Below are 50,703 nucleotides of genomic sequence, written 5' to 3'. Positions count from 1 at the left end.
GGGTGGGAGGACTGCAGGGAATCCCCCCCCTGAGGGCCTGCTGTGTCTCGCTCAGCACGAACGTGCCCCAGACGTCCCATGACGGGAAGAGCCTGTCTATGAACTTGTAAGCCATGAACGTGGCGAAGCTCTCGTTGAGCCAGAGGTCGTTCCACCACTCCATGGTCACGAGGTTCCCGAACCACTGGTGCGCTATCTCGTGTGCTATGACCTCGGCCACCCTCCTCCTCATTGCAGTGCTTGTTGACTGGCCCACTAGTAGGGCAACCTCCCTGAACGTTATGGCACCCCAGTTCTCCATGGCCCCCCCTGCGGCGAACTCTGGCACTGCTATCAGGTGCATCTTCGGCAGCGGGTACTCGATCCCGAAGTACTCTTCATACTTCTCGAGCACCTTCTGCGCCACCTCAAGGGGGGGAAGTCCGTGGATAATAGGTGCCCCTTCGGAGCGGCGAGGATTATGTCCTTCCCCCTTCCACTTGACTGAACGTGAATCGAATTTGCCCACACCTATGTAGAGGAGGTAGGTGGACATCCTCGGCGTCTCATCGAACGTGACCTTCTTCTTGCCCTTCAGGTCCTGCACCGTTCTGACAGGCATGTTGGAGATGGCCTCCAGGTCGCTGTCTATGATCAGCGATAGCCTGAACTGCGCCTTGCAGGCTGGGTTGTCGACGCAGGGGGGGAAGAGGTGCCTGGCCCCGGTGGACTCGAACTGCGTTGTGAACATCTCCCCCCCGTAGGAAGTCCTCGAAACGTACATGCCTGTAGGCCGTTGGATATCCTGGACGTGAAGGACACAGTGAGCTCGAATGTATCCCTCGTGGGAGCATCTATGACGACCTGGTCTCCCTCCACCCTCCAGCCCGCGCTCTTGCCGTCAATGCTCACGCCCGTCACTTCTATGTCTACAGCGTCCAGCCTGACCTGGCTCTCTGCCTTCAGTACTATTATCGTCTCCGTTCCGCTTATCCTGTGCTCCTTCGAGTCGATATCGAGCGTGATGTCGTAGGAGTCCAGTGAAATGGGCATGCTGCTCCCATTTTCTCTTGTGATAATAACCTTTTGAAACCACAGAAGGCCGGGCAACCTTAATTCCGTCATTGCAATACAGCCCTGTAATGACTGTTGTAGTCCGTACAGACCAGTGGCACCCCCCCGATATGGAGGCGGTGAGGAAGGGGGGGGCATCCGTGATTAAGGCAGGCGGCACCGTGATATTCCCAACCGAGACCGTGTACGGGCTCGGTGCCAACGCGCTGTCAGCCGAGGCCTGCCTGAAGGTGTTCAGGGCAAAGAACAGGCCTGCAGATAACCCTCTCATCGTCCACGTGTGCGATATGGAGGGCTTCTTGAGGGTGGCAGAGAACCCGCCAGAAGGTCTGGTAAGCGCTCTGAAAGCACTCTGGCCCGGCCCGCTAACTGTCCTTGTCAGGAAAAGGGACGTGGTGCCCGATGTAACCACAGGGGGGGGTCGCCCTACGTGGCGGTGAGGATGCCTGATAACCCGCTGGCCCTGGCACTCATAAGGGAGAGCGGTGTGCCCATTGCTGCCCCCCAGCGCGAACCTTGCCACGAGGCCAAGCATAGTGGACTCCTCCCAGGCAATCCGAGAGATGTACGGAAGGGTCGACCTCATCTACGACTGTGGCCCGGTAAGGATAGGGGGGGTGGAATCGACGATACTCGACATGAGGGGGGGAGGGACACCGAGGCTCCTTAGGCCAGGTGGGTACCCGGTGGAGTTCCTCGAGCGCCACTTCGGGGGGGAGATAGAGGTTACGGATGAGGCCAGGGGGGGACTCAGGCTGAGCCCGGTTGCCCTCACCCCCCCGGGAATGAAGTACAGGCACTACTCTCCCTCTGTACAGATGTTCATGGCAGACGTGGATACCATAAGGGAGCTGTGCGCCACGGGTAGGAAGGACATAACTGTGATAGCAGAGCACTCCGTGTGCGGGGGGGTGTGCAGGGCGGACTGCATAGACCTCGGCCTGACCATGGAGGATGTTGCCAGGAACCTCTTCTCGGCCTTCCTCGCACTGGAGACCAGGGGGGGAGCAGGGCAGGTTTCATACAGAAGTTCGGTGAGGGCGGCCTTGGCCTCGCGATAATGAACAGGATCCGCAAGGCCTCTTCTGGCGAGGTCCACTCCCTTGGTGAGGCCCTCGCACTTGTTGGCGACGGCCCCCCCAGTGGTATCGGTGGCGGCGCGCTGAAGGGGGGGCATTGATAGCATGATGAGGATGCAATGTGCCCGGATTGCACCGGAACCCATGTCGTGTTGCATTGGGCTGTGGCCCATGATACGCCCGCAGGCATCCGCCCCCTCTGGGCACCTGATCTCGCAATGCCGGGTGGGGGGTGGTGGAGTGGATGTTTATAAGTGCTGCAGGGATTGGGAAGCATGCCTAAGGTTGCAGTCATAATGGGCAGTAAAAGTGACTATGAGCACCTGGTCGATGGCATAAAGCTGCTGAGGGACTTTGGCATCGAGACCACTGTCAGGGTCGTGTCCGCACACAGGACCCCCCTCCCTCATGTATGAGTTCGCACGGAGTGCGAGGGAAGAGGGATACGAGGTTATAATAGCAGCTGCGGGCGGCGCTGCCCACCTCCCGGGCATGACCGCGTCCATGACGACGCTCCCAGTCATAGGCGTGCCTGTTCCCAGCAGGCACCTCAAGGGCATAGACTCCCTGCTGTCCATAGTCCAGATGCCTTCAGGGGGGGTACCGGTAGCCACCGTTGCAATAGGGAACTCAGTCAACGCTGCACTCCTGGCACTCAGGATACTGTCCATCAGGTACAGGGAGGTGGAGGAGAAGCTGGCCCAGTACATGAAGGAACAGGAACAGAAGGTGCTTGCACAGAGGGTGGAGTGAGATGCCCGAGAAATTCGACCTCGGGATCCTGGGCTCTGGCCAGCTGGGCCTAATGATGCTGCTGGAAGGTACTCCCCTGGGCCTCAGGTTCTCCGTTTGTGACACCGCCCAAGGGCCCGCTGTAAGGTTCGCCCACGGCTATTTCAGGGCAGACGGTTACAGGGAATTCGTCGATTCTTCACAGTACGTGACCTACGAGTTCGAGCACGTTGACGGCAGGGCCCTGGAGTACGCGGAGGAGCAGAACAAGCTGAGGCCATCACTGCTCCCTGTGAAGCTGAAGAGGGACCGCTCGCTCGAGAAGGAGTTCTACGTCAGGCACGGCATACCCACCGCACGCTATGTGGTGGCGGACGGGAAAAACGAGATCATGAGGGCAGTGAAGGACATGGGTGACTGTGTGGTCAAGATGTGCGAGGGCGGCTACGATGGAAAGGGTCAGTACTACTTCTTTGACGGCCGGAGGGACGAGGTGCCGGAAGGGGGGGCCGGGAAGGCAATAGTGGAGGAGTTCGTGAGGTATGAAAACGAGGCGTCCATAATCTGCTACAGGACTCCCGACGGCAGGATGGGTGCATTTGAGCCCTCGTTCAACCTGAACAGGAACGGCATACTCGTCTACAACTACGGGCCTTACAGGGGGGGGAGCGAGATGAGGGACATAGCCTTCAGGCTCATGGCATCTCTCTCGTATGTTGGAGTTATGGGCATAGAGTTCTACAATGTGGGTGGCAGGTTCATAGTGAACGAGTTTGCCCCCAGGGTTCACAACACCGGCCACCACACGCTCTTCGGCTTCTCTGTATCGCAGTTCGAGCAGCACGTGCGTGCAGTGGCTGGGCTGCCCGTACATGAACCCATGCAGTTCGTCTTCGGGCATAGTCAACATACTTGGCCGCCCGCTGGACGCTGCTGCCAGGGAGAGGATACTCGCGCTTGGGGGGGGACACCCACCCTTCTGGTACGGGAAGGACGAGGTCAGGAGGAAGAGGAAGATGGGCCATGTCAACATAACTGGCAGCACAGTGGAAGAGGTGAAGGAAAAGATAGATAAGGTCATGGACATATTATATAATGGTCACCTGGACGACTACATCTGAGGGAGTGTCCGCAGTTGAACCTCATAGACCTTCACCAGGACCTGGCCTTCTCATCCCAGAGGCAGGATGTGATCCACGGGAGTGGGCAGAGCAGCGTTGACATGCTGTCCAGCCTTGGCAATGCCATGGTCTTCTCCGTGGTTTTCCCCCCACATCTATACCGAGAACGAGAGGGCAGAGGAGCTGAGCAGGAACTACGGCTTCCGCACCCAGTCATCTGCACCTCTTGTGCAGGTGGCGATGGAACAGTTCAAGTTCTACTACTACCTCGAGAGGACCGGGAGGGTCAGGATAGTGCGCAACGTTGAGGACACATCGTCCTGCGGCCTGCTCTTCCTCATCTCCATGGAGGGCACGGATGTCCTCACCGACCCCCCCTATGACCTCGACCTCTACTACAACCTTGGCCTCAGGAACCTTGGCATAACGTGGAACTATGACACCAAGTTCGGTTCGTCCTGCATGTCGAAGGTTGACTACGGCCTCACAGGCTACGGCACGGAGCTCGTGGAGAGGTGCAACTCGCTTGGCATAATAGTTGACCTTGCGCACGCATCGAAGAGGACCGTGCTGGACACCTGCTCTGTGACAGGCAGGCCAGTTATATGCTCGCATGCAAACGCTGCGTCGGTCCACAGGCACGTCAGGAACCTGGACGACGAGGAGATAGAGGCCATCGTGGACACAGGTGGCGTTATAGGTATCACAGCAATCACGTCCACACTCGGCCCCTCAGCCTCCATGGACGACATGGTGAAGCACGCTGAGTACATAGGGAACAACTTCGGCTGGGAGCACGTTGCCATAGGTTCAGACTTCCTGGGCATAGAGAAAACACCGTCAGGCTTCGAGGACGTCACGAAGTACGGGAAACTGAGGGAAAGGCTCGGGACGCATGCAGACCAGGTCATGTGGTCCAACGCACTCAGGGTCATAACTGAGAACCTAAGGTCATAGTATGGTCACAGCCTCCACGCCCTGGACTTTCCTGATCTTCGGTATAACCTCAGGCGGGACCGGCCCGTCGGTCACGATAAGGGCCGTCGGGTTCTCCACAAGCTCTGGGTCATCAACTATGACCTGCCTTATGGATATGCCGAAGTCCGCTATTACCCTTGAGACGCCGGCTATTATGCCCGGATGAGACGCAGACGTGGGTATTATCCTTATTACGCCCAGGCCAAGCTTCGAACTTGCCATGGAGAGGTTGGTGGTGGGCCTGAGGGCGCCGAAGAAGCTGCGCAGTTCAGGGTCCTCTATGATCCTCCTCAGGGCCTTGGCCACCACCCTCCTGTCAACTCCAAGCGCCTGCGCTATGGCAGCTGTCCTCACCTCTATGTTGTCGCACGTGACCCTTGGGGGATCCATCAGGGCCAGGGACCACGCTCAGGCCGAGGGAGATGATCTTCCTCACGACTGCCAGCTGTGAGGGGGGGTAATCCCGGAACCTCTCCCTTATGGTGTCCCAGAAATTCCGCATCAGACCCCCCCGTCGGTGATGCCGTCCTCTGTTACCTGTATCACCGTTTCGCCCTCGGGCAGGTGCGGGGAGTCTATGAGCCGCGCTATCCTCTTGCCACCCTTTGCCTTCCTCAGGTAGATCCTGAACGTGGCAGTGTGGCCCACTATGTTCCCACCTATGGGCGCCATGGGGTCTCCGAAGAACACGTCTGGCCTCGCGGATACCTGGTTCGTCACAGCGATCACGGCGTTGTTGATCGTACCGAACTTCAGGAGGTCGTGCATGTGCCTGTTCAGGAGCTGCTGTCTCTCTGCGAGGGAACCCCCCCTGCCCATGTATTCGGACCTGAAGTGGGAGGTTAATGAGTCGACTATGAGCAGCCTTATGGGGAACTCCTTGGCCATCTCCAGCGCCTTCTCCGCAAGGAGGATCTGGTGGTGGCTGTTGTAGGCCCTGGCGACGTGTATGCGCCTGAGGACGTTGTCTGAATCGAGGTCCTTGGCCCTGGCCATCTGCACGATCCTCTCAGGCCTGAAGGTGTTCTCCGTGTCTATTATGAGGACATCGGCATCAAAGCCACCCTTCTCCTTCGGCATGGTGGCGTTGACGGCAAGCTGGTGCATTATCTGCGTCTTCCCCCCCGATCCGAACTCCCCCCCGAAGAACTCCGTTATCGCCTGCGTCTCCAGGCCACCTCCGAGCAAGCCGTCAAGGTTCTTGCTCCCGGTGGTGAGCTTCTGTATCTCCCTCCTCCTCTCGAGGATCTGCTCCCCCCCGGTCTCGAAGTTGCCCACATCCGCATACTTCCTCGCTGCCGATATTATCTTGATGGCCGCGCCCTCACCTATCCCGCAGACCTCCGACAGGTCCTTGGGCGAGGCAACCGCCAGTGTCATGAGGTCGTCATAGCCGTTCTCCCTGAGCTTCTCCGCCGTGGCCTCACCAACACCCGGGAGGTCCTCTATCGTGTATTTCTTCTCTCCTTCCTTCTCACCCATAGATCTTCATACCCCCAATATTGAGCGAGCTGTCAGTTGCATCGATCGATGCGTCCCTCTCCATGCTCCCCCATCAGCCCTGATGGCGTCCACGTTCTCAGGGACGACATCGCTCTCCTGGTGAACAGCCTGGATGTAGCTCACCCTCCTACCGGATACCCTCACTGCGTCCCTCCATATAACCAATTCGTACATGTCAGAGCGGTCCCTGCCCAGTTCCCTGGCAAGGTCCATGACCTGTGCCGTGGAGGAGACCCCCCCGTCCTTGCCGTCCACCAGCATTATCCTCCTGCGCGAGCTGAAGGCCGATATCACGTCAGACTGCTGCACCTCTTTTTTGAGAGTGACGTTCAGGACGTGTATGTGCATCAGTGTTGTCGGTGCCTTGATCGCCACAGTGTCTATGTCCACTGGCAGCACCGTCCTGAGGTCAGGTGCGTGGTGCGACGGGATCTTCAGGCTCGGCTCCAGCGCGTTTATGGGCCCCCCCTTCTTGTGGTCGTTCGGGTCCGTTGCCCTCCTGATTATGGTGCCGTCCACGTGCTCCACACCGAACTCGGAGTGCAGTGCATGCAGTGACCTTGCAAGGCCTGTGGTGTTGCATGATACGACCCTGGCTGAGGACTTGCCAACTGCGGAATCAAAGCATGAGTAGGCGTTGAAGCTGACGTCTGCAACCCCCCCAGCCTCTTCCCCCCCACCCTGGAACACGGCCTTCACACCAGCAGTTCTGTACATGGGCGTGTTCTTCTTCCCCCCCTGGCCCTCAGGGGGTTGCATCCACAACCACATCGCTCATACGAATGAGGTCACTGAGCACGCCTTTCACCTTTATGCCAGCGTCATCGAACGCCTTCAGGTAGCTCTCGTCGGGGACGAATATGCTGAACCTTGAGGAGGCGACCCGGGCCACATAGTCTGGCCTTGTCTTCACTATGCCAACAACCTTCATGTCCCTCTGCAGCTGAACCGCATTTGCCACTCTCCTGCCTATCGTGCCGTAACCGTTTATGCCTACCCTGATCATCCACCACTACCATTTTTAATGCAGTTATAAACGTATCAGTCCCGGGAGATAATATATGTTTAGTGGAGATCACGGGAAATAGATGAGAAACATTAATAAGGTATTACTGTTATCATTAGTAATTATAATATTAATGGTGCAGGCGGGTGGCACTAACATTGTCAACACACAACGGCTTAACGCTGAACGGCCTCTATCAGCACAGGTTGGTGGCAGTATATCGTTCCAGGGCCTGGCCCATGGTGCTTTTCCGGCAAACCAAAGCTGGATAGCTTCTCTGAGGTCGGCTTCGAACCCTTCGACTTTGCCGGGGGCCTGCATACCACACTTGGGAACGCATTCGCTGTCATGACATATGGCTACGGAGGCGACAGGGCCGGCGTCCTGATTAAGACGGATGTACCCTCGATCAGGATCACAATGGCCTGGAACGACAGTGCAAGCTACTCAATGACCTCTGAGAACCTTTCAATATGGCTCTCAGGCAGGTATGCCGGGTCCCTGGTGTTCGGCGTCAGAAACGGGACGATGTGGTTCGTATCCCCCAGAGGTTCCTGGGAGGCCGTAGGCACGAGGCCACCGCAAGACTCGCTCTTCTCTTTCTCGCTTCTGCCATACGGCACAGAGGACTACCTCTCAGTGGGACCTCTCAACGCAACCGTTTCCGGTATATTCCTGGACACCGCCGGAAACGTGACGGTGGAGGTTGGAGGCCCCCTTCTCTTCAACCTCCATATACTCCATAACAGGTGGAAACCAGAACCTCAGCGCCGCAGAGGTCAATGGATACCTGTACAGCAAAGAGGAAAAGGTGAATGGCCCCGGCCTCCAGTTTGACCCCCCTATCTCTCCACCACAGTTAACATCACAGGCCCCCCCTCCGTGGCGTTCGTTAACCCGGCCACAGGTGCCGGGCAGGCCCTGTACGAGAGGGGTATGTCCATCGAGTCATACTACTTCGGCTCCAGGTACCTCTACCTGCTTTTCTCCAACGGTACAAGGGCGTCAGTAGTCACCGTGAACTTGTCCACCCTTGCAGTCACCTACCATAACCTCACGTTGCCCGGGAACACCACGCACGCGTACGTGGCAGGCGGTTACATAATAGGGACAGGGCCAGCAGGAGTAACGGTATCCGCATACTCGGGGGGGCCTCCAATGTCTTTCCACCTTAACAGCACCACCCTATTATCCTTCGGTGAGAGGAACGGCAACCTCAGTATCGCACTTGGCAGCGGGGGGGAGAGCATAGAATCCCTGGAAGTTCTGGGGGGGAAAACATCGATATACTGGACGAGGTTCGCCTGGGCTACACAGGCACTGGATTCAATGACTCGATCCTGTTTGACGGGTACCTCTACTCGGTTGTAAGGGTGTCTGAGAACGCCTACTTCGTTGCACTCCCAGGCGGCCTGCAGCTTGTAGCGCAGCCCGTGGCCAGTGAGGTGCTCTCGCAGGACATTGGTGCCTCATGGGACTCACTGTTTTCGCCTCCAGTGAAGGGCCGCTTCACCGTCGAGCCGGGTGCAGGTGTCCTGGCAGTATGGAACGGCAACAGCACAGAGTTCTTCAGCAAATATCCGCCCAGGGAAGTGCAGGCGTCTCTCGTGGCCCAGCCCCGGTACGTATCGAACTCAACGCTGGTGGTCAGGCCATCTGTAGTATGCCCTGTGCCCTACCACATGGTGCTCTCCGCCTTCGGCGAAAACTTCACACCTATAAACGGCACCTTCGAGGTCAGCACGTCCTCTGTACCGAGGGGGGGAGATACACCGCCACCATAACCCTGATCCCGGTGAGCGGAGAGAGGGTTGTGAGGCGGTTCAACGTCACGGTGGACCACTACAGCCCGGTGATATCGCCTGAGCCATCCAGTGGAAGCTACATACTCTCCGGCTCAAGGGTCACGGTGAGCGCACGTGACAGGAACGAGATCGTGTGGATGAGGGTTCAGGTACTGAACCGCTCGGTCTATGCATCCGGGAACAGCACTTCCTTTACAGTCCCCACTGTGGCTGGCACACTGCATGTAAACGTAACAGCCATGGACGCTTTAGGCGTGGAATTCAACTCCTCCATCCTCTACCATGTCCTTGTCCGTGGCGGAGGAGCAGGCACCATGGAACCCATCAACGGGAGCGTACTGAACACCTCGGCCGTAGAGCTATGGTGGCCTGCGGTAACTGGTGTCAGCATGTATATGCTGGCCCTTTCATCCGGCAACGTGTCCATAAGGGAGAGCCTCACATTCAACAGGACAGTTGAGCACTTGGGCAACGGAGAATGGAACGCCACGGTGTACGGTATGATCAACGGCACTGCAGTGGCCCTCTGGCACACCTCCTTCACTGTTATCACCTACGCGCCCTCCATCAGACTGGTGGTGGAAAGGCACGCTGTGTCGTTCAGCGGGAACGGAAGCGTGAAGGACGTTGAGGTCTTTGTGGCAACGAACACCACATCTGTTATTTCCCTATACATAAACGGGGGAACTGGTCGCTTCCGGCCAGGGCGAAGGCCTCACATTCAACGTCACACCCGAGTTCGCGCCAGGGGAGGAGGGGAACATATCGGTCATGGCCACCGCGACCGGGCCAAGCGGGGGTGGTGGCCGTTGCGCATTCTTACATATACTACAACAACAGCGGGCCTCCGGCCATTGTCAGCGGCACAGTATACACGTCTTCCCACACCATCCGTATAGGCACTGACGGCCTTGAGGTCACGGTTCTTCCTGAAGCTGGTCTCAGTGCGGCGCTGAACGGCAGCACCATGGATATATACCTGGAGACCGTCGGCACTTACAACATCACGCTGAACGTGACCACAAGGTGCGGCGTGTGGTCACTGGAGGGGGGGTTCACAGCAGTATACTCAGACCGGGCCCCCAGCAATTTCAGCCAGCGTGACCGTCCACGGCAACAGCATAAATGTGAACTACACCGTCACCTCCCAGGTACCGCTGCGTTACGTAAACATCACCGTTGGCAACAGGATCCTCCGTGCACGGGCCCCAAGCGGCAACCTGGAGTTTGAGGCACCCTCCAATGGGGGGGTTTACAGAGTCAGAATAGTGGCATTCGCGGACAACGGGCTCAACAGCAGCTACAATTCGAGCGTTACAGTCCTCTTCTACCCCCCCGAACTGGGCTCCATTTCCCTGTCCTCCACAGACACCTGGCTCGGCATATGGGTGCACATTGTGGGCCGGGGGAACCTGTCCCTCCTGAACATAACCTGGTTCGTTGGCGGCTCCAAGGCGGGGGATGGCACAGGCATTGTGGAAGGTCTTCTGCCTGGCTCTATACAGTCTCGGCCAGGGTTTCGTACAGGGGCAGGGCCGTGGAACTGAGCGGGACTTACTTTGACCCTGGATTCCTCCCCCCCTACGCTGCTCCCGTGGCCGCAGCCCTCTACCTGTCGCTTGCAACAGCCCTAAGGAAACCTCCGGACCGGGCCCTCGAAGAGGAGATAATTGCCATGCTGCCTGCATCGTACGCCTCCGTCAGGAGGAGGGCCAGGGAGCTCGGGTACAGGCCCGGTGCAGCCAGGAGGTGCGTTTCCTCGCTCCTGAGCGACCGTAAGATATCTCTCGGGAGGGACCCGGACGGCAGGGTTTTCCTCAGGCCACCTGGGTAAGTATATTAAGGGGGTTCTCGATCTGCTTCCACCCTATGAACAGGAAAGGGACTGTAAGGCTGGCCTCCCTGGCCGTCGTGGTTCTGCTCGCACTCATGCCCTTCATAAGCTCTGCATCGGCACCACCAATACCTGCACCGCCATCCACCCTGCCCACGATAACCTACCACGTGGTCGGCACAAATGAGAGCTACAACATAACAGATACCGACTGGACCACATTCTTCACCGACATCATAGACAACAGCACCTACGTCAAGTACAACTGGTCAGCCAATGCATCCCAGGACCTGATCATTTTCGACCTCTCCTACACGGGCCTCAACCCGTACGGTGCGGAGTTCGTGGAGGCACTTTCCCAGATTGGCTCTCCCACCATCAAGAACATGACGCTTGCCTTCGAGAGGATAGAAAACGACCCATCGCAGGTGAAGGGATACACGAACATCCAGGCCCTGAACGCAGGTGCCTACCCGGGCTTCTCTTGGTCAAAGCCCAAGGTGGCCGGGCCCGTGGCCACTTACAGGGACGTGGCAATAATAGTGGCGATCATCGCAGTGGTGTTCGTCCTGTACTTCGTGTTTAACAGGAAGAAGTAAATATCCAGGCAATACTACACATATATGCGGATAGTGGTGGGCGTAACCGGCGGCTCCGGTAGCGTGATAGCGCTCAGGTTCCTCCAGTCCCTGAAGGGGGGGCACGAGGTGCACCTGATCGTATCTGAACACGCCAGGCTGGTGGCTAGGGCCGAACTTGATCTCGATGCACGTGAATTTGAAAGGTATGCGGAATACGTGTATGATGACCGCGACGTTGCGGCAAGGGTGAGCTCCGGCAGCTTCATATTCGATGCCCTGGTCATAGTGCCATGCTCGATCTCAACGCTGTCCAAGATCGCTGCAGGCATCTCTGACACCCTCATAACCAGGGCAGCGGCGGTTGCACTTAAGGAGAGGAGGAAGCTGGTGCTTGTTCCCAGGGAGACACCGCTGAGCACACTGACGCTGAGGAACATGCTCTCGCTCTCCGAGATGGGCGCGGTGATACTGCCGGCCATGCCCGGCTACTACACCAGGCCAAAGAGCGTTGAGGACATGGTCGATTTTGTGGTGTCCAGGATACTGGACCAGATCGGGGGGGTGGTGAACAGCCTGATCCAGAGATGGGGTGGCTATGGCCCGGGGGGGCTTCATGGCTGACGGCATGCTCGGGAGGCTCTGCAGGTGGATGCGCCTCCTGGGCTATGACGTAACATACGCTGGCAGCGAGAAGGAGGACGCGGAGATACTGAGGGAGTGCGAGAGCCGTGGCCTCTTCCTGCTCACCAGGGACAGGGAGCTGAGCAGGAGGTACAGGGAATCCATGTACCTTGAGAGCGATGACTGGCGCAGGCAGCTGGCCCAGGTGATGGCAGCGTTCCCGCCGGAGAGGTCGGCCATGTTCACCAGGTGCCCCCTCTGCAACTCCTCCCTTGTGGCTGTGGGCAACGGCGAGGTCTCCTCACTGGTACCTGACGGTGTCCTGGAAAGGCACGACAGGTTCTACAGGTGCACGGGCTGCGGAAAGGTTTACTGGGAGGGCTCACATTTCAGGAACATAAAGGGCGAGATAGATAGGCTGCGTGGTACCGATGAAGATCATAGACAGTGACAGCTCAGGTGGCCTGATGCACATCCTGATCCAGGGCCAGGACGACCTCTGGTACATCAAGAACCTGGTGAAGCCGGGCGACCTGGTCCGGGCCACAACCCTGCGGAGGATGGAGAAGCAGGAAGATGCGGTGCGCTCAAAGGAGAGGTCAAGGGTGCCGGTGACAGTCACGATATCCGTTCAGGACGTCGGGTTCGTGGAGTTCACTGACAGGGTACGCATACTCGGTACGGTAACAGAGGGCCCAGAGGGTGTCACTGGAGAGCACCAGTCCCTGCAGCTGGGCCCAGGTGACGACTTCTACCTCATGAAGAGGTCAATCACTCCATCGGAGAGGAAGCTCCTCGAAGAGGCGCTCAACGGTACACACCAGGCCAGGCCATTTTCGTGGTAATGGACGACGAGGAAGCCACCATCTGCAGGCTGCGCTCCTATTCTGTGGAGGAGGTGGCGCGGATACCATCGCAGAGGGCGGGCAAGGACTATGAGCACCAGGAGAGGGACGGCGAGTTCTTCTCTCAGGTAAGGAACGCGCTCAGGCCCCTGGCCCAGCAGGCCACAGCAGTCATCGTCCTGGGGGGGCCCGGCTTCACTCCAGATGCCTTCGGAGAATACCTCAGGGCCGACCAGGGCTTCAGGGGCATCCCGGTCCGCGTTGTCCACTCCGACAGGAGGGACGCGGGTGCAGTCTACCGGTTCCTGGAGACGCCGGAATCGGAGGCCGTGATGAGGGAGAGCAGGGCAGCCGTGGAATCCAGGGTGATGGCGGAGTTCATGAGAAGGCTCTCAAGGAACGGTGCAGTGGCCTACGGCCTCGAAGAAGTGAAGAGGGCAATTGACATGGGGGGCTGTGGACACCCTGATGGTGCTGGAGAACAAGTTCAGGGAATCTGAAGAGGTCAGGGAACTGGCTGACAGGTGCGTGGAGAGAGGGAGCAGGATGATCATATTCAGCCGGTTCACGGAACCTGGAGCGCAGCTCGCGGGCTTCGGTGGAATCGCTGCCCTCCTGAGGTACAGCATCGCCTAGACGCCAGTCCTGACGTTCCTGTACATCAAGGTAGATGCGGTGAACAGCACAACAGTTATGGCTGCCAGGGCAGAGAGGTCTATGAGTGTGGAGAGGGAAGCAGCACCGAAGAGGGATGACCTGATCACGTCCACGACGTACGTCAGCGGGTTGCCCAGCGATAAGTACCTGATGACCACCTCGCTGTCTGGTGGTATCGGGTAGAAGGCAGAGCTCGCGAAGTCCAGGATGAAGAAGAGCGCTATCGTTATGGTGTTGTAGGCCTGCATCGTCTTGGCAACAGCCGATATTATGAGGAAGAGGGATGAGAAGAGTATCGTGCCCACGCTATGCCGACCACTGTCAGTGCGACGGTGTAGGCACTGAACAAGAAACCCCCGGAGACCACGACAGATATGCCGAGCATTATGAAGCTGCCGAGAACGGCGAACACGATCGCAACGAATATGATCCCCAGGAGGTAGTCAGTCCTCTTGAAGGGGGGGCCGACCATGAGCTGCTCGAACATGCCCCACCTCCTGTCACTCCACAGCATGCCACCGCCTATGTTTCCAGCGGTGAGCGTCTGCATCGCCACTATGCCGGGGGGGCCAAGGAAGTGGGTGTAGGAGACGTGCTGGGATGCAACTGCCACCCCAGGGACTATGTTCTGCAGCATCGTGCCCATGACAAGGAGGTAGAGGCAGGGAGGCCAAGCATGAAGATCATCGTGCCCATGTCCATGTTAACGATTATGTTCCTGTAGGTCAGCCTAAGGGAAGCCGGCACCCTCACGAGACACCCACCACCTGAATGAAGACATCGTCAAGGGTCGCCTCCCTCATCGTTATGTTCTCAGGATAGACCCCATTGGCCTTGAGCACCTTATGACCTCGTCAAGCTCTCTCGATATGTTCCTGCCGATGACCTTAACAACGCTGCCGTCGACGGAGACGTCTTGGGCGAGGCCCCTGGAGACGATTGCCTCCCTCAGAGCGGCAGGATCCCGTACAGCTCCCGGCGTCAACTTCCAGAGTCCTCAGGCCACTGTACCTCACCTTGAGCTCACTCGCCTTCCCCCCCTGCGCCACTATCTTTCCGCCGGCCATGATAGAGATCCTGTCGCAGAGGTAGTCTGCCTCGTCCAGGAAGTGCGTCGTGAAGACCACAGTGAGCCCCCCCTCACCTGCCCTCCTTTTGATGTAGTCCAGGACCTTCCTCCTCATTATAGGTCCATGCCCACGGTGGGCTCATCCAGGAAGAGGATATCCATGTCGTGCAGGAGTTCCCTGGCCACCTGGAGCCTCTTCTTCTGGCCTCCTGATAGCTCGAAGGCCCTGGACTTCCTCAGGGGGGTTCAGGTCGAAGAGTTCCATGAGTTCCTCCGTCCTGGCCTTCGCAACCTCCCTGGGCACCTCCCACAGGGTGGCATAGATCTTCATGCAGTTCTCAACCGTTGTGAAGTCTATCGATTCGGACTGCTGCACAACCCCCCCTATCCTCTTCCTCACCTCCAGGGGGCTCCCTCTGCGGGTCAAGGCCCAGCACCTCAATGGTCCCGCTGGTGGGCTTTATGAGCGTGGTGAGCATCCTGATTGTTGTGGTCTTCCCAGCTCCGTTTTTCCCCCCCAGCAGCCCGAATATTTCACCCCCCCTCTTCACATCGAAGGATATTCCGTCAACGGCGTACCTGATTCCATCGTAGGTCTTCCTGAGGGATCTCACCGAGATAGCTAGGTCGCTCATGATGTACCCGTACTATGCCTCCTCACTATTTAACGATCTGCCAGTTGGGCGAAGAGGGGGGGACTTATGTTCATGATTCACTGAAACTGAGCTCTATGCCCCTCCTCCTGAGGCACCGGCGACCTTCCCGAAGACCCCCCCGGCCTTCATGGCCAGCTCTTCAGGGCAGACCACGCCGTGGAGGTCTAGGTCTTCGCCGAGCAACAGCTCCGCCACGGCACATGCCGGTGCAGCCGTCGTAACAGACATGGAGGTGAGGCCATCATCCTTCCTGTGAACGTGGATCATCTCCATGCCCCCCCTATGCACCCTTCTTCCCCCCCCTGAGGTACCTGTGGCAGTGACCCTGAGTATTATCATGTCCCTGACACCTTGGCCCTCAGTTTGCTGTCGAATAGGGCCGCTGTGAGGTCCCTCGGCCTCACCCTGTATCCAGCGACATCCACAGCGTCGCTGCTGAAGAAGCCCAGGTCACGCAGGAGCATGACCTTGTCGGAGTGCCCCCCCATGTAGCGTATGGTCTTCTCGAACATCGTATTCTTGACCCTAACATTCCTCAGGAGCGTCCTGAGGCCGTCTGTGAGGAAGGCCTCGAGTGCGAAGGGAAAGCCGCTGAGATGGAACTCTTCTGTGCCGGAGAGGGCAGGGTCAACCCTGACCTGTCCACCGCTCACCCAGGTGACGCTGTTCACATACTCGTCTATGACACTCTGCGACGCGAAGGTTATCACGTAGTCCAGGGGGGGTGGCACAGGTCTCTCTGGTATGCCACCAACATATATCTTCAGGTCTTCGGTCTCATCCATTACAGAATGAAAGTACCCGGCCGCCATGTTGCTGAGCCCCCCCGGGGCCAGGCCGCAGTCCGGGATGTAGAGGGACTTCCTGTTCCCTGTGGCCTGTTGGCTGAAAGGGTCATCGTTGCCGAACGTTACGTCAACCACCCTGGCACCGTACCTGAGGGTTAAACCGATAAGGGCTGGCCTCTGCTCAGCAGGGAGCGCGGCCATCACCAGGTCGCTTTCAGCTATGTGCCTGAATGTATCTGGAGAGAGCGGGTCTACCCTTTTCACCCTCAGGTTCCCCCCTTCCCGGTTTCCTTGGCATAGGGATCGAACACTGCGATTTCCTCTGAGGGCATGCTATTCTCTAGGTCCTTCACTATGGCCCTGCCAATCTTCCCGTACCCGAGAACTGCGATGGCCATGACCGGTCATGGCCCTGTATGGACTTAACGCTTTCACTCCCATCCGGTGTTTCGAGTTAGTGCCCCGTAAGGTTACGATGAATGGGAGCGTTTGGCTACACCAGGCCTCCGCCAGCTCGGCCCTGCCATTGGCCAGACAAGTGGGAAGTGTCTACGCAAGACCTGAGTCGGTGGACCATGATCTATTTAAGACCCAATATTTCAGTGCGCATGTGAAATATATTGACTTATTAATGTATATTTTGTATCCTTCCGAGACCCCCACAGAAGTAGCCAGGTTTCCCAGAGAGAGGGACAGGTTTGTGTGGAAGGATCAGTACACGTACTACCTCCTTATACTCCCTGCAGTGGCTTATATAGTTATCCTTTCATTCTACGCGGCGGCCTGGCAGTCTACAAGAGTTTCTTCTCCCCCCCCACGGTGTCCTTGGCCTTTCCAATTACCAGAGTGTAGTTTCACAGGGACTGGGTACTTCCATAGTGGACACCGTAATAGTCAGCCTGGGCGCCCTTGCGATACAGTTCTTCCACGCACTTGGCATCGCCGTGGTACTGACAAAGAAATTCGCTGGAAAGGCTGCATTCTCAACCATAATGATACTCCCGTTCGGAGTCGCCACTGTCGTGTCTGCCTTCATATTTTCAACGATATTCAGTGCAGTCGGGGGGGTTTGCCAACTCATTCCTAAGGCTGCTGGGCCTTCATGCTGTAAACTGGTATTATTCCAGGTTTTCAGAGATGGGCGTAGTTATGTTCTCCGATTCATGGAAAAACACGCCGCTCGTTGCACTCATAATGCTCTCAGGCCTAAGCTCACTTTCACCAACCATACAGGAGGCAGCACTTATAGACGGGGGGGCTGGGCCTGCAAGGAGGTTCTGGCATGTAATTCTACCAAACGTAAAATCAACGCTTGCAATAGCAATGATGATAAGGGGGGGTCAGCGAGTTCAACATATTTGCTCTCCCACTTGTCCTCATAGGTTACCATCCAATTCTTCTGACGACTCTCGTGTACCAGAACTATAACCTATATTCTCCGACCATCTACTACGCCTACGCGGCTGCCGTCATACTCTTGATATTTATCCTGGCCTTCGCGTCAGTAATACTTGTTATGGGAGGTGTGAGGCAGTATGAAGCCCAGTGAGGTCGGCTTCATAGTTGCCATAATAATCTTGTCCATATTTTTCCTGTATCCATTCTACGTCCTGTTCCTGATAGCATTTGAACCCGTCAGGTACACCTTTGGCTCCCTCTATCCCAGCCAGATACCTCTCGGCTTTACACTCTCCAACGTAAGAAGCGCCCTCACATCACTCAGCCTGATCGGCCCCCTTGGAGAGGAGCTTCTATGTTGCAATGATCGTTGCAGTCCTGGCCCTGCTATTCGGCATATCTGCCGGCTATGGCCTGAGCAGGATCAGCCCCCCCAAGATTGCGAACACAATAGTCGTCCTCCTGTTCTTTTCCAACATGATGCCCGGGATTGTGGTAGCAATACCCATTGCTTCCGAGTTCCTGAAATTCGGGCTGTATGACAACTTCATGGGTATAGCGCTAGCACAGGAGCTGGTTGTCCTCCCACTCTCTGTATTCATAATGCTCGGCGCATTCAGGTCTGTACCGAGGGAGCTTTTCCTACAGGCAAGGGTGGACGGCGCAGGTATATTCGCTTCGCTCGCCAGGGTTATACTCCCCCCCTGGTAATACCTGGACTCATCGTGACGTTCCTCCTCTCCTGGATGACCTCCTGGGACGAGTTCACGTACGCAGTGATAATATCTCCGGGTGCTCCGACATACCCTGTTAAGCTCTACGATTATGTTTCTAGGGCACTGCCCTTCCAAGCCTCAGCCTTTGCCCTCATAGTAACCATCCCTGTACTGGTGATCGCAGCGTTCCTGCAGAGGTACCTTAAGGGCCAGTACCTTACAGGGGGGTTGGTAGGATGAGCACGAAACTCGAACTCAGGAATGTTACTCAGAGATACGGATCCAAGGTGGTTCTGAACAGGCTCAGTCTAGAGATTGAAGATGGGGAGTTCTTTGTCATACTTGGCCCCCCCTCTGGCACAGGCAAGTCAACACTGTTACGGACCATCGTGGGAATAGAGAGACCTGTAAGTGGTCACATAATACTGGATGGCAAGGACATAACACAGCTGCCACCAAACAAAAGGAACATTGCCATGGTCTTCCAGAACTATGCTCTCTATCCCAACATGACGGTGTACGAGAACATATCCTTTCCACTCCGCATGGCTCACATGAACAAGCAACAGATTAGGGAGAAGGTAACTTCAATTGCAAAGAAGCTCAATATCGAAGAGGTTTTGGATAGGAACGTGACTCAGCTCAGTGGCGGGCAGAAACAGAGAGTCGCCCTCTCAAGGGCCCTGGTGAGGAACCCAGCCATGTTTCTACTGGATGAGCCGCTGAGCAACCTGGACGCAAGGGTCAGGTTCACTGCTAGGGAGGAGCTGAAGAAGATCCAGAGGGACTTCAACCAGACATTTGTCTACGTTACACATGATCAGAGCGAGGCCCAGAACCTGGCCGACAGGGTGGCGGTGCTGAGGAACGGGAGGATAGAGCAAATAGGCAAGTACAATGAACTTTATGAGAACCCTAAGACAAAGTGGATAGGAGACTTCATAGGGGGGGACTACCCGATGAACTTCTTGGATGGCAGTGTCCTGGGCCTGGATGGGGGGGTAGAGATAGGTTTCCGGCCCTATTGGGTGGAGTGCGACTCAGGGGAAATAGAGGGCAGAGTAATTTCATTTGAGATAGTCCACGAGTCTTACTTTGTATACTGTGATGTCAAAGGGAAGACCGTAGTGGTGCGTTCTACGAGTCCCGTGGAGTCAGGAGATTACATAAGGTTCTCAATCAAAAAGTTCAGGAAGTACAGGGATGGCAACTTGGTCGAGGACGGGCTCTAGCAGAATAAAATATGTTGAAATAAAATCTTATAGAAAGTTCAAACCAGCAGCGGCTGGAACTCTCCCTTTTCATATTCCTGTGCGACTGTGGAGTTGTAGTTGCTCAGCAGGTACTCATACAGGCTGTGGTTCATACTGCTGAGTTCATTGTATATGTTCGTGTAGTTCGTTCCGTGACCGTCCTCAATGAGATAAGTCCATGCCTGGTCCATTAGGGTCTGCCACTCCGTTATCCAAGGAACCGGTGTCCTGAGGAACACTCCTTCGTTGATTGCCTGCTCTGATACCTGATCTACGTTGTCACTCTGGTTCACAAGCTTCATGCCCAGTGCGGTAAGGTTGACTGAACCAGGCCACTGGCAGTCCATTATTGTGTACTTGTTGCTGGCCAAACCCTTGTATGTGGCCCAGTAAGATGTCTTGTACTCGGGGGCTGAAGTACTTGCTCAGGTTTGCCAGGTACCATATTGCGTTGACATCCCCCCCGGTGTCGTTGAAGTTGAGCGGGTTACCTCCAAACTGCACCATCCACTGGTACAGCTCAGTGGCAGTGCTAGCACCACCGTGCCCCTGGAAGTTGACCATGCCGACACCGTACTTCTGGTAAAGGATCTTTGCGTCCGTCATCAGCTGTGTGAGATTGCTCGGTAGGCTATCTATGCCCGCGTTCTTGAGAGCAGTGTAGTTGACCCACACTAGAGGTATGTTGACCCTCTCTGTTATGAAGTATATGCCTCCAAACACTTTCTCCTCATACTGGGTCACCTCCTGGATGGACTTTATGATGTCGCTCGGAACGAGTTTTGGCTCTGCAGACGTTAGGTTGGCTAGGTAACCCCCCGTAGAAGAGGACACCCACATCCAGGTTGTCTATGCTCATAACAACTGGCTCGCTTATATTCCCGTTAGTGGCAGCGCTCTCCAGGGCCTCTATGCCGCTGACAATATCTGATGCCTGTTCATTGATGTAATGTACGTGTATGTTCGGGAACTCACTCTCGAATGTCGCTATTATGGTATTCTGCACAAAGCTGGCATCTGTCGGGGGGGTTATATCGTCGTAGTAGTATATTGTGACTGTGGCATTGCTGGGACTGTATATCGTCGGTACCACATTGTTCGAAGCGCTGGCCTGTCCGTACGCGTTGGTATCAACTGGTATGAAACCAGTGTAGTTGAGGTATAGCTGCTGCACATAAGGCGACATCATATAGGCTATGAACTGTTCTAGGGCTGACATGTCTGGGGGGGAACCCTTTGCTATGGCAAGGACATCACCTCCAACCAGGTGATCACTGTTCACAGGCCCTGCAGGGCCGGGGGGGTAGACAGCCAGATACTGCGCCTGCGCCTGAGCTGCCGGTCTGTGGGTTTCAACGTAAGCAACCACTGCAACGATCACTATCACGACTACGACCACAGCAATTATAGTGCCTAATCGCCGCTTCTTTGGTTCCTCTGGTATGGGCTCTTCCTTATTATGCTATATAAATCATTGTATTTATAAGTTAATTTATTTAGTCAATACAATAATAATATATGAATTTACTGTAAATTATGGTTAGCCTCCAGTAAAATTCTCCTTCTGTGTCGATTCTGGTCGCACCTGAACGTCTTTGGAATAGGGTACCTTTAACTATGCCTTGAACGACAAGCATCATACCAACTGCTATAGGACGAAGAAATTGCGGTTCACACACATCACGATTGAAGATGGGGGGTGAATAGCCAGAGATACCATACCGGCGGTAGGGTTTCAACTTCAAAACGCACCCACTCTGTAATAATCCTTTTCTGCACGGAGAATGCCGTCGCATAAGTGTTTCCCCGTGTTTCCGAGTACCTATGGCATTAATTGGCTGTCTTGCCAATCCATTGGAGCCCGCTTCTAATTTAAGGCTACCTGCGAGTGAGCGCCTACGGATCATATTTCTGAAATACACACTAATGGCACTGCTGGCCCATCCGCAACGTCAAGCGCACTGAGGGACCAGCTGGGATCGGAAACCCAGTCCGCTTTGTCTGATCAGGCCCCATATGTAAGTAAGGTTATATCTCTCCATTCCTGGGAATACAGTTATGTTCAGGACTATTGTTGATACTTTGGTGAATGCGCCGCTCTACAACTCCTCTGGTGTGGAACATGGCAGACAAGACTTCCTCCCTAAAGAGGTAATGAAAGACAAAAATGAATGGCACTCAAGGAATATGCCCTATGGCCCTAGTGTCACGATTCTTGTGTAAGCCTAGGGATACCCCATCTGGGAGATGCCCCCAACCGTATCCATGCATTTATAGAGTCCAACCAGCGAAATGAAATACCATCTCCATTAGAGTTCGGCTACCCTAGGTAGATGGCCTTCATGGCGCTCTCTTCGTATTGAGGTGTACCGATTGACCTGATCACCCCTGATCCCACTGTTCATCATCTCGGTCATATTCGCAAAATGTATCGATCTATTTCATGAACCTCCTGTGATCTCCTTACACGGATCCTGTGACACTATCACCACGGGGTTGTATGCAACTATCTCCAATACAATTGCGGAGTTACAATTTCGGTTCTCCTGACATACCAAACAATCTATGCTATAATCACGAACTGGCTCACAGACTTAGGCGTGTCTGGAGTGATGTTGGGGGGGTAGGACAGATTATCAAGGCATTTTATTCCAATTCTGAATTTCTGGGAGGATATGGCGATCGGTATATTCTTCACATACAGTCACAACTAAAGGCCAATGCAGGGTGCTTCTTTCCTTTACTTCTGATATGGAATCGGGCCCTAAGGTAGGTCTCGGTCTTTGACCTCTAACTCTTATACCCTTATAAAGATAGGTATGTTGTCATCAGACCAGTACCACCTTCTCCCTGCCATCTCTCTACCAGATGCATATTCCTTCCAGGTGCCATGGGGGGGCAGGTAAAAGTCACGCCCGGGTCGTCCATCCATCTGGCGAGCGACAACAACGTTGTGACCGGCCATATACTCATCATCTATGTAGAGTGCTTCCCTGTCCTCTGGAAAGTCGTAGAGAGGGGGGTCTGATTATTGGATGCCCTGATGTGTGAGCCTCGTTGGCCAGTTCTCTCAGGTATGGAAGAAATTGGTAACGCAGAGTTATCGCTCTGCGTATCATCTCTGTGTATATTGGTGGCATCCTAAAAGGCTCATTGTCCTTCCCGTTCTTGATCCTGTGGTTCCTATACAAGGGGAACAAAACTGCCATTTCGTAGTACCTGCAGACAAGGTCGTAGCTGGGATCTCCCCCCCAGAACCCTCCCAGGTCGCAGCCGCAGTAAGGCATACCGGAAAGGCTCAGGTTAAGCACCATTGAGAGTTGAAGCCGGAGATCCTCATACGAAGCCTTGTTATCTCCTGTCCATATGGCCGCATGTTTTTTGTATTCCTGGATATCCTGCCCTGGTCAGAATGAATGGCTTATCCATGACACCCTTAAGGGCTTCATAGGTAGTCATGGCCTCGTAGTAGGCGTAAAGGTTGTGCACCTGTGAGTTCCTAACCTTTATTCCGTTATCAAGCGTGTGGACTGCGGCTGGGTCTATGTTGTTGCCGAATCCACCCGCATCCCTTGTTCTGTGCATGGAAGGTTCGCTCATGTCCAGCCAAATGCCACCCATTCCTGGTCTGTAGAACGACTTTATGAGGTCTCCCCATATCTGCCTCGCAGAAGATCTCAGGAAATCAGGGAAAATGCAGGTACCCGGCCAGACCCTGTCAAAGTATAAGTTTCCCTCTGAGTCCTCTATCGCATTTCCAATGAATTTTTTGAAGACATCATACCCCTGATCCGCTCGTACACCTGGATCAATGATTGGTACTATGTAGATACCTCTCTTTGAACAGAAGTCGAGGAGAGCCTCTGGGTCCGGAAACTCTCCCGATCCCAGGTGAATATTCTATAGCCGTTCATGTAATCAATATCTAGGTAGAGAGCACTAACAGGGAACTCTTTCGTGTAATCCTCTATAATTTCAGTGACAGAACTTTGAGGAAAGTAGGTGAATCTTGAAACCTGGTGGCCCAGGGCCCAATCAGGGAGTTCAAAGGGCCTCCCCGTAATCTCCGTTAGCCTTTCACTTATCTCAGAGGGAGTTCCAGAAAAAAGGAAGAGTTCAAACGGGGGGGATTTAGCAAATGAAACAATAACCTTATCATATTCCTCCACACCCAGATCAAAATTCACCTTACCTGGCATGTTAAGGAGCAAACCATAACACCCAGATTCACCTATGCATAGGAGGAAAGGGAATGATGAGTATATACTCTGTCTAACGTCGTTATAGTCCCAGGATGACGAGTTGTACAGGGAAAAGCGCCCCCCCTGTTTCTTATCAAACCTGAGGGTTGCTCACCTAGCCCAAAGAAAATGTCACCATCCATAATATCTATCTTAATGAAGAACGAGTCCTCTCTCGTGAATATCTGTACCTTTCTTTCCAAGAATGATAACGGTTCGCTTGGATTGCTCAGGCCCATTTGCTGATCCAGTGGGCCGAACCTGAGAACCAATATCATTAGTGTCTAATGAAAGATAGAGAATCTTATCGTTCTGATAGACATTAAGCTGCACAACTATCGGATACACATCTTTTTTTAATAAGTTGTTTGGAGGGCAATTTAAGACGGTGACGTAAGCGTATTATAATTTAACAGATTTTAAACTCATCGTTTCGGTATACATCTGCATCAGGATGCCCAATGTTTAGCGCGCCATGATTTTTGAGACAAGGTAACGAATTCCGCGCAAGTGGAACATGGCGGGTTCGTGAAATGAAACCGCGATCAAAAGTGGGGGGGTGATATTTCTTCAACGGAATAGAAAAAGGCTACCTTGTGACTATGCCGTAAATGAGCAGCATTAGACCAACTGCCATGGGAATGAAGAAGTTGGGCCTCACACCCCTGATGAGAAAGAGAAGCGCGTCAACCAAAAGAAGCAAAGCACCGGCGGCCAGGAACCTTATCTTCAAACAGAAAGCCTCCTGAATGACCTCCATTCCGCAGGGTGCAACACGGCATAAATGTTCGCCTGTGCTACCATACTCCCATGGCAGTACGGTACTGCCCTGAATCTGGCGTGCGTGCAAGCGATCTCTTTAGTTGCACTCAGTCCTCGTGCTCCCTTTCACGAAGCTCGAAACGCACCTTCAATCTGGTCATAACGTTGTCAGGAGCCGAGGCGAGGCACACTCCTGCTCCATCGAGTCACCGGGCATGCCTTGACCGAGCCATCATCTTGGCAGTGACACCTCTTACCTCCTGTCAATACAATTATGCTCCGACCGGGATTTGAACCCGGGTCGTCGGCTCGAAAGGCCGATATGCTTGACCGGACTACACCATCGGAGCGAAACACTTCGTAAAAGTTACTTTTTATATTTAGTTTTGCCAGGTGTTTTCTGCAGTTGCAGTTGGCATCTGCCCAATCATGGTTATATCCACCTGCACCATGTCTGGTGGATTGAGGCTACCCAGGCTGAGGGTGAGGAACCTCCTGATTCTGGAAGGTGTCATATCGATTTCAGTGAGTTCTTACCTTGCGACCTCCACCTATGTATTTCACGCACACCTCCTGGGCCAGACCATCCCGGTCGCCCAGAGGAGCTTCTCGTTCGCTTCCCTCTTCGCAGGGCTCTTCATGGTGATTCTGGGGGACACTCTCCACGTCCAGGACCAGGGCTGTCTGGTACACATCATTCCTCCTCCTCTCGCTGGAGGTAGTGATATTCCTAATCAGCCTGGGCAGGAAGTCCCATGTCTCGTTACTTGGCATCATCCTGGCAGCCTTTACGATGTTCCTCCTGATCAGGAGGAGGAAGGACTACGTGGAGCCATCGCAGCTCCTCACCGACCCGAGGCTAGCCGTTTCCCTGATCATAGTGGCCTTCACGGCTGCTTACGGCGTAGGCGGCTCTCTGCTGCTGGGCCAAGACTTCAGGCCACCGATCACATCAATAGGCACAGCAATATACTACGCAGGCGAGACAGTGACCACGCTGGGCTTCGGTGACATACTGCCGGTGACACTTTCCGCCAGGCTATTCACCGTATCGCTCTCGGTGATGGGTGTTGCCGTCTTCTTCGGCGCACTCACCCTCCTGATCACTCCCGTAATAGAGAAGAGGATCGGTGGTGTTACCATGACGATGGAAAGGCTCGGAGTTCGCTCCCTCAGGGACTACACGCTCATATGCGGCTATTCACCACTCGTGCAGGCATTCATATCAGCGCAGAGGTCAAGGGGAAAGAACGTTGTTGTGATAGACGATGAGGTCGGTCAGGAGGCCCTGGCCTCCCTGGGCGTCCTGACGGTGAAGGGGGGAACCGGACGACGAAAAGGCCCTGTCCGTCTTCCAGCTCGGGAACTCAGAGTGCATTGTTGTCGGGACGTCAGACGACAGCAGGAACATGCTCATATGCGCTGCACTTTCACAGGTTGTGGACGGGGAGACGAGAAAGAAGGTTAGTGTCATAGTGAACTCCCCCCCGAGGAACAGGAACAAGTTCGCTCCGTTCGGTTTCCGCATCATCGACCTCTCGGAACTCGTCAGCCGGAGCCTGGGGGGGTGAGGATCACTCCCCGCATATCTGCCCGCCGTCCACCACAATCTCCGTTCCCGTTATGAAGGAGGCCTCGTCAGATGCCAGAAATAGGACAGCGTTGGCCACATCCTGCGGCTGGCCGTACCTGCCCAGGGGGGGATTTTCCTTATGTATTTCTCTATCTCTTCCTCAGGAGTCCCGGCCTCCCTCTGTATCTCTGTCATTATGAAGCCGGGGGGGCAGACGGAGTTCACCCTTATGCCGGACCCTGCAAGTTCAAGGGCCAGGGTCTTTGTCAGTGTAATGATGCCACCCTTCGCTGCGTTGTAGTGTGCCAGCCCCACCTCACCCCCCCTGAGGCCGTTCGTGGAGGATATGTTCACTATCGACCCCCCCCACCCCCCCTCATCATGGGCAGCAGGGCCTTCGTGACCAGGAAGGTCCCGCTCAGATCGGTCTCCAGGACCCTCCTCCAGCTCTCGTAGGTAATGTCCTCGAACCTCTCGTACCTGGAGATGCCGGCGTTGTTCACCAGTACGTGCAGGGTGCCACTGAAGTGTTCTTTCACTGCACGCGAGAAACTCTCCACGCTCCCAGGGTCTGACACGTCGCAGTGGAAGAACCTGCACCCGCCTCTGAGGGCCATCTCCACCTCTGAGCCCCCCCTCTCCCTGTTAATGTCGCAGAAGGCCACCTGTGCCCCCCCCTCTCTCAGGAAGGTCTCCACTATTGCCCTGCCTATTCCCCCCCTGGCCCCCCCACCGGTGACGACGCATTTCTTTCCCTCAAGCCTTAACCGCGGCCCGCTCACCTCTCGCCCCCCCCTCCCTGCCAGCCTCTGCCACCATGTAGCTGACAACGCTCTCTCCGAGCTCGCCCTTCCTGGCCTTGTAGAGCGTGTAGGCGATCACACCGACCACTATGAGCAGGGCCATGACAACGAACCCGAAGTACGGTTCCACCAGGTTCCCTATTATGCCCTCATAGAACGTGTAGACGAAGAGGGCTGTGCCGCCTATGGGCACCACGAGGCCTGAGAGCACCTTCCTCGCTGTGGAGAACTTTATCTCCCTGTGCCTGGAAAGGAAGGCATAGAGGCCGAACTCGGGCACGAAGTGGTGGAAGTACCACAGGATGGTCGATGTTGTCCCTGCAACGAAGAAGCCAAGGCTGACCGTGTCCGCGTTGTACCCGTATACCTTGACAAGGACTGCAGCCACAACGAGCACTGTGAAGAGGGCGAACGCGAAGTTCACCATGGCTGCCCTCCTCGGTACCTGCGTCTTCTCGTCAAGTTTCCTCAGCCACTGGCTCTTGATGAAGTTGTCCCTGGACATTGCCCAGAGCAGCCTCGCCTGGGAGCCGCCTCCAGCCCCCCGTAGGCTATCATCGATACCACAAGAATGAACATGTTCAGGCCCACCAGGACACCGGCAGGGATGTAGTGTATCCAGGTGACAAGCTGCGGTATGGAGGCCTGGCCCACGTTCGCCAGGTCGCTCTTGGGCACAGAGACCACCTCCGAATAAGCACTGAGTGCTATGACAACCGCGGAGATCGTGAGGCCAACGTAGACCGCCTTCCAGAGGGTGCGCCTCGCCTGGACACCCTCCTCACCGTAGAAGAGGGCTGCGCCATAGCCTGCGAAGAGGTAGAAGCCAAGCACCGCTGTGCAAGGGCTATGCCGGTGAAGCCGGATGGGCTGTTGGCAGGGTTTATGTAATATGCGGAGTTGTAGGGGGCTCCTGGCAATAACATATATGGTAAAGGCTGTGACCAGCACTGTGGTGGCCACCATAACGATTACGAGTATCCTGCTCAGCAGCCTTGCTGGCTGGATCGTCATGACCAGGGTGATGACAAGTGTGAGGACGCATATGAGCAGCCAGAACCATATGGGGAGCATGATGCCGTAGATTATGTAAACAGTGTCTATTGCAAGCCACCCTATGAAGAAGCGTTGGCCATCTGCCAGAAGTTGTAGAAGAAGTAGTTGGAGAGAGATGTGAACTTGCCAGCCTTCCTGCCGAAACCGAGCTCTGCCAGGCCGTAGTAACCGCCTGCGAACGGGGCGATCCTCGTGTACTCCAGTATGGGGAGGGAGACGAGGACGAAGAGCAGGTAGCCCAGGATCACGGGCCACATGGCGGCGGGCCCCCCCGCATCCCCAATGAACGATGCAATCTCTATTGGGCCGATTATGGCCAGCACACCTGCAAGGGTGAGCATGACCATGCCCGCGAAGCTCACGGAGTTCCTCCTCAGGCCTGTGGTGTTCGAAACGTTGTTCTGCACGGGACTCCGATACATATACTACATATTCAATACTTTCGTATAAAATAGTAAATTAGAGGTAAAACTTGAAACACTGACACTCTTTGTCACTGTAATAGTAAATCCAAGCCTTTCAAAAGTTATTACGGAGTGCGCCATGGAGTCTGGTATAAAAACATGGATTATTTTTATGGATATGTAAGGAAAGAATTTAGGCTCAGGACCACCTTATCTTAACCTTGATCTCACCCGGCGTCTTTGAGGTCAGGGCCTCCCTGACACTGTCCCTCTCTGTATGGTCCAGTACCCTTGTTATCAGGAGGGATGTGGCAACGGGGAACATGACCTTCCAGGCGGCGAGCCTGTTCATTGCACTCTGGAAGTGGGGCTTCTGGCCGTTGATCAGGCCGACCACGGCTATGGACCTGTACACGAGGTTCTGCAGGTCGGTGTGGGAGAAGGATGCGTACCCGGACCTGGGGGGGAAGCCGAAGAGGCCAAGCACGCCGTTGTTCTTTATGATCCCGAGGAGCTGCGGGAGCATCGATGCATCCGCGCCCGAGGCCTCGAAGACCAGGTCGAACTCCCCCCCGTGCTTATCCCTGAGGGCCGAGTAACCTGAACTGGAATTGTAATATGTTATGTCCGCATCGTCGAATATCTTTTGCTCCTCCCTGCTTGGCTCCCTGACGTTTGAGATGAAGACGCCGAGCCCGTAGGAGCGGAGAAGGAGCGATGTAAGTATGCCTATGGGGCCTGTGCCGACAACGAGGGCCTTCCTGCACCCAAGGCTGCCGTCCGGGCACTTCCAGGGCAGCCTGTTCTGCACCTGCATTACCTCCTCCATAGACTTCTCAAGGTCGGATAGTGGCTGGGCCATCACCGCTATGTCCTCTATCCCCCCCTCGGCACCCTCACAAGGTACCTCTCCTCGTCCCAGTATGTTTCCCTCATGAACCCGTGCATCCCTTTTATTCCGGCCTCCACGAAGCCGCCAGTCTCGCAGAAATCTGGCCTGCCGTTCAGGCATGCGAGGCAGTGCCCGCAGCCCCCCCTCCTGTTCACGGGCATCACAAGGTCTCCCTTCCTTATGCTCTCCCCCCCGTCCTCCTGGACAACCCCCCCTATGGCCTCGTGGCCAAGCACCATGAAACTGCTCCCCCCCTGGGCAGGCTCGCTGAAGCCATCTGCCCGTTGACGATCTCCCTGTCAGTGCCGCATATCCCTGTCTCCCTTATTCTGACAGGTATGCCTGTACCGTCCTCCTCCTGAAAGTCCACGTACTCGATGCCCTTCTTCGGCGGCGAAACAACTATGGCCTGCATGGCGTGGTATTGGTTATCACAGATTTATTCCTTTTCCGATCGTGTGGAATTGAACGGCAGACCCCCCTGCTGTGGCTATCCCGCTACTTCCCACATGGGTTTGGTCTCCTTACATTGTGTCCATCCATTGGGCAGGCACCGGGCACTGCAGGCCTTAAGCGGGTTTCAGGTGGTGGGGGGGAAACCGTGGCCTGGGGGGGAAACCGGACCCGGGGGGTAGAGCTGTCGATTCCAGCCTGTCCACGGGCGTTCAGGTCGGTGAGAGACGCTGCCAGGGCCTCTGGGCAACGCTCACGGCACTCCAGGGGGGGCCAGTGCCTATGGGAACATTTTTATGCACACCTATTATGTTATTCTATGCCAGTACGCTGCATTGCCACACACACTATCAGAGGGAGCAGCCACACAGGGAAGGGCAGGGAAGCGGAGGACCTCATGAAGGGCCATGCGCACCAATTAGTGCCTGCCTGGAAGGGGGGGCAACCAGGTGAGCAGTGAGTCCTCGCGCAACGGGGGGGGTTACCTGGCCTTGAAGATCAGCGCAGTCATACCCACGATCAACGAGGAGAAGACCATCGGTGATGTCATATCAGGCCTGCGGCGGTCTGGCGTTGAGGAGATAATAGTTGTGGATACGAACTCCACGGACAGGACAAGGGACATAGCCAGGTCGCTGGGAGCCAAGGTTATAGAGGAGCCCAGGAGGGGCTACGGGCGTGCGTACAAGACAGGCCTTATGCACGTAACCGGGGACATAGTGGTGTGCCTTGACGGGGGGACGGCACATACCCAGCGGATCTTGTTGGGCCACTCGTGCAGCTCCTCATAATCAACGGTGTGGACTTCATTTCATGCGACAGGATGACCCTCAGGACACCAAAGAACTACACAACGCTTCACTTTGTGGGGAACACCGTCCTGAACAAGACCATGTCGCTGCTCTTCAAGTGCTCTCTCAGGGACTCGCAGAGCGGCATGTGGGTCTTCAGGAGGGAGATATACATGAAGATGAAGCATTTGAGCGACGGGATGTCGTTCTCGCAGGACATAAAGATAGAGGCGATAAGGAACGGCACCCTCATAGAGGTGCCGATAAGGTACGGCGTGAGGGTCACCAAGCCAAAGCTGAAGACCTGGAGGGACGGATTCCATAACCTGATTCACCTATTCATAAAAAGGGTGAATAACTGAATCACTGGCTTATGGCCCTGTACATGACTGCGTATGCCGCCAACCCCCCCACCACGTTTATGGCGAGCAGCAGGAGCGCCAGGTACCTCCCGAAGGTCATGGAGAGGTGCACGTAGACCACTAGGGACACGATTGATTCGATCAGGAAGAGCGCTGAGAATAGAACCATGCCTAGCATGGCCCTGGCCTGCAGCCTGCTGTAAGACCTCGCAAGGCTGACCGTGATGATCAAGAGGAGCAGCAGCTCGACCGCAATTATCCCTATGTTTATACTCCAGATTATTCCCGTCTCTTCCCCCTCCTTATCATCTCCTCCAGCTCTCCGAAGCCCTTCTCCATCTGGCCGGAGAGGAAGTAAACCTTTCCGTAACCGTTGCCCTGGGTGACAACCAGGCGGTTTTCCTCAAGCACCTTCAGGTGGTGCTCCACTGTCCTGTAGTTAAGGTCAAGTGCCCTGCATATCCTGTTAATATTCGAAGGCTCCTCCTTATGAACCTGGCTATCCTCAGCCTTGTTTCACCTCCCCCCCTCGTGGCCACGAACAGCCACCAGAGAAGCCTCTTGAAGTCTGTATCGAAATGGTCATCACCGGGCAATTCTAAAATGCATATGGAAAAAATAATTTAAGGTTCGCAGTGACCTCAGACCTTGCTTAGGGGTCCCTTGCCAGTTATCTGGAAGGTCTCCATGTATATCATGAAGGGCATCTGGCCGCTGCTCTGCTGGAAACCAGTGTTCAGGTAGGTTATGCTGTACGAGACGTTTATGTAGTCAAACTGGCTTGTGTTCGTTGCGTTCTGCACCACGAACTGCACAGTTGCCTGCACGTGTGCCATGTCTCCGCTTACCTGCACAACTGGCGGCTGCTCCGTGTAGAACCAGACTGCGCTCCAGAGCGCGAAGAACTTGTTCCAGGTCTCATTTATGGCGGCATAGCCATGGTACACGCCGTTGAGCGGTCCTCCGACCCAGTTGAGAGTGGCGTTGCTGAGGTACTCCTGCATCACAGACGTGTTGTTTTCAATCGCAATGTTGTTCCAGTGCTCGAACGCCTCTGCTGTCACCTGGTTTACCAGTGAGGACTCCTCCTGGAGTGATATGTAGCCTGTGCCCACTATGTGCCACACCTCACCAGTTATGAGCCAGTTCTGCCCGGACTTTGTGTAGTTCAGCGTGTAGCTTATGTTCAGGTACTGCACCTGCTGTGGCTCTGAGAACGGTGTGAGAACGAACTGGTTCATGCTGAGCACCTGTGCCATGTTGCCCGAGACACTCACGCTCGGTGGCGTTATGGTGTAGAACCAGACCGCGCTCCAGATGGCGAAGAACTTGTCCCATGTGTTGGTGATGTTCTGCACCCCCCCTGTGTAGGTCCCGCTCAGTGGGCCACCGATCCAGTGCAGGGTAGCATTGCTTGCATACTGGGGGGCCAGAAGGGAAGCGTTCTCTATGGCTATGTAGTCCCAGTGTGCGTACGCGTCATCCAGCACCACCGATGCCTGCACGTTGCTGTAGCTGGTCTTCAGGTTGCTGTATGAGCTGGCTGTCTTCGAGTACTCCATGTAGGAGTAGCCGAAGAGCCCGGCCAGGGCAACTGCCACAACAGCCACCACGACCAGGGATACGAGTATCTTGTTCATACTCCAGCCAGCCCCTCCCATCGATATCTTCTTTTCTCAGATTCATATGCAAATCTCCCGCAGATATCCCCCCCTGAATCCCTCAGGGGGCGCTGGATCTCTGGCTGTACCCTTATCCGGACACACAAAAATATCCAATTTATTTCATGAAATTTTATATTATAGAAAGGCTACCATGTCTGGTCACGGTATGTCATGGAGGGTTCTTGTCTCGGATGAGGTCGATCAGGTACTCCTCTCAACCCTGGAGGACAGCGGAATGCATGTGGACTACAGGCCAGATATTGAAAGGCAGGACCTGGTATCGTCCGTCGGCGGCTACAACGTCCTAGTTGTCAGGAGCAGGACAAGGGTGGACAGGGAGGTCATAGACGCAGGGCGCGCGCTGAAGGTCATAGCCAGGGCAGGTATAGGCCTGGACACCATAGACACGGAATATGCCAGGTCAAAGGGCATCAAGGTCGTCTTTGCCCCAGGCTCATCCACAAGGTCGGTAACCGAGCTCACATTCGCAGCCTTCCTATCCATCTCCAGGTCATTCTGCACCCTCTCCACAATGGCGAGGGAGGGGGGGAAGTTCCTCAAGAAAACCGGCCGGGAGGTCTCGGGGGGGAAGACGCTAGGCATAATAGGCTTTGGCAGGATAGGCCAGGACATAGCGTCCGTGGCATCTGCCTTCGGCATGGAAGTCCTTGCATACGATGTTGTGAGGAACGAGGAGGCGGCGGAGAGGCTGGGTGTATCGCTGGTCGCACTGGAAGACCTCCTCAGGGGGGGATCGGACTACATATCGATCAACGTGACGGTGAGCCCTGGCCAGCCCCCCCTCATCGGGAAGAAGGAGTTCTCCGCCATGGGCAGGAGGCCGGTGATATCGAACACCAGCAGGGCCGCCGCCGTGGACGGAAATGCCCTACTGGAGGCACTGAAGAGTGGAGTGGTCAGTGTTTATTACACGGATGTGATGTGGAATGAGCCTCCAAGGGAAAAGTTCGAGATGGATCTCCTGAGGATGGAGAACTTCGTCGTCACGCCACACATAGGCGCCCAGACAGAGGAGGCCAAGAGGAGGGTCGCGATGGAGACTGCCAGCAACATAGTGAAGGCCTGGAGGGGGGGAGAGATATGATGCTCATACCCGGGCCCGTAGAGGTGCCAGCAAGCGTGCAGGCGAGGGCCACCATGGTGCTAAATCACAGGTCTGGGGAGTTCAGGGAAATAGTGCGCTCCATAGAGGAGAGGCTCAACAGGTTCACCGGGGGGGCAGAGAGGAGCGTCGTCACCACTGGCTCCGGCACACTCGCCGTCGAATCCATGGTCTTCTCGATACTCAGGAAGGGCGACAGGGTTGTGGCCGCCCAGAACGGCGAGTTCAGCAGGCGCCTAGTCCTCTCACTGAGGAGGAGGGGGGGCGTGGACCTGAAGGTCGTGGACTCCGGTGAGGCTGGGGGGGCAATCGGTGTGGAAAGCATCCTCGCGGCTGCAGAGGAGTGGGGGGGCGCCACTTACGTCGCCCTTGTGCACAATGAGACTGGAAATGGCACGGCCATCAGGGACATAAACTCCGTTGCATCCCACCTGAGTGCCAGGGGGGGATAAGGGTGCTTGTGGACTCCGTGTCAGGCTTCGGCGGTATGCCGGTATCGGTAGGGGGGGCAGGGATATACGCGATGGCAACCTGCAGCCAGAAGGGCATAGCCTCTGTTCCAGGCCTCGGAATAGTGTGCCTCTCCGGTGAGGCGGCCTCTGAGATAAGGGCAGCAGAGGACATCCCCGCGTACATGGACCTGAGCGAGAGTCTGAGGTTCCTTGAGAGGAACGAGACACCATTCACACCGGCCACAGGTGCATTTGCTGCGCTTGAGAGGGCACTGGAGCTCCTGGAGTACGAGGGCTTGGCAGGAGGATAGAGAGGCACCACGCATGCGCGGAGCTCCTCAGGTCCGGCATAAGGGATCTCGGCCTATCCCTCTACGGGAACGAGGAGAACTACTCCGATACTGTGGTGGCGATAAGGGACCCAGAGGCCTCAAAGTCAACGGCCCTGCTCGCCGCGAAGGGCATAACGGTCTCCAGGGGGGGATGGGGGGGCAGCTGTCTGAGAGCATGGTCAGGGTGGGCAACATGGGTATCGTTGACGGTCACAGGATACTCGCTTTCCTGAGGGCGTACGCGGAGGTGAAGGGCAGGCACCTGGACCTGGACGAGGAACAGTTACCGGACAGCTGCTTGCTTCCAGATGGCCTGGTCAGTGAGGCCGGACAGACGGGCTGATGCGGGTATGGAGGTAGGCAGGAGGGCGCTGCTGTTCACATCGCTTGCTCACTTCCTGAACGACGGCACCACACTCCTTTTCCCCCGTGCTCCTCACCTACTATGTTGAGATCCCGGGGGGGACGTCTGTAACAGTCCTGGGGGGGCTCATGGCGGTGATCTACAACGTCATATCTGGCCTGTTCAGCGCACCGGTTGGAGTGGTGGCTGACAGGATCGACCGTGACAATGTCCTGATCTCCACTGGACTGCTGCTCAATGCACTGGCCATATTCATATTCGCCCTCCCGTTCCTGTTCGAGAGGTTCGCCCTGTACCTGATAGTTGCAGGCGTCGCCTCGCTGGGCTTCGGGCAGTCATTCTACCACCCCCCCGTGGGCGCAAGCGTACTATCAGGCGTGTACAGGAAGGGTGGCGGCGCGCCAAGGGCCATGGGCATCAACGGTTCATTTGGCAGCCTGGGGGGGCGTGCCATAACGCCCCCCCTGCTCATAGTGTCCCTCATTGCCCTCCTGAGGCCCTCACACTCCCTCTTCATACTCGCAGGCTACACTGCGGTCGGAGGGGGGGTCGCTGTGCTCCTGGGCCTCAGGCGTGTGAGGAGGTCTGCTCCCTCGGCTAACAGGGGGGGGAGAGGAAGAGGGTGCCGCTGGGCAGGTACAGGTCATTTATCCTACTCCTCACCTCGCTGGTTTTCATTAGGTCCATGTTCCTCCTTGGATCAACAACGTTCGTGCAGACTACCTGGATCTTATCTACGGGAGCAAGGCCCTTATGGGGGGGGACCTCCTAACCACCTCAATGGTCATAGCGGTTATGGGCCAGCCGTTCTTTGGCCATGTGGTGACTAGGATAGGGGGGGCAAGGCCACTGTCATGATCACGTTCATCCTGTCAACACTGTTCTTCACCCTCTTCATGTACTATTCAAAGTCCGTCATCCTCGCCGGTGTGTTCTACTCGCTGTTCGCCTTCACAGCATACACCCAGTTCCCGGTGCTCCTCGGGTACGTGGGGGGGCGTGTGGTCCCCCAGGGAGGTCAACACCACCTCCAACTCAATGGTCTGGGGGGGCGTAGGGCAGACGGTTGGCGGCGCAGCTGGAATTGCCTTCATCTCCCTCATGGATAAGGTCATCCCCCCTCTGGACTGCCATCTGGTTCTCAATACTCTTCGCTGTAGTCACTTCATTCATTATGCCCCCTGCTGCCATCCGACAGGGGGGGGAGCCCGTGGCCGACGGCGGTGCCTTGAAGGCATGATGTGAAAAGATATTATTGGGCGTAAACATGAGAGAATGATAGGGGGATGCCACTGTTCAGGAGGAGGGGGGGCCAGGAAGAGAGTCAGAGGGAGCCAAGGAGGTTCATAGACCTCAACGACGTGAAGGTGGAGGACGAGGAGGAGAGGCCGGTCTCATACGTTAGGGTCGCGGAGGTCAGGAGGACGGACGACCTCGGGCGCGTAAGGGACCTCGTGCACAGTGGGAACATTGTGATAGTGGACTGTACCCTTGTCTCCTCCGACGAGGTGGTGCTGAAGAGGATAATGGACGAGATGAGGATAATAAGCAGGGACGCCAACGGGGACGTGGCGGGCCTGTCAAAGTCACTCTTCGTTCTGACCCCCCCGCGGGATAAAGATAGACAGGAACAAGATCAGGAGCCAGGTTTGACACCAGTCCCGCCTGGCTGCCCCCCCTTATGGCGGAGTCTATGTTCATCCTGAGTATCACTGCGGTGCCAACGACCACTATGGCCGCAGCAGCTATGAAGTCGTAGGAGTAACCGACGTACTGTGCCATGTATCCAGATATGAAGGAGCCCGCGATCTGGCCTATCCCCCCCAGGAAGGAGTTGTAGAGGCCCACTGCCCAGCCCCCCCTTGTCTCCTGGTCGGCCATCCTGGTTACCGCTGTCACCTGCCCCCCCATGCCTATGAAGCTCCAGAGGCCACCTATTATGCTGTAGAATGCGACCATCACGTACATCCAGAGGTGAGTGGGGGGGGCTGCAAGCATGGCGATCACGGAGCTTGCAGAGAATATTAGGATCCTACTCCCGAGGGCCAGGGAGAGTGCCCTGGATATGCCTGATTTCCTGACCATCCTCCCCCGCCGGAACGTATGTGAGTGCGGTCATGGCACTGTTTCCCATGTACATCAGGAATACGATCAGCTGTGATGCTCCGTACCTGTCCACAAGGTACACCGGGTAAGGCACAAGGAACACCTGGAAGCCCACCATCAGGAGGCAGGCGCACGCTATGGTGGCCCACAGTTTTCCGGGCAGGTGCCTTGCGTTGCCTTCCCTGTAGGCAATGAAGTGCACTATGTGGCTCGGTGAGAAACGGTTCCTCTCGAGCACGCGTATGGAGAAGATGGAGGAGAGCCTCCTCCTCTCGAGTTTCTTCTCCGACTCCCTGAGGAGGAGGGCTGCCGAAATGGCTGAGACCAGGTAAATGGCTGATGAGTACACGTAAACCATTGTGAGTGCTCCGGGACTGCTGTTGATGAACGTTAACATGGTGCCCAGGCCCAGGCCTATGACCGTGCCCACGGCAGAGAGCATGTTGAACATGGCCATGACGTTGGGCCACAGCCTCTCCTCAGTGTTCTCCGCTATCAGGACCGTGGCCACGGGCACACTGGCGTTCGCAAGCACCTGGTAGAGCACGAGCACACCTATGTAGTCGTACACGTTCCTGACGAGGAGTATCAGGATAAGTGAGAGGAACGATCCTGCGAAACCAACTATGATGAAGGGCTTCCTGGCCTTTGTCCTGTCGGATAGGTTTCCCCCACAGTATCAGGGAGGGGGGGACAGATGCAGCCGAAGAGAGGGCGCTTGCCAGGCCCACATAGAAGACCGTGGAATGCAACAGGAGGACCGTATAGAGCGGGACCAGGGGGGGCGATATTATGCCGGAGGCAACGTTGGAAAGGAGGTAGCTCGCAAACCACTTTCTCTCATAGGCGCCCCCCCTGCCGGCCTCAGTGTTCATCCATGGGTCTCTGCCCGTAACTTCAGCCTGTATAATTTTATTTCTACCCTGGGTGCGTCTCCGGGAGCAAAGCTATATTTACATGTTACAGATCAGGCTGGCGTGACACAGTCTATCAGTAACGATTCACTTCCCAGGGGAGTGATAGGCCAGTTCAGGCTGGTGTGGCAGGCCATGGGAGCCCTATCCATAGCTGCTGACGCTGCTTACCTCCTCACCGGGGGGGTGGCCCTGTTCGCCCTGGGTGCCACTCCCCTGTCCATACTCCTCGGTGTCATATTCTACCTCTTCATAATGAACACCGGCTACCAGTTCTCAAAGTTCGTATCTTCCGCAGGCTCCTATTACAAGTTCGCGGCTCTGTCCCTGGGCGGTACGGTTGGCACATTCCAGGCCTGGAACATGATATTCTACACAACCCTGGGCTACGGGTCCTTCGGATTCCTCGGCCTGGCATCGTTCATAACTCTCATAGACCCCCCCAAATACTCTCTTCCTGAGTTCTGGATACCGGTTGCTGTTGCTGCGGCGCTGGTATCGTTCCTTCTCACTTACTTCGGGATAAGGGCATCCACGGACTACCAGATACTGGGGGGGCCTGATAGAGGTGGGCGTCATAATAGCAGGCTCCATCGCTATAATAGTGTCAGCGGGCCACAGCAACACGCTTGAGGTCTTCACCACCTCACTCCTCCCCCCCGGCGGAGTGTCTCAGCTCTTCTACTCGATGATCTACTCCGTTGTCCTCTTTTTCGGAACCACGCTTTCAGTGACGTCCCTGGCAGAGGAAACAAGGGAACCGGAGAAGTCCGTGACCCGCGCACTGATAACCACAACGGTGATTGCAGGGTTCACTCTGGTCCTTGTCTCCTACGCTTTCACCGTTGGCTGGGGGCCACGCGATATGTCATCGTTTGCAACCTCTCCGGACCCTGGCCTCATCCTATTCAGGGAACACGGCGTGTTGCTCTACGCCCTCCTCATCGCAGTTACGGTGAACAGCTTCATGGGATACAACATAGCGGTGAGCAACTCCAACTCCAGGGTCTACTACACCTTCGCCAGGGACGGCATACTCTTCCTCCCCCCCAGGTCGCTGGCCAGGGTGCACAGCAGGTACGGCTCACCCCCCCATGTATCGGCCACGTTTGTCCTTGTCGCCTCCCTTGTGGTCGCACTGGCCTTCGGCCTCGCCTTCGGGCCGGCAGAGGGTGGCCTCCTCATGCTGTACGCGAACGGTTACTGTGCATACCTTGAGCACATTGTAGCTCCATCGGCCTCCCAGTCATGGCCAGGAAGCGCGGGCAGTTCCGTGTGGTGCAGCACCTATTGTTCCCGGCGGTAGCGGTTGGTGTCCTGGGAGCGGTCATATTCTTCTCATTCTACCCGTCACCTCCCGCTTATCCCTTTGACCTCGCTGCATACATAGGCGTTGCATGGATACCGTTCTCCGCCATCATGGCAACTGTGGAGTACAGGCTGCACCCAGAAAGGGTTCTGGCAGCCGGTAGGGCGCCATCAGAAGCAGGTGGGGGGAGTGATCGAAATAGTTTTATAGAAGTTTTTACTTATATATATCGGTGGTAACAATGCGCTGGGCCTTCGGGGATTCCGGGCATTGTACTGCTGGTGGTGGGTGTAGTACTCGCCATACTGGGTGGAGTCAGGGTCCTCCATCCGATGCTCTGGTACATGGTGCCCGGCATCGTCGTGGCAGTGGTCGGCGCTGCCCTGACGGCACTGGGCTGGATTGGCTGGGGGGGAAAGAAGTCTCAGAACGTTGCTGGCAACCAGAAGGCCGGCACAACATGAGCTCACTTCTTTCCCTGGCTCTCCTTTTTTGCCTGCAAGGGCTTCACGTCGAACTTCACCCCTATCCTCTTGTTTATCATGTCCAGGTTCTTGATGACCTGCAGGCTGAACCTTTCAAGTTCCTCCGTACTTATCCCTAGCGCGTATGTTTCATGGTGCGGGGGGGCGCTGGCCGTAGGGCCCTCATCACTCTCTCCCTTTCCAGTTCCTCCCGATACCTCGAATCCCGCATCCACAGCCCTGGGGGGGGTGTTATCGACCTCAACCTTCCTGCCCCTCATGGAGGCCAGGCTGTAAGCCCAAAGGCAAATTGAAACTACGGAGAGGGCAATGGCAACTATGCTGATGTACTCCATGAGCTGAAGATTCGGAGTGGATTAAAATTTATCACTCGTTGCCAACGGAGGCATACTTGAGCGATTCACCCACATCTTCCTTTATTATCTTGAGAGCTATGGTCGTGTCACTCCTCTCCACGCCCTCGGTCTTGCTGAGCTCGTTCACGATCTGTTCCAGCTCGCTCTTCGTCTTAGTCCTTATGAGCACAACGAAGTCATTTATGCCGAGGACGAAGTAGACCGCCCAGACACCCTTTATCTTCGATATCCTCTTGCCAACCTCCTCCGCGTACTCTGGCCCGTACTTGGCCTTTATCAGGGAAATCGCTGTTATCTGGTTATCCACATAGTCCTTGTTGATTATCGGGATTATGCCCTGGAGGAAGTTGGCATCGCGCATCTTCTTGAGCCTGTTGTGCACCGTTGACTTTGAGATGCCAACCCTGTCCGCCAGAGACTGCAGGTTGGTGTCCTTGATATCAAACATTGCCTCAAGGATCTTCTTATCGGTCTCGTCAATAATAGTGTTGTAGTCTGTCGCCTTTGTTTCCATTGCACCATGGTAATGCTTTATTTGGTATTAAATCCATCGTCTTATTAAGCAAGGTGTAAAATAACCCTAACCGGAAGCTATGATATTTATTTTTTTATCTGTGTTCTAATACCGATCCCGGGTCGGAAATCCAGGGTAAACATCCAGGCGAATGGAAATGCCAGAGGACTCAGGCCGGATATCCGATCTGCCCCCCCATCAGGCCCTGAAACGGTTTTCAGAGTTAATCACATGGTTTCCGTTGGTTCTCTGGAAAATTTCACCTACACTCAGCTGAAGGGAAAAAACATAATAGATATACTGTGAAAAGTTAAAATAGTTACAGAGAATAGCCTCAGTATGGGCGCCATACAGGGTAGCACATACGACCGGGAAAGGGTATCCAGGGTTACCAAAGAGCATACATACGGCACATGGAGGAAGCAGGGCCCATGGAATCCACTGGTTGTTGAGAGGGCGGAAGGCGTCTACTTCTACGATAAGGATGGAAAGGCTTACCTTGACTTCTCCTCGCAGCTCATGTGTTCCAACCTCGGCCACAGCAACAGTAACGTGATTGAGGCAATGCACCGGCAGGCCGAGAAACTGGCATACATACAGCCCTCATACACAATCGATGCCAGGGCGGAGCTGGCAGAGGAGCTTTCTTCAGTCCTGCCAGGGAACCTGGACAGGTTCTTTTTCGGCACGAGCGGGACCGAGGCAAACGAGGCGGCTGTCAAGATTATAAGGATGTACAACTCTTCCAGTGGAAAGGTGAAGATAATATCCATGTACAACTCTTACCACGGCTCCACCGCAGCCAGCATATCGCTGACAGGTGACTTCAGGCGCATACAGGCTGAACCGGACTTTGGAATAAACGGCGTTGTCCACGCACCGCCCCCCCTACTGTTACAGGTGCCCGTTCGGCCTGAAATACCCTGACTGCGGCCTGGCCTGTGCTGATTATATTGAGTACATGATAAAGAACGAGGGGGAACGTCGGGGGGGGCCTGATCATGGAACCCGTGACCGGGACCAACGGCGTGGTGATACCCCCCCCACCCGGTACATGGAGAGGGTGAGGGAGATAACCGAGGAGAACGATGTTATAATGGTAACGGACGAGGTCATGTCGGGGGGGTGGGGGGGCAGGACAGGGGAATGGTTTGCGGTGGACCACTGGAACATAAAGCCAGATATACTCACCACCGCAAAGGGCATAACATCGGCATACTTCCCGCTCTCCCTCACGGCCACTGACAGGAGGATATCGGAGTACTTTGAGGACCACTACTTCGCACACGGCCACACTTATGAGGCGCACCCGGTTGGGATGGCTGCTGCGACAGCTGCAATAAGGGAGTACAAGCGCCTCAACCTTATAGAGAGGGCCAGGGAAATGGGTAAGTACCTGTCAGGCAGGCTGGAAGAGCTCAGGGAGAGGCACCCATCGGTGGGCGATGTGAGGTCCATAGGGCTTTTCGCTGCGGTTGAGATAGTGAGGAACAGGGAGACCAGAGAACCGTTCAACACTTACAGGGACAAGGTGGAGGGAAGGCCACTGATGACAGACAGGATAGCGTCAGAAATGATGAAGAAGGGCGTCTATGTGAACACCTGGGTCAGCCACTTCGTCATCGCGCCGCCACTCATAATCACAAAGGAAGAGATAGATGCAGGTGTCTCTGCAATGGACGATGCCCTGAGGCTCGCCGACTCGGAGGTGAAATGAGCGCACAGGCCTCTCAACCTCCAGGTCCTGTTTTTAGATCATGGGGTTGAGGCAGGCCTTAACCTTCAGCCCTTGGCCTATAACTATTCACGATCTTCATGCCGTTGCCCGTGATTGCTCTTCTCCCACATCTTGTACGCTTGAACTCACACAGTGTTTCAGTACGTCTACCTCCGCCCTGGCAAAATCTAAATAGTGGAGAGAATAACCTCTCATCTTCATGGAAGTGACCTTATGTCCTGTTGGATGTAAATATTTTCAGCATTACAGGCCTATTTATGTAAAAAATCCTTGGAGGACTTTAGATATGAAAACATATAAATATTTGGATTGGAATATTCTGAAATATGAAGGTATCAACAATCGCGATCATAGTCGTTGTCGTAGTGATCGTGGCAGGGGGGGTGGCTGCTTTTGAGATCCACAGGCCCCACTCGCAGGTAACAACGCCATCGGTGATCGTTGAGGGCTCGGCAAAGGCACCGGGCCACCTTGACCCGGCCGTGACGTTCAGTACCGCTGGATGGGAGATAGCGAACCAGATATACCAGGGGCTTGTGGCCCCCCCAACGGCACCAGCGAGGACACTTACGTTGGTGTGCTTGCAGTGAACTGGAGTGTATCCCCCCCAATGGCATGCACTACACATTCTACCTCAGGCACAACGTGACATTCAGCAACGGATACCCGTACAATGCCTACGTGCAGTGGTACTCCATGTACAGGACGATAATAATGAACCAGGCACCATCCTTCATCCTGTCGCAGAACTTCAACTACTCTAACGGCGTTAATTTCACAGTCACGCCGCAGGAACTGAACACTTTCAACTTCACTGACCCCAATGCGAGTGAGCTGCAGGTGATGGAGTACCCGTACCAGTCCTTCCAGGTGATAAACAAGTATGAGATCAGGCTGAACCTCGGTTACGGTTACAACGGGGATGTGCCATTCAACTCTCTCCTCGCCACTCTGACAACTCCCATGGCCGCAGCTGTTGACCCTGCATATGTGGATGCGCACGGTGGCGTCCAGTACGGAACGATAAACTCATACATGACGACCCATGCGCTGGGGACAGGGCCATACGTGCTGGAAAAGTACGTCCCGGGACAGACAGCTGTCTTGGAGGCAAACCCGCACTACTGGGCATACAATATAAGCAGCAGCCAGTGGAACTACGCCATCCACCCGCCCTACGTGAAGGAGATCGTGATAGACTACCAGCCAGTGTCCACCTCAATATCTGCAGCCAAGGCGGGCCAGCTGCAGGTAATAGACGATCCCTCAACGCAGTATTACAGCACGCTCAAGTCACTCCCAGGCTTCAACGTCACTGTGCTGCCAGTGCAGTTCGGTAGCTCCGAGGGGGGGGCATACTGGGTCTACATGGACCGTACGGCTACAAGCCGTTCTACAACCTCGATGTCAGGGCAGCGGTCGTTTATGGAATAAACTACACAGGGATAATAAGCACGGTGTTCCACGGCCTGGCCACCCAGTGGATAGGCCCGATACCTGCCGGGTTCCCGTATTACAGCAACGTCACCTCAGGCCTGCAGAACTACACATACAACCCCCACACTGGCCGCAGAATACCTGGCGAAGGCAGGATACGAGGCCAAATTCCCCAACGGCACAGTGGTTAACAAAAACAACCCGCTGCCACCAGTCAACTTCACATTCAACTCGGGCTCAACATCGCAGTCAGAAGAGGCGCAGATAATAATATCTGACCTCAACGCAATTGGGTTTGACATAACATCTGACGGTGTCACGCACAGTGCCTGGGAGAGCATAATTTACTCCACGGACAACAGCACCAGCGGGTTGACATACCCGATGGGCATAGGCTACTACACTGAAGACTACACAGCCAGCTCTGACTACGCGACCGCCATAATGGACGAGAGCTATGTGGAGGCACCCTGGTTCAATGAGACCATGTTCAACCTTACGGTGAACGGCACCTCGACGTACAACACCCAGTACATAGTGCAGAACTACACGGAGCTCGTCCACGCAGTCTACCACCAGTACTGGTTTGCATGGCTCAACATACCCTACATGCTTGCAGTCCATGTGGACACGCTCACAGGCTTCATAGAGAACCCAGCCGGGTCAGCTGCAGGTTACTTCATGTTCTGGAGCGACGTGCACTACACCTCACAGACATCCTATCTCCCCCCTGACGTGCAGATGATGGCTGCTACCAGGGAGGGTGAGGGGGGGATCTGATCTCTAGGCGTGAGCTCGCAGTCTACATCTCAAAGAGGGTGGCCGAGGGCATACTCCTGCTCATCGGGACGATAATAATCGTATTCCTGATCTCACACCTACTGAGCCCGGATCCTGCCAGGCTCTGGGCTGGCCCTAAGGCCAGGGCCTCCACGGTGCAGTACGTGATACAGGAATACCACCTCAACGCCCCCCCGATCTATGTCCAGCTCGGAATCTTCCTTAAGTCTTACCTAACGGGCAACTTCGGCATCGACCCGGAGACGGGCAAGTCCGTCCTCTCCGAGATAGAGTTCTATTTTCCCAACACACTGGAGCTGGTCATAGCATCCTTCGTGATCCTTATCATCCTGGGCGTGGGCCTAGGATACATCTCTGCCATGAACTTCGGCAACAAGAAGGATTCTGCAATAAGGGTTTTCTACCTGGCCTCATGGGCCACACCAACGTTCCTTGGCGCTGCACTCGCAATAATGGTACTTTCATCCGACCTGGGCCTGTTCCCGATAAGTGCATGTACTCACCAACGCTGACCCCCCCTCCTCCGAGGATAACTGGCATATTCGTCCTGGACTCGCTTATAACCGGCCACTTCCAGGACTTTGTGAACGGGATGTACCACCTGATACTCCCGGCCCTCACCCTGGCGTTCCTGAACTTCGGCTGGTAACCAGGATCACGAGGTCGGGCATACTCAACGTGAAGTGGCTGCCATATGTCAAGACAGCGTACGCCAAGGGCATCGATGAGAAGCTCGTGCAGAGGAGGCACATCCTCAGGACCGGGTTGATAGAATCGAACACTGTCATAGCTGTGATGTTCGGGTGGCTCGTGTCCGGCACGGTTGTTGTCGAGGAGCTCTTTTCATGGCCAGGCATCGGCAGGTTCGCCTACAACGCAGTGGTTTCAGACGACTACCCTGCCCTGGTTGCGGTTGTTGTTGTGTTCACCGCTGTTGTTATCATAGTGAACCTCATAGCAGACATACTCTACGCCGTCCTAGACCCAAGGATAACGCTCTCGGGTGATGCCAGGTGAAGCAGGCAGGGCTAATTGGGGGTGCAAGGAAGGTCCTCGGGGACATCTACCAGAACAGGCTGTCCATGGCTGGGCTTGTCCTGTCAGCCTTTTTCGTATTGCTGGCAGTGCTTTACTCCATACTGGGCACCAGATGGTGCCCTACAACCCGTACCGCCTCGACCTTTCCGCTGCGAACCTCCCCCCCCGAGCATGCAACACATCTTCGGCACGGATGCCCTGGGCCGAGACATATTCTCGAGGATAATCGCGGCCATGCCCATAGACATGGCCATGCCGGCAGGTATAGTCCTCTTCTCCCTCCTCATCGGCATACTCCTGGGCAGCATCGCCGGCTACTTCAGGGGGGGCGCGGCGGAAGAGGTGATAATGAGGCTCACCGACCTGTTCCTCGCATTCCCCCCCAGCATAATCATGGCCCTTGCAATAGCCGCCACGCTCGGGCCGAGCATCCCGCACGCCATGCTTTCGGTCATGATAGTGTGGTGGCCGCCCTATGTGAGGCTGGCAAGGGGGAGTGTCCTGGAGGTCACAGCGCAGGACTTCGTGACAGCCTCGAAGGCCATGGACCTATCGTTCCCCTACATCCTGCGCCATGACATACTGCCGAACATACTGCCCACAATGATCGTGTATGCCACCATGGACTTCGGCACCGCGCTCCTCACGATCTCCACTCTGGGCTTCCTCGGCGTTGGCATACCGGTGGGCACTCCGGAACTGGGCCTCATGGCCTCGTCCCTGACAACAACTCTTTACACATACCCGTGGGAGGGCCTTATACCTGCAGCCTTCATATTCCTCATCGTGCTGGGCTTCGGCTTGCTCGGAGAGGGCCTCAGGGACGCCCTGGACGTGAACCTCAGGCCGCACATCATCAGGCGCGTGCCCAGGAAGGCCGACGAGGATAGGCCGCTGGTACTTATAAAGGACACCGGCCAGTCAAATTAAAAAAAATTTATTAGGTGAACATTACATATAGACATATTATAGGTAGATGACCATGACGGTGGAAAAATTTAGTGAGAACATGATGTACATAGGTGGCGAGTGGTCGCAGTCATCCGACGGGAGCACCTACAGCCTTGTGAATCCGGCTACAAGGGAGGATATCGGGAGGGTCCAGAGGGGGGGCACGGTGGAAGATGTCAGGAGGGCCATAGATGCGGCCAGGGACGCGTTCGACCACGGCCCATGGCCGAGGATGACGCCGGCCGAGAGGGCTGAGATCGTCTACAGGCTGGCTCAGATGATCGAGAGGGAGAAGCAGGAGTTCATGAGGCTGGAGGTGCTCAACACGGGAAAACCCGTGAAGCAGGCCGCAGACTACGATATCGGGGGGGCCACCATAGACAACATAAAGTTCTTCGCTGGCGCATCGAGGGTTGAGAACGGCATAGCGGCCCATGAATACCTGCAGGAGGGCACCAGCATCCTGAGGCGTGAGCCCGTGGGCGTGGTCGGTGTCATAGTCCCATGGAACTACCCGCTCATGATGGTGGCCTGGAGAGCAATACCACCACTCCTGATGGGCAACACCGTGGTGCTCAAGCCCGCATCAAACACGCCGCTCACTGCTATCAAGCTCGCATCCCTCATACATTCACTGGGCATACCCAAGGGGGGGCCTTCAACCTGGTCACGGGACCAGGGTCAGTGATCGGGGGGGAGGAGATCTCGAGGAACAGCAAGGTAGACATGATAGCATTCACAGGTTCCACGGAGGTGGGCTCCAGGATAGCATCCCTGGCCTCGTCCACGGTCAAGAAGCTGTCCCTGGAGCTGGGCGGCAAGGCACCTTTCATAGTGTTCGAGGACGCGGACATCGAGGCCGCAACCGAGGGTGCCGTTGTGGGCTCACTCATGAACACTGGCCAGGACTGCGGTGCGGCCACCAGGCTGTACGTGCACGAGAGTGTCTATGACAGGTTCCTTGCAAGGCTGCTGGAGAAGCTGAGGAAGGTCAGGGTCGGCGATCCAATGGACCCGAAGACGGACATGGGGGGGCCGGTGGTGTCGGAGGACCAGTTCAGGCGTGTGAACGGTTATATAGAGGTAGCGAGGAGGGAGGGCAACGTGGTGCTCGATGGCTCCGGCAATGGCGAGAGGGGGGGCTTCTTCCTGAGGCCCACAGTTGTGGAGGTGGATAACGATGGTGCACGCGTGGTGCAGGAGGAGATATTCGGGCCAGTCCTGTCGGTGCTCCGCTTCTCCACATACCAGGAGGCCATAGAGAGGGCCAACAACGTGGTGTACGGCCTGGCATCCTCCGTCTGGACAAGGGATGTGGCAAGGGCCATGAGGGCCTCCAGGGACCTGAGGTTCGGCACCGTCTGGGTCAATGACCACGCCCCGATACCGTCGGAGATGCCCTGGTCACCCCCCCTCAAGCGCTCGGGCTTCGGTGCCTCCACATCGATCTTCTCACTGGAGGAGTTCACGAACCCCCCCAAGCACGTCTACGTCGACATATCTGGAAAAATAAGGAAGTCCTGGTACTACCAGATATACGGGGGGAGCCATGAGGAGGTCACTCCTCCTTCTCCCTGTATTCCTTCAGGCTCTCCCTGAGTGCATGATGAAGGCATCTATGTCTTCTTCCGTGTGCTGCGTGGAAAGGGGTATCCTCTCGAACATGTCCGGGTGCAGGTATATGCCCCTCCTGAGCATGTAGCGCTGCAGCTTCTTGTACTTCTCCCAGTCGCTGTCAATGCTCTCCCTGTAGTTCCTGACACTCTTCCTCTTGGTGAATATGAAAGACAGGAGGCCTGTCTCCCATGTGACCAGTATGTCCTCGTCAAGCTCGTCCGCAACCTCCTCAATGCCCTTGGCCATCTTCCTTGTGATCCTCTTCAGGTACCTGTAGGGCTCGAAGTCGTTGTAGGCCAGCAGCCTCAGGTTCTCGAGTGCGCCCGCCAGTGCAATCGGAGACGCGAAGTAAGTGCCGCCGTACGCAACGCCGTTTCCTATCAGTTCCATGTACTCTTTCTTTCCGGATATTGCTGATATTGTGAGCCCGTTGCCCAAGGCCTTGGCCCATGTGGAGAGGTCTGGCTGAACCCCGTAGAGCTTCTGTGCACCACCCTCGCTCACCCTGAAGCCAGTTATGACCTCGTCCATTATCATGAGTATGTTGTACTCATCAGCGAGTTCCCGCACGGCCCTAAGGTAGTCGTCGTCCGGCAGTATCACGCTGGAGTTGGCCATTATGGGCTCCATTATTATGGCCGCTATCTCGTTGCCCCCCCTTATCTTCAGTATCCTCTCCAGGCTCTCCACGTCGTTCCAGTTCGCAACAACCACGGTGTCGAGGACCTCGCTCGGTATGCCAGCTGTGTATGCCAGTGGCCTCGGGAACCACCTCAGGCCGCTCACAACCGGAGGCGACTCCACGGAAATCGCCGCATAGTCGTGAAGGCCATGGTAGTGCCCCCCCTCGAACTTCAGTATAACGTCTTTGCCGGTTGCAGCCCTGGCGATCCTGATCGCATTGAACGTGGCGTCGGAACCGCTCAGTGCAAATATCACCCTGTCCTGGTTCGGCACAAACTTCATGAACATTCTTGCAAGCTTGTATTCCAGCTCGTTTGGCGCACCGAACAGGTACCCGTTCCTCATCTGTTTCTTCACTGCGTTGTTTATCTTGGGGGGGTGCGAGTGCCCGTTGATCAGCGGCCCGAAGGCCATGAGGAAGTCTATGTACTCGTTTCCGTCAACATCCCATATTCTGGACCCCTTGCCCCCCCTCTGTATGAACAGCGGGTACGGGTCCCACGAGGACGTCCTCATCAGGGAACTTGCCCCCCCGCTGGGTATAAGCTTCTTCTGCCTCTCAAAAAGCCTCTCAGACCTGGAGGAGTTCCACTCCCTCCGAGTGTGACTTTCCGATCGGTTCAGGTTTTCTGCCTCCATAAAATATCATCGATATGTGTATTGCCTTCTGGGTATATGTAGTTTTTTGATCCATCGGCATTTTGCTGTAATTTTTCTATATCACTGGGTCTGCTACTTTTTTATTTTTCCAGCAAACGAGTTTGCTGGATACAATTTTCAAAGGTCGATCGACAACTATTTATTTGTCAATACACTGTAAACAAGTATGAAGTTTGCCGTGGTGGGAGGCTCTGGGATCACTGGGAGCGCGGCCATAAGGGATCTCCTGGCCAGCAAGGATACAGAGCACATCCAGGTCATTGACCTCCAGGAGAAGAGGTTTGAGGACCCCCAGGGTATCATTCAGGCGGGTGGACATCAGGAACCACGAGGAGCTCTCCAGGACCCTGAAGGGCTCGGACGTGGTGATAAACGCGGCGCAGTATTACTTCAACCTGGACGTCATGAAGGCCTGCCTGCAGGCGAAGGTGCCATACATAGACTTCGGCGGCCTGTTCCACATGACAAGGAAACAGATGGAGCTCGACGACACCTTCGCCAGGGAGGGTGTGCTGGCCATAATAGGGATGGGGGGGCACAGCCGGGCATATCCTCCGTGGCGGCATCTTATGCGGTGAACAGGATGGATACCGCAGAGAGCGTGGTAATAAGGGACGGGTGGGCGGACAGGACGCCAAACGCCCCGTACTTGTTCACATGGTCACCGCTGACAATGATTGACGAGATGACCATGAACGCCGTCCACTTCGAGGACGGCAAGTTCGTGGAGAGCCCTCCCCCCCTCTCAAGGTCTGAGGTCTATGACTTCGGCCCTGAAATAGGGCAGTTTGCAGTTTACAGGACACTGCACTCTGAGATAGCGACCATGCCTGAGAGTTTCAGGCAGAAGGGCATAAGGTACGTGGAGTGGCTGGAGGGCAGCAGGGATATACTGCTCCTGAAGCAGGTTGTGGACATGGGCTTCGGCTCCACGGAGAAGGTCAAGGTCAATGGTGCCGAGATAGTGCCTAGGGAATTCTTCATAAACTTCCTGAGGCAGCAGGGCAAGCTCACGCCGCCAGAGGGCATCCAGGTCATGGACTATGAGAGGACTGTTGTGGAGGTAAGGGGGGGCAAGGAAGCTGGAAGGGAGAAGAGGGTCGTGATCACTGTTGACTTTAAGTAT

Annotated in this window: 52 protein-coding genes, 1 tRNA gene and 20 pseudogenes (1 of these 73 running past the window's edge); 41 read left to right on the top strand and 32 right to left on the bottom strand. The window is 55.6% G+C overall.

The annotated features are described in order from the left end of the window. A pseudogene (locus JCM13583_RS08280) lies at positions 1–763 on the bottom strand (peptidase); the annotation flags it as partial. A gap of 358 nt (positions 764–1,121) precedes the next feature. Between JCM13583_RS08280 and JCM13583_RS12820 the strand changes: the two are divergent. The 5 genes and pseudogenes from JCM13583_RS12820 to JCM13583_RS08260 all read left to right on the top strand — a co-directional run bounded on the left by JCM13583_RS12820 (position 1,122) and on the right by JCM13583_RS08260 (position 4,942). Beyond that, complete coding sequence (locus tag JCM13583_RS12820; RefSeq protein WP_162509639.1) at positions 1,122–1,493, top strand: Sua5/YciO/YrdC/YwlC family protein; 372 nt, start codon at positions 1,122–1,124, stop codon at positions 1,491–1,493. 54 nt (positions 1,494–1,547) lie between these two features. Next, complete coding sequence (locus JCM13583_RS12815) at positions 1,548–2,114, top strand: Sua5/YciO/YrdC/YwlC family protein (RefSeq protein WP_171823532.1); 567 nt, start codon at positions 1,548–1,550, stop codon at positions 2,112–2,114. 293 nt (positions 2,115–2,407) lie between these two features. Beyond that, positions 2,408–2,885 (top strand): annotated as a pseudogene (gene purE, locus JCM13583_RS08270) (5-(carboxyamino)imidazole ribonucleotide mutase). A 1-nt stretch (position 2,886) separates the two neighbouring features. After that, a pseudogene (locus tag JCM13583_RS08265) lies at positions 2,887–3,985 on the top strand (5-(carboxyamino)imidazole ribonucleotide synthase). Between the two features lie 14 nt (positions 3,986–3,999). Beyond that, positions 4,000–4,942, top strand: a pseudogene (locus tag JCM13583_RS08260) (dipeptidase). Here JCM13583_RS08260 and JCM13583_RS08255 read toward each other — a convergent pair. From JCM13583_RS08255 to JCM13583_RS08245, 3 genes and pseudogenes are all read right to left on the bottom strand, one after another. Beyond that, positions 4,937–5,465: pseudogene (locus JCM13583_RS08255) on the bottom strand (ACT domain-containing protein). The pseudogenes JCM13583_RS08260 and JCM13583_RS08255 sit on opposite strands and share 6 nt — an antisense overlap. Next, positions 5,465–6,445 carry a DNA repair and recombination protein RadA gene (radA, locus tag JCM13583_RS08250; protein ID WP_075057342.1) on the bottom strand — a complete coding sequence of 327 codons (981 nt, stop codon included), beginning with the start codon at positions 6,443–6,445 and terminating at the stop codon, positions 5,465–5,467. Before radA ends, JCM13583_RS08255 begins: the two are co-directional and overlap by 1 nt. 6 nt (positions 6,446–6,451) lie before the next feature. Continuing rightward, positions 6,452–7,472: pseudogene (locus JCM13583_RS08245) on the bottom strand (type II glyceraldehyde-3-phosphate dehydrogenase). A gap of 348 nt (positions 7,473–7,820) precedes the next feature. On the opposite strand from JCM13583_RS08245, the gene JCM13583_RS08240 reads away from it, so the two are divergent. From JCM13583_RS08240 to JCM13583_RS08185, 12 genes are all read left to right on the top strand, one after another. After that, a complete protein-coding gene (locus tag JCM13583_RS08240) occupies positions 7,821–8,309 on the top strand; it encodes a hypothetical protein (protein WP_075057341.1) in 489 nt (162 codons plus the stop codon). Positions 8,310–8,354: 45 nt separating this feature from the next. Continuing rightward, positions 8,355–8,843, top strand: coding sequence for a hypothetical protein (locus JCM13583_RS08235; protein WP_075057340.1), 489 nt, complete (start codon positions 8,355–8,357; stop codon positions 8,841–8,843). A 2-nt stretch (positions 8,844–8,845) separates the two neighbouring features. After that, the gene (locus JCM13583_RS08230; RefSeq protein ID WP_075057339.1) at positions 8,846–9,256 is read left to right on the top strand and encodes a hypothetical protein; all 411 of its coding nucleotides are present in this window, start codon (positions 8,846–8,848) and stop codon (positions 9,254–9,256) included. An 11-nt stretch (positions 9,257–9,267) separates the two neighbouring features. Beyond that, positions 9,268–10,176, top strand: a complete 909-nt coding sequence (locus JCM13583_RS08225) for a hypothetical protein (RefSeq protein WP_075057338.1) — start codon at positions 9,268–9,270, stop codon at positions 10,174–10,176. Between the two features lie 201 nt (positions 10,177–10,377). Continuing rightward, positions 10,378–10,824 (top strand): hypothetical protein, encoded by a 447-nt coding sequence (locus tag JCM13583_RS08220; RefSeq protein WP_075057337.1) that lies wholly within the window; start codon positions 10,378–10,380, stop codon positions 10,822–10,824. After that, positions 10,815–11,111, top strand: coding sequence for a hypothetical protein (locus JCM13583_RS08215; RefSeq protein ID WP_075057336.1), 297 nt, complete (start codon positions 10,815–10,817; stop codon positions 11,109–11,111). The genes JCM13583_RS08220 and JCM13583_RS08215 overlap by 10 nt, the downstream gene beginning before the upstream one ends. A gap of 35 nt (positions 11,112–11,146) precedes the next feature. After that, a complete protein-coding gene (locus tag JCM13583_RS08210) occupies positions 11,147–11,710 on the top strand; it encodes a hypothetical protein (protein WP_075057335.1) in 564 nt (187 codons plus the stop codon). Positions 11,711–11,734: 24 nt separating this feature from the next. After that, positions 11,735–12,313 carry a UbiX family flavin prenyltransferase gene (locus JCM13583_RS08205; protein ID WP_075057334.1) on the top strand — a complete coding sequence of 193 codons (579 nt, stop codon included), beginning with the start codon at positions 11,735–11,737 and terminating at the stop codon, positions 12,311–12,313. After that, on the top strand, positions 12,306–12,764 hold the full coding sequence (locus tag JCM13583_RS08200) for a Mut7-C RNAse domain-containing protein (RefSeq protein ID WP_171823531.1): 459 nt from the start codon (positions 12,306–12,308) through the stop codon (positions 12,762–12,764). The genes JCM13583_RS08205 and JCM13583_RS08200 overlap by 8 nt, the downstream gene beginning before the upstream one ends. Continuing rightward, positions 12,745–13,158 (top strand): pelota family protein, encoded by a 414-nt coding sequence (locus JCM13583_RS08195; RefSeq protein WP_075057332.1) that lies wholly within the window; start codon positions 12,745–12,747, stop codon positions 13,156–13,158. Before JCM13583_RS08200 ends, JCM13583_RS08195 begins: the two co-directional genes overlap by 20 nt. Next, a complete protein-coding gene (locus JCM13583_RS08190; protein ID WP_075057331.1) occupies positions 13,158–13,658 on the top strand; it encodes a hypothetical protein in 501 nt (166 codons plus the stop codon). The genes JCM13583_RS08195 and JCM13583_RS08190 overlap by 1 nt, the downstream gene beginning before the upstream one ends. After that, the gene (locus tag JCM13583_RS08185; protein ID WP_162509637.1) at positions 13,627–13,794 is read left to right on the top strand and encodes a hypothetical protein; all 168 of its coding nucleotides are present in this window, start codon (positions 13,627–13,629) and stop codon (positions 13,792–13,794) included. The genes JCM13583_RS08190 and JCM13583_RS08185 overlap by 32 nt, the downstream gene beginning before the upstream one ends. Here the strand turns inward: JCM13583_RS08185 and JCM13583_RS08180 are convergent. The 7 genes from JCM13583_RS08180 to JCM13583_RS08160 all read right to left on the bottom strand — a co-directional run bounded on the left by JCM13583_RS08180 (position 13,791) and on the right by JCM13583_RS08160 (position 16,592). Next, positions 13,791–14,120, bottom strand: coding sequence for an ABC transporter permease (locus JCM13583_RS08180; RefSeq protein ID WP_075057330.1), 330 nt, complete (start codon positions 14,118–14,120; stop codon positions 13,791–13,793). The genes JCM13583_RS08185 and JCM13583_RS08180 overlap by 4 nt on opposite strands. After that, positions 14,084–14,452 carry a hypothetical protein gene (locus tag JCM13583_RS14075; RefSeq protein WP_075057329.1) on the bottom strand — a complete coding sequence of 123 codons (369 nt, stop codon included), beginning with the start codon at positions 14,450–14,452 and terminating at the stop codon, positions 14,084–14,086. The genes JCM13583_RS08180 and JCM13583_RS14075 overlap by 37 nt, the downstream gene beginning before the upstream one ends. 250 nt (positions 14,453–14,702) lie before the next feature. Beyond that, on the bottom strand, positions 14,703–14,999 hold the full coding sequence (locus tag JCM13583_RS12810) for a hypothetical protein (RefSeq protein ID WP_162509635.1): 297 nt from the start codon (positions 14,997–14,999) through the stop codon (positions 14,703–14,705). Then, entirely contained in the window at positions 14,999–15,124 is a 126-nt protein-coding gene (locus JCM13583_RS12805) for an ATP-binding cassette domain-containing protein (RefSeq protein ID WP_162509646.1), read from the bottom strand. The genes JCM13583_RS12810 and JCM13583_RS12805 overlap by 1 nt, the downstream gene beginning before the upstream one ends. 98 nt (positions 15,125–15,222) lie before the next feature. Then, the gene (locus JCM13583_RS12800) at positions 15,223–15,519 is read right to left on the bottom strand and encodes an ATP-binding cassette domain-containing protein (RefSeq protein ID WP_162509634.1); all 297 of its coding nucleotides are present in this window, start codon (positions 15,517–15,519) and stop codon (positions 15,223–15,225) included. 93 nt (positions 15,520–15,612) lie between these two features. Then, the gene (locus JCM13583_RS08165; RefSeq protein ID WP_075057328.1) at positions 15,613–15,879 is read right to left on the bottom strand and encodes a hypothetical protein; all 267 of its coding nucleotides are present in this window, start codon (positions 15,877–15,879) and stop codon (positions 15,613–15,615) included. Beyond that, positions 15,876–16,592, bottom strand: coding sequence for a hypothetical protein (locus tag JCM13583_RS08160; RefSeq protein WP_075057327.1), 717 nt, complete (start codon positions 16,590–16,592; stop codon positions 15,876–15,878). The genes JCM13583_RS08165 and JCM13583_RS08160 overlap by 4 nt, the downstream gene beginning before the upstream one ends. A gap of 367 nt (positions 16,593–16,959) precedes the next feature. On the opposite strand from JCM13583_RS08160, the pseudogene JCM13583_RS08155 reads away from it, so the two are divergent. The 4 genes and pseudogenes from JCM13583_RS08155 to JCM13583_RS08145 all read left to right on the top strand — a co-directional run bounded on the left by JCM13583_RS08155 (position 16,960) and on the right by JCM13583_RS08145 (position 19,674). Continuing rightward, positions 16,960–17,877, top strand: a pseudogene (locus JCM13583_RS08155) (sugar ABC transporter permease). A gap of 188 nt (positions 17,878–18,065) precedes the next feature. After that, positions 18,066–18,437, top strand: coding sequence for an ABC transporter permease subunit (locus JCM13583_RS12795; protein WP_162509633.1), 372 nt, complete (start codon positions 18,066–18,068; stop codon positions 18,435–18,437). A gap of 14 nt (positions 18,438–18,451) precedes the next feature. Beyond that, complete coding sequence (locus JCM13583_RS12790; RefSeq protein ID WP_162509632.1) at positions 18,452–18,682, top strand: hypothetical protein; 231 nt, start codon at positions 18,452–18,454, stop codon at positions 18,680–18,682. After that, positions 18,679–19,674 (top strand): ABC transporter ATP-binding protein, encoded by a 996-nt coding sequence (locus JCM13583_RS08145; protein WP_075057326.1) that lies wholly within the window; start codon positions 18,679–18,681, stop codon positions 19,672–19,674. Before JCM13583_RS12790 ends, JCM13583_RS08145 begins: the two co-directional genes overlap by 4 nt. Before the next feature lie 38 nt (positions 19,675–19,712). On the opposite strand, the gene JCM13583_RS08140 is transcribed toward JCM13583_RS08145, so the two are convergent. The 10 genes and pseudogenes from JCM13583_RS08140 to JCM13583_RS08105 form a co-directional block, all read right to left on the bottom strand. After that, positions 19,713–19,997: a hypothetical protein gene (locus tag JCM13583_RS08140; protein ID WP_162509631.1), complete on the bottom strand. Its 285-nt coding sequence runs from the start codon at positions 19,995–19,997 to the stop codon at positions 19,713–19,715. Next, positions 19,975–20,418 carry a hypothetical protein gene (locus JCM13583_RS08135; protein ID WP_171823530.1) on the bottom strand — a complete coding sequence of 148 codons (444 nt, stop codon included), beginning with the start codon at positions 20,416–20,418 and terminating at the stop codon, positions 19,975–19,977. The genes JCM13583_RS08140 and JCM13583_RS08135 overlap by 23 nt, the downstream gene beginning before the upstream one ends. Positions 20,419–20,425: 7 nt before the next feature. After that, complete coding sequence (locus JCM13583_RS08130; protein ID WP_075057323.1) at positions 20,426–21,094, bottom strand: hypothetical protein; 669 nt, start codon at positions 21,092–21,094, stop codon at positions 20,426–20,428. A gap of 1,398 nt (positions 21,095–22,492) precedes the next feature. After that, positions 22,493–22,675, bottom strand: coding sequence for a hypothetical protein (locus tag JCM13583_RS08125; protein ID WP_162509645.1), 183 nt, complete (start codon positions 22,673–22,675; stop codon positions 22,493–22,495). Next, entirely contained in the window at positions 22,668–23,090 is a 423-nt protein-coding gene (locus tag JCM13583_RS08120; protein WP_162509630.1) for a hypothetical protein, read from the bottom strand. The genes JCM13583_RS08125 and JCM13583_RS08120 overlap by 8 nt, the downstream gene beginning before the upstream one ends. Further along, positions 23,047–23,592, bottom strand: coding sequence for a hypothetical protein (locus tag JCM13583_RS12785; protein ID WP_162509629.1), 546 nt, complete (start codon positions 23,590–23,592; stop codon positions 23,047–23,049). Before JCM13583_RS12785 ends, JCM13583_RS08120 begins: the two co-directional genes overlap by 44 nt. Continuing rightward, complete coding sequence (locus JCM13583_RS08110; protein WP_162509644.1) at positions 23,517–23,894, bottom strand: hypothetical protein; 378 nt, start codon at positions 23,892–23,894, stop codon at positions 23,517–23,519. The genes JCM13583_RS12785 and JCM13583_RS08110 overlap by 76 nt, the downstream gene beginning before the upstream one ends. Further along, positions 23,871–24,005, bottom strand: a pseudogene (locus JCM13583_RS14370) (hypothetical protein); the annotation flags it as partial. The pseudogene JCM13583_RS14370 and the gene JCM13583_RS08110, both read right to left, overlap by 24 nt. A gap of 520 nt (positions 24,006–24,525) precedes the next feature. Beyond that, positions 24,526–24,696 (bottom strand): hypothetical protein, encoded by a 171-nt coding sequence (locus JCM13583_RS14070; RefSeq protein WP_171823529.1) that lies wholly within the window; start codon positions 24,694–24,696, stop codon positions 24,526–24,528. A 277-nt stretch (positions 24,697–24,973) separates the two neighbouring features. After that, positions 24,974–25,048 (bottom strand) — tRNA-Glu (locus tag JCM13583_RS08105). Between the two features lie 371 nt (positions 25,049–25,419). On the opposite strand from JCM13583_RS08105, the gene JCM13583_RS08100 reads away from it, so the two are divergent. Then, on the top strand, positions 25,420–26,166 hold the full coding sequence (locus tag JCM13583_RS08100) for a hypothetical protein (RefSeq protein ID WP_075057319.1): 747 nt from the start codon (positions 25,420–25,422) through the stop codon (positions 26,164–26,166). 153 nt (positions 26,167–26,319) lie between these two features. On the opposite strand, the gene JCM13583_RS14065 is transcribed toward JCM13583_RS08100, so the two are convergent. The 4 genes and pseudogenes from JCM13583_RS14065 to JCM13583_RS08070 form a co-directional block, all read right to left on the bottom strand. Next, a complete protein-coding gene (locus tag JCM13583_RS14065) occupies positions 26,320–26,625 on the bottom strand; it encodes an SDR family oxidoreductase (protein ID WP_171823528.1) in 306 nt (101 codons plus the stop codon). Next, on the bottom strand, positions 26,625–27,053 hold the full coding sequence (locus JCM13583_RS12780) for an SDR family oxidoreductase (protein WP_171823527.1): 429 nt from the start codon (positions 27,051–27,053) through the stop codon (positions 26,625–26,627). The genes JCM13583_RS14065 and JCM13583_RS12780 overlap by 1 nt, the downstream gene beginning before the upstream one ends. Then, positions 27,028–28,552 (bottom strand): annotated as a pseudogene (locus tag JCM13583_RS12775) (APC family permease). The gene JCM13583_RS12780 and the pseudogene JCM13583_RS12775 overlap by 26 nt, the downstream one beginning before the upstream one ends. Before the next feature lie 181 nt (positions 28,553–28,733). Continuing rightward, a pseudogene (locus JCM13583_RS08070) lies at positions 28,734–29,841 on the bottom strand (glucose 1-dehydrogenase). 529 nt (positions 29,842–30,370) lie between these two features. On the opposite strand from JCM13583_RS08070, the pseudogene JCM13583_RS08065 reads away from it, so the two are divergent. After that, positions 30,371–31,032: pseudogene (locus JCM13583_RS08065) on the top strand (glycosyltransferase family 2 protein). 1 nt (position 31,033) lies between these two features. On the opposite strand, the gene JCM13583_RS08060 reads toward JCM13583_RS08065, so the two are convergent. The 3 genes and pseudogenes from JCM13583_RS08060 to JCM13583_RS08050 all read right to left on the bottom strand — a co-directional run bounded on the left by JCM13583_RS08060 (position 31,034) and on the right by JCM13583_RS08050 (position 32,672). Beyond that, a complete protein-coding gene (locus tag JCM13583_RS08060; protein WP_075057314.1) occupies positions 31,034–31,264 on the bottom strand; it encodes a hypothetical protein in 231 nt (76 codons plus the stop codon). A gap of 47 nt (positions 31,265–31,311) precedes the next feature. Next, positions 31,312–31,652: pseudogene (locus JCM13583_RS08055) on the bottom strand (winged helix-turn-helix transcriptional regulator). Positions 31,653–31,673: 21 nt separating this feature from the next. Then, on the bottom strand, positions 31,674–32,672 hold the full coding sequence (locus JCM13583_RS08050) for a hypothetical protein (RefSeq protein ID WP_075057313.1): 999 nt from the start codon (positions 32,670–32,672) through the stop codon (positions 31,674–31,676). A 190-nt stretch (positions 32,673–32,862) separates the two neighbouring features. Here JCM13583_RS08050 and JCM13583_RS08045 point away from each other — a divergent pair, with 190 nt between their 5' ends. From JCM13583_RS08045 to sepF, 7 genes are all read left to right on the top strand, one after another. Further along, entirely contained in the window at positions 32,863–33,801 is a 939-nt protein-coding gene (locus JCM13583_RS08045; RefSeq protein WP_075057312.1) for a hypothetical protein, read from the top strand. Next, the gene (locus tag JCM13583_RS12770; RefSeq protein ID WP_162509626.1) at positions 33,798–34,271 is read left to right on the top strand and encodes an aminotransferase class V-fold PLP-dependent enzyme; all 474 of its coding nucleotides are present in this window, start codon (positions 33,798–33,800) and stop codon (positions 34,269–34,271) included. The genes JCM13583_RS08045 and JCM13583_RS12770 overlap by 4 nt, the downstream gene beginning before the upstream one ends. A gap of 2 nt (positions 34,272–34,273) precedes the next feature. Continuing rightward, on the top strand, positions 34,274–34,582 hold the full coding sequence (locus tag JCM13583_RS12765; protein ID WP_162509625.1) for an aminotransferase class V-fold PLP-dependent enzyme: 309 nt from the start codon (positions 34,274–34,276) through the stop codon (positions 34,580–34,582). A gap of 172 nt (positions 34,583–34,754) precedes the next feature. Beyond that, positions 34,755–34,946, top strand: a complete 192-nt coding sequence (locus JCM13583_RS12760) for a hypothetical protein (RefSeq protein WP_162509624.1) — start codon at positions 34,755–34,757, stop codon at positions 34,944–34,946. Positions 34,947–35,032: 86 nt separating this feature from the next. Then, positions 35,033–35,797, top strand: coding sequence for an MFS transporter (locus tag JCM13583_RS08035; protein ID WP_075057311.1), 765 nt, complete (start codon positions 35,033–35,035; stop codon positions 35,795–35,797). 24 nt (positions 35,798–35,821) lie between these two features. Continuing rightward, positions 35,822–36,076 carry a hypothetical protein gene (locus JCM13583_RS08030; protein WP_075057310.1) on the top strand — a complete coding sequence of 85 codons (255 nt, stop codon included), beginning with the start codon at positions 35,822–35,824 and terminating at the stop codon, positions 36,074–36,076. A gap of 177 nt (positions 36,077–36,253) precedes the next feature. After that, positions 36,254–36,673, top strand: a complete 420-nt coding sequence (gene sepF / locus JCM13583_RS08025) for a cell division protein SepF (protein WP_075057309.1) — start codon at positions 36,254–36,256, stop codon at positions 36,671–36,673. 326 nt (positions 36,674–36,999) lie between these two features. Here the strand turns inward: sepF and JCM13583_RS08020 are convergent, their stop codons facing one another. After that, positions 37,000–37,704 carry an MFS transporter gene (locus JCM13583_RS08020; RefSeq protein ID WP_162509623.1) on the bottom strand — a complete coding sequence of 235 codons (705 nt, stop codon included), beginning with the start codon at positions 37,702–37,704 and terminating at the stop codon, positions 37,000–37,002. A gap of 418 nt (positions 37,705–38,122) precedes the next feature. On the opposite strand from JCM13583_RS08020, the pseudogene JCM13583_RS12755 reads away from it, so the two are divergent. Both JCM13583_RS12755 and JCM13583_RS08000 read left to right on the top strand, forming a co-directional pair. After that, positions 38,123–39,535: pseudogene (locus tag JCM13583_RS12755) on the top strand (APC family permease). Positions 39,536–39,577: 42 nt separating this feature from the next. Beyond that, complete coding sequence (locus JCM13583_RS08000; protein WP_075057304.1) at positions 39,578–39,760, top strand: hypothetical protein; 183 nt, start codon at positions 39,578–39,580, stop codon at positions 39,758–39,760. 2 nt (positions 39,761–39,762) lie between these two features. On the opposite strand, the gene JCM13583_RS07995 is transcribed toward JCM13583_RS08000, so the two are convergent. Both JCM13583_RS07995 and JCM13583_RS07990 read right to left on the bottom strand, forming a co-directional pair. Further along, positions 39,763–40,116 (bottom strand): hypothetical protein, encoded by a 354-nt coding sequence (locus tag JCM13583_RS07995; protein WP_075057303.1) that lies wholly within the window; start codon positions 40,114–40,116, stop codon positions 39,763–39,765. A 31-nt stretch (positions 40,117–40,147) separates the two neighbouring features. Further along, the gene (locus JCM13583_RS07990) at positions 40,148–40,651 is read right to left on the bottom strand and encodes an Lrp/AsnC family transcriptional regulator (RefSeq protein WP_075057302.1); all 504 of its coding nucleotides are present in this window, start codon (positions 40,649–40,651) and stop codon (positions 40,148–40,150) included. A 339-nt stretch (positions 40,652–40,990) separates the two neighbouring features. Between JCM13583_RS07990 and JCM13583_RS07985 the strand changes: the two are divergent. From JCM13583_RS07985 to JCM13583_RS07950, 8 genes and pseudogenes are all read left to right on the top strand, one after another. Beyond that, positions 40,991–42,368: pseudogene (locus JCM13583_RS07985) on the top strand (aspartate aminotransferase family protein). Between the two features lie 347 nt (positions 42,369–42,715). Then, a complete protein-coding gene (locus tag JCM13583_RS07980; protein WP_075057301.1) occupies positions 42,716–42,979 on the top strand; it encodes a hypothetical protein in 264 nt (87 codons plus the stop codon). 25 nt (positions 42,980–43,004) lie between these two features. Continuing rightward, positions 43,005–43,823 carry an ABC transporter substrate-binding protein gene (locus JCM13583_RS07975; RefSeq protein ID WP_075057300.1) on the top strand — a complete coding sequence of 273 codons (819 nt, stop codon included), beginning with the start codon at positions 43,005–43,007 and terminating at the stop codon, positions 43,821–43,823. Next, positions 43,745–43,948, top strand: a pseudogene (locus tag JCM13583_RS07970) (hypothetical protein); the annotation flags it as partial. The gene JCM13583_RS07975 and the pseudogene JCM13583_RS07970, both read left to right, overlap by 79 nt. After that, on the top strand, positions 43,887–44,606 hold the full coding sequence (locus JCM13583_RS07965) for an ABC transporter substrate-binding protein (protein WP_162509622.1): 720 nt from the start codon (positions 43,887–43,889) through the stop codon (positions 44,604–44,606). The pseudogene JCM13583_RS07970 and the gene JCM13583_RS07965, both read left to right, overlap by 62 nt. After that, positions 44,603–45,644 (top strand): annotated as a pseudogene (locus JCM13583_RS07960) (ABC transporter permease). The gene JCM13583_RS07965 and the pseudogene JCM13583_RS07960 overlap by 4 nt, the downstream one beginning before the upstream one ends. Positions 45,645–45,709: 65 nt before the next feature. After that, positions 45,710–46,595 (top strand): annotated as a pseudogene (locus tag JCM13583_RS07955) (ABC transporter permease). A gap of 46 nt (positions 46,596–46,641) precedes the next feature. Continuing rightward, a pseudogene (locus JCM13583_RS07950) lies at positions 46,642–48,215 on the top strand (aldehyde dehydrogenase family protein). On the opposite strand, the pseudogene JCM13583_RS07945 reads toward JCM13583_RS07950, so the two are convergent. Next, positions 48,175–49,556, bottom strand: a pseudogene (locus JCM13583_RS07945) (aspartate aminotransferase family protein). The pseudogenes JCM13583_RS07950 and JCM13583_RS07945 sit on opposite strands and share 41 nt — an antisense overlap. A 187-nt stretch (positions 49,557–49,743) precedes the next feature. On the opposite strand from JCM13583_RS07945, the pseudogene JCM13583_RS07940 reads away from it, so the two are divergent. Continuing rightward, a pseudogene (locus JCM13583_RS07940) lies at positions 49,744–50,703 on the top strand (saccharopine dehydrogenase NADP-binding domain-containing protein); it runs 203 nt beyond the window's last position.

Source organism: Thermogymnomonas acidicola JCM 13583 (genome assembly GCF_001316105.1).
Classification (GTDB): Archaea; Thermoplasmatota; Thermoplasmata; order Thermoplasmatales; family Thermoplasmataceae; genus Thermogymnomonas; species Thermogymnomonas acidicola.
This window is presented reverse-complemented; position numbering and strand designations above follow the sequence as displayed.

Coding starts and splice junctions, on each gene's coding strand:
- JCM13583_RS12820 (WP_162509639.1), top strand. CDS start 1,122: ATGACTGTTGTAGTCCGTACAGACCAGTGGCACCCCCCCGATATGGAG.
- radA (WP_075057342.1), bottom strand. CDS start 6,445: ATGGGTGAGAAGGAAGGAGAGAAGAAATACACGATAGAGGACCTCCCG.
- JCM13583_RS08240 (WP_075057341.1), top strand. CDS start 7,821: ATGACATATGGCTACGGAGGCGACAGGGCCGGCGTCCTGATTAAGACG.
- JCM13583_RS08210 (WP_075057335.1), top strand. CDS start 11,147: ATGAACAGGAAAGGGACTGTAAGGCTGGCCTCCCTGGCCGTCGTGGTT.
- JCM13583_RS08205 (WP_075057334.1), top strand. CDS start 11,735: ATGCGGATAGTGGTGGGCGTAACCGGCGGCTCCGGTAGCGTGATAGCG.
- JCM13583_RS08200 (WP_171823531.1), top strand. CDS start 12,306: ATGGCTGACGGCATGCTCGGGAGGCTCTGCAGGTGGATGCGCCTCCTG.
- JCM13583_RS08195 (WP_075057332.1), top strand. CDS start 12,745: ATGAAGATCATAGACAGTGACAGCTCAGGTGGCCTGATGCACATCCTG.
- JCM13583_RS08190 (WP_075057331.1), top strand. CDS start 13,158: ATGGACGACGAGGAAGCCACCATCTGCAGGCTGCGCTCCTATTCTGTG.
- JCM13583_RS08185 (WP_162509637.1), top strand. CDS start 13,627: ATGGTGCTGGAGAACAAGTTCAGGGAATCTGAAGAGGTCAGGGAACTG.
- JCM13583_RS14075 (WP_075057329.1), bottom strand. CDS start 14,452: ATGCTGCAGAACATAGTCCCTGGGGTGGCAGTTGCATCCCAGCACGTC.
- JCM13583_RS12810 (WP_162509635.1), bottom strand. CDS start 14,999: ATGAGGAGGAAGGTCCTGGACTACATCAAAAGGAGGGCAGGTGAGGGG.
- JCM13583_RS12800 (WP_162509634.1), bottom strand. CDS start 15,519: ATGAGCGACCTAGCTATCTCGGTGAGATCCCTCAGGAAGACCTACGAT.
- JCM13583_RS08165 (WP_075057328.1), bottom strand. CDS start 15,879: ATGATAATACTCAGGGTCACTGCCACAGGTACCTCAGGGGGGGGAAGA.
- JCM13583_RS08145 (WP_075057326.1), top strand. CDS start 18,679: ATGAGCACGAAACTCGAACTCAGGAATGTTACTCAGAGATACGGATCC.
- JCM13583_RS08140 (WP_162509631.1), bottom strand. CDS start 19,997: ATGAAGCTTGTGAACCAGAGTGACAACGTAGATCAGGTATCAGAGCAG.
- JCM13583_RS08110 (WP_162509644.1), bottom strand. CDS start 23,894: ATGCCAGGTAAGGTGAATTTTGATCTGGGTGTGGAGGAATATGATAAG.
- JCM13583_RS14070 (WP_171823529.1), bottom strand. CDS start 24,696: ATGGAGGTCATTCAGGAGGCTTTCTGTTTGAAGATAAGGTTCCTGGCC.
- JCM13583_RS08050 (WP_075057313.1), bottom strand. CDS start 32,672: ATGAACAAGATACTCGTATCCCTGGTCGTGGTGGCTGTTGTGGCAGTT.
- JCM13583_RS08045 (WP_075057312.1), top strand. CDS start 32,863: ATGTCATGGAGGGTTCTTGTCTCGGATGAGGTCGATCAGGTACTCCTC.
- JCM13583_RS12770 (WP_162509626.1), top strand. CDS start 33,798: ATGATGCTCATACCCGGGCCCGTAGAGGTGCCAGCAAGCGTGCAGGCG.
- JCM13583_RS12760 (WP_162509624.1), top strand. CDS start 34,755: ATGGGGGGGCAGCTGTCTGAGAGCATGGTCAGGGTGGGCAACATGGGT.
- JCM13583_RS08030 (WP_075057310.1), top strand. CDS start 35,822: ATGATCACGTTCATCCTGTCAACACTGTTCTTCACCCTCTTCATGTAC.
- sepF (WP_075057309.1), top strand. CDS start 36,254: ATGCCACTGTTCAGGAGGAGGGGGGGCCAGGAAGAGAGTCAGAGGGAG.
- JCM13583_RS07995 (WP_075057303.1), bottom strand. CDS start 40,116: ATGGAGTACATCAGCATAGTTGCCATTGCCCTCTCCGTAGTTTCAATT.
- JCM13583_RS07990 (WP_075057302.1), bottom strand. CDS start 40,651: ATGGAAACAAAGGCGACAGACTACAACACTATTATTGACGAGACCGAT.
- JCM13583_RS07980 (WP_075057301.1), top strand. CDS start 42,716: ATGAAGGTATCAACAATCGCGATCATAGTCGTTGTCGTAGTGATCGTG.
- JCM13583_RS07975 (WP_075057300.1), top strand. CDS start 43,005: ATGCACTACACATTCTACCTCAGGCACAACGTGACATTCAGCAACGGA.